Annotated in this window: 56 protein-coding genes and 1 riboswitch (2 of these 57 cut by a window edge); of the genes, 41 read left to right on the top strand and 15 right to left on the bottom strand. The window is 35.5% G+C overall.

What is annotated here, in order from left to right; genetic code table 11:
• From BM260_RS06760 to BM260_RS06735, 6 genes are all read left to right on the top strand, one after another.
• Nucleotides 1–350, top strand: partial view of an ROK family protein gene (locus tag BM260_RS06760; protein WP_093536356.1) — the final stretch only. The gene continues 532 nt to the left of window position 1, outside the view; 350 of the gene's 882 nt are visible here — the last part of the coding sequence; its start codon lies off the left edge, out of view; its stop codon occupies nt 348–350.
• Nucleotides 351–367: 17 nt separating this feature from the next.
• A complete protein-coding gene (locus BM260_RS06755) occupies nt 368–1,081 on the top strand; it encodes an alpha/beta hydrolase (protein ID WP_093536354.1) in 714 nt (237 codons plus the stop codon).
• A gap of 1 nt (nt 1,082) precedes the next feature.
• A complete protein-coding gene (locus tag BM260_RS06750; RefSeq protein WP_093536352.1) occupies nt 1,083–2,963 on the top strand; it encodes a beta-N-acetylhexosaminidase in 1,881 nt (626 codons plus the stop codon).
• A gap of 52 nt (nt 2,964–3,015) precedes the next feature.
• Complete coding sequence (locus BM260_RS06745) at nt 3,016–4,071, top strand: SGNH/GDSL hydrolase family protein (protein WP_245762654.1); 1,056 nt, start codon at nt 3,016–3,018, stop codon at nt 4,069–4,071.
• Between the two features lie 63 nt (nt 4,072–4,134).
• Nucleotides 4,135–4,389 (top strand): hypothetical protein, encoded by a 255-nt coding sequence (locus BM260_RS06740; RefSeq protein WP_139219903.1) that lies wholly within the window; start codon nt 4,135–4,137, stop codon nt 4,387–4,389.
• Nucleotides 4,390–4,822: 433 nt separating this feature from the next.
• Nucleotides 4,823–5,152, top strand: a complete 330-nt coding sequence (locus tag BM260_RS06735; RefSeq protein ID WP_093536348.1) for a hypothetical protein — start codon at nt 4,823–4,825, stop codon at nt 5,150–5,152.
• Between the two features lie 152 nt (nt 5,153–5,304).
• On the opposite strand, the gene BM260_RS06730 is transcribed toward BM260_RS06735, so the two are convergent.
• Nucleotides 5,305–6,594, bottom strand: a complete 1,290-nt coding sequence (locus tag BM260_RS06730; RefSeq protein ID WP_093536346.1) for a sensor histidine kinase — start codon at nt 6,592–6,594, stop codon at nt 5,305–5,307.
• Between the two features lie 59 nt (nt 6,595–6,653).
• The gene (locus BM260_RS06725; RefSeq protein WP_245762653.1) at nt 6,654–7,676 is read right to left on the bottom strand and encodes an ATP-binding protein; all 1,023 of its coding nucleotides are present in this window, start codon (nt 7,674–7,676) and stop codon (nt 6,654–6,656) included.
• A gap of 460 nt (nt 7,677–8,136) precedes the next feature.
• On the opposite strand from BM260_RS06725, the gene BM260_RS06720 reads away from it, so the two are divergent.
• The 3 genes from BM260_RS06720 to BM260_RS06710 all read left to right on the top strand — a co-directional run bounded on the left by BM260_RS06720 (nt 8,137) and on the right by BM260_RS06710 (nt 10,777).
• Nucleotides 8,137–8,847 (top strand): class I SAM-dependent methyltransferase, encoded by a 711-nt coding sequence (locus BM260_RS06720; RefSeq protein WP_093536342.1) that lies wholly within the window; start codon nt 8,137–8,139, stop codon nt 8,845–8,847.
• A gap of 197 nt (nt 8,848–9,044) precedes the next feature.
• Entirely contained in the window at nt 9,045–10,022 is a 978-nt protein-coding gene (locus BM260_RS06715; protein WP_322788067.1) for an alpha/beta fold hydrolase, read from the top strand.
• Nucleotides 10,023–10,177: 155 nt separating this feature from the next.
• Entirely contained in the window at nt 10,178–10,777 is a 600-nt protein-coding gene (locus tag BM260_RS06710) for a cupin domain-containing protein (protein WP_093536742.1), read from the top strand.
• Nucleotides 10,778–11,413: 636 nt separating this feature from the next.
• On the opposite strand, the gene BM260_RS06705 is transcribed toward BM260_RS06710, so the two are convergent.
• The 3 genes from BM260_RS06705 to BM260_RS06695 form a co-directional block, all read right to left on the bottom strand.
• Nucleotides 11,414–11,731: a hypothetical protein gene (locus BM260_RS06705; protein ID WP_093536340.1), complete on the bottom strand. Its 318-nt coding sequence runs from the start codon at nt 11,729–11,731 to the stop codon at nt 11,414–11,416.
• Nucleotides 11,732–11,859: 128 nt separating this feature from the next.
• Entirely contained in the window at nt 11,860–13,161 is a 1,302-nt protein-coding gene (locus BM260_RS06700; protein ID WP_093536338.1) for a DNA cytosine methyltransferase, read from the bottom strand.
• Nucleotides 13,162–13,177: 16 nt separating this feature from the next.
• Nucleotides 13,178–14,305: a DNA cytosine methyltransferase gene (locus tag BM260_RS06695; protein ID WP_093536336.1), complete on the bottom strand. Its 1,128-nt coding sequence runs from the start codon at nt 14,303–14,305 to the stop codon at nt 13,178–13,180.
• Nucleotides 14,306–14,451: 146 nt separating this feature from the next.
• Here BM260_RS06695 and BM260_RS06690 point away from each other — a divergent pair, with 146 nt between their 5' ends.
• The 4 genes from BM260_RS06690 to BM260_RS06675 all read left to right on the top strand — a co-directional run bounded on the left by BM260_RS06690 (nt 14,452) and on the right by BM260_RS06675 (nt 16,536).
• The gene (locus BM260_RS06690; protein WP_093536334.1) at nt 14,452–15,153 is read left to right on the top strand and encodes a hypothetical protein; all 702 of its coding nucleotides are present in this window, start codon (nt 14,452–14,454) and stop codon (nt 15,151–15,153) included.
• On the top strand, nt 15,150–15,944 hold the full coding sequence (locus BM260_RS06685; protein ID WP_093536332.1) for a hypothetical protein: 795 nt from the start codon (nt 15,150–15,152) through the stop codon (nt 15,942–15,944). The genes BM260_RS06690 and BM260_RS06685 overlap by 4 nt, the downstream gene beginning before the upstream one ends.
• 70 nt (nt 15,945–16,014) lie before the next feature.
• A complete protein-coding gene (locus BM260_RS06680; RefSeq protein WP_093536330.1) occupies nt 16,015–16,329 on the top strand; it encodes a helix-turn-helix domain-containing protein in 315 nt (104 codons plus the stop codon).
• 24 nt (nt 16,330–16,353) lie between these two features.
• Nucleotides 16,354–16,536 carry a hypothetical protein gene (locus BM260_RS06675; RefSeq protein WP_093536328.1) on the top strand — a complete coding sequence of 61 codons (183 nt, stop codon included), beginning with the start codon at nt 16,354–16,356 and terminating at the stop codon, nt 16,534–16,536.
• Between the two features lie 67 nt (nt 16,537–16,603).
• On the opposite strand, the gene BM260_RS18770 is transcribed toward BM260_RS06675, so the two are convergent.
• On the bottom strand, nt 16,604–16,726 hold the full coding sequence (locus BM260_RS18770; RefSeq protein WP_281249741.1) for a hypothetical protein: 123 nt from the start codon (nt 16,724–16,726) through the stop codon (nt 16,604–16,606).
• 145 nt (nt 16,727–16,871) lie between these two features.
• Nucleotides 16,872–16,918, top strand: a riboswitch (PreQ1 riboswitch).
• A 130-nt stretch (nt 16,919–17,048) separates the two neighbouring features.
• Between BM260_RS18770 and queF the strand changes: the two genes are divergently transcribed.
• From queF to BM260_RS06640, 7 genes are all read left to right on the top strand, one after another.
• On the top strand, nt 17,049–17,549 hold the full coding sequence (gene queF / locus BM260_RS06670) for a preQ(1) synthase (protein WP_093536326.1): 501 nt from the start codon (nt 17,049–17,051) through the stop codon (nt 17,547–17,549).
• 142 nt (nt 17,550–17,691) lie between these two features.
• Nucleotides 17,692–18,366, top strand: coding sequence for a 7-cyano-7-deazaguanine synthase QueC (gene queC / locus BM260_RS06665; protein WP_093536324.1), 675 nt, complete (start codon nt 17,692–17,694; stop codon nt 18,364–18,366).
• Nucleotides 18,363–18,902: a VUT family protein gene (locus BM260_RS06660; RefSeq protein ID WP_093536322.1), complete on the top strand. Its 540-nt coding sequence runs from the start codon at nt 18,363–18,365 to the stop codon at nt 18,900–18,902. The genes queC and BM260_RS06660 overlap by 4 nt, the downstream gene beginning before the upstream one ends.
• Before the next feature lie 458 nt (nt 18,903–19,360).
• A complete protein-coding gene (locus BM260_RS06655; RefSeq protein WP_175496220.1) occupies nt 19,361–20,707 on the top strand; it encodes a trypsin-like peptidase domain-containing protein in 1,347 nt (448 codons plus the stop codon).
• 91 nt (nt 20,708–20,798) lie between these two features.
• A complete protein-coding gene (locus BM260_RS06650) occupies nt 20,799–21,422 on the top strand; it encodes a hypothetical protein (RefSeq protein WP_093536318.1) in 624 nt (207 codons plus the stop codon).
• A 434-nt stretch (nt 21,423–21,856) separates the two neighbouring features.
• Nucleotides 21,857–22,378, top strand: a complete 522-nt coding sequence (locus tag BM260_RS06645) for a sigma-70 family RNA polymerase sigma factor (RefSeq protein ID WP_093536316.1) — start codon at nt 21,857–21,859, stop codon at nt 22,376–22,378.
• Nucleotides 22,371–23,738, top strand: coding sequence for a DUF4179 domain-containing protein (locus tag BM260_RS06640; RefSeq protein WP_093536314.1), 1,368 nt, complete (start codon nt 22,371–22,373; stop codon nt 23,736–23,738). The genes BM260_RS06645 and BM260_RS06640 overlap by 8 nt, the downstream gene beginning before the upstream one ends.
• A 100-nt stretch (nt 23,739–23,838) precedes the next feature.
• Here BM260_RS06640 and BM260_RS06635 read toward each other — a convergent pair whose 3' ends face one another.
• On the bottom strand, nt 23,839–24,657 hold the full coding sequence (locus BM260_RS06635) for a purine-nucleoside phosphorylase (protein ID WP_093536312.1): 819 nt from the start codon (nt 24,655–24,657) through the stop codon (nt 23,839–23,841).
• A gap of 195 nt (nt 24,658–24,852) precedes the next feature.
• Here BM260_RS06635 and BM260_RS06630 point away from each other — a divergent pair, with 195 nt between their 5' ends.
• The 4 genes from BM260_RS06630 to BM260_RS06615 all read left to right on the top strand — a co-directional run bounded on the left by BM260_RS06630 (nt 24,853) and on the right by BM260_RS06615 (nt 30,537).
• Nucleotides 24,853–26,166, top strand: a complete 1,314-nt coding sequence (locus BM260_RS06630; RefSeq protein ID WP_093536310.1) for a GHKL domain-containing protein — start codon at nt 24,853–24,855, stop codon at nt 26,164–26,166.
• Between the two features lie 330 nt (nt 26,167–26,496).
• The gene (locus tag BM260_RS06625; protein ID WP_093536740.1) at nt 26,497–28,215 is read left to right on the top strand and encodes a sensor histidine kinase; all 1,719 of its coding nucleotides are present in this window, start codon (nt 26,497–26,499) and stop codon (nt 28,213–28,215) included.
• Nucleotides 28,215–28,943: a LytR/AlgR family response regulator transcription factor gene (locus BM260_RS06620; protein ID WP_093536308.1), complete on the top strand. Its 729-nt coding sequence runs from the start codon at nt 28,215–28,217 to the stop codon at nt 28,941–28,943. The genes BM260_RS06625 and BM260_RS06620 overlap by 1 nt, the downstream gene beginning before the upstream one ends.
• 151 nt (nt 28,944–29,094) lie before the next feature.
• Nucleotides 29,095–30,537 carry a carbon starvation CstA family protein gene (locus tag BM260_RS06615; protein ID WP_093536306.1) on the top strand — a complete coding sequence of 481 codons (1,443 nt, stop codon included), beginning with the start codon at nt 29,095–29,097 and terminating at the stop codon, nt 30,535–30,537.
• A gap of 167 nt (nt 30,538–30,704) precedes the next feature.
• Here the strand turns inward: BM260_RS06615 and BM260_RS06610 are convergent, their stop codons facing one another.
• From BM260_RS06610 to BM260_RS06600, 3 genes are all read right to left on the bottom strand, one after another.
• Nucleotides 30,705–32,420 (bottom strand): GMC family oxidoreductase, encoded by a 1,716-nt coding sequence (locus tag BM260_RS06610; RefSeq protein WP_093536304.1) that lies wholly within the window; start codon nt 32,418–32,420, stop codon nt 30,705–30,707.
• Nucleotides 32,421–32,466: 46 nt separating this feature from the next.
• Nucleotides 32,467–33,228: a gluconate 2-dehydrogenase subunit 3 family protein gene (locus BM260_RS06605; protein WP_093536302.1), complete on the bottom strand. Its 762-nt coding sequence runs from the start codon at nt 33,226–33,228 to the stop codon at nt 32,467–32,469.
• A gap of 61 nt (nt 33,229–33,289) precedes the next feature.
• Nucleotides 33,290–33,547 (bottom strand): hypothetical protein, encoded by a 258-nt coding sequence (locus BM260_RS06600; RefSeq protein ID WP_093536300.1) that lies wholly within the window; start codon nt 33,545–33,547, stop codon nt 33,290–33,292.
• Between the two features lie 279 nt (nt 33,548–33,826).
• Here BM260_RS06600 and BM260_RS06595 point away from each other — a divergent pair, with 279 nt between their 5' ends.
• The 3 genes from BM260_RS06595 to BM260_RS06585 are packed head-to-tail and all read left to right on the top strand — an operon-like array spanning nt 33,827 to nt 35,535.
• On the top strand, nt 33,827–34,204 hold the full coding sequence (locus BM260_RS06595; RefSeq protein WP_093536298.1) for a PH domain-containing protein: 378 nt from the start codon (nt 33,827–33,829) through the stop codon (nt 34,202–34,204).
• Nucleotides 34,205–34,219: 15 nt separating this feature from the next.
• Nucleotides 34,220–34,831 (top strand): histidine phosphatase family protein, encoded by a 612-nt coding sequence (locus BM260_RS06590; protein ID WP_093536296.1) that lies wholly within the window; start codon nt 34,220–34,222, stop codon nt 34,829–34,831.
• Nucleotides 34,832–34,848: 17 nt separating this feature from the next.
• Nucleotides 34,849–35,535: an alpha/beta fold hydrolase gene (locus BM260_RS06585; RefSeq protein ID WP_245762652.1), complete on the top strand. Its 687-nt coding sequence runs from the start codon at nt 34,849–34,851 to the stop codon at nt 35,533–35,535.
• Between the two features lie 178 nt (nt 35,536–35,713).
• Here the strand turns inward: BM260_RS06585 and BM260_RS06580 are convergent, their stop codons facing one another.
• From BM260_RS06580 to BM260_RS06570, 3 genes are all read right to left on the bottom strand, one after another.
• Complete coding sequence (locus BM260_RS06580; protein ID WP_093536292.1) at nt 35,714–37,429, bottom strand: GMC family oxidoreductase; 1,716 nt, start codon at nt 37,427–37,429, stop codon at nt 35,714–35,716.
• Between the two features lie 28 nt (nt 37,430–37,457).
• Complete coding sequence (locus BM260_RS06575; RefSeq protein WP_093536290.1) at nt 37,458–38,234, bottom strand: gluconate 2-dehydrogenase subunit 3 family protein; 777 nt, start codon at nt 38,232–38,234, stop codon at nt 37,458–37,460.
• Between the two features lie 82 nt (nt 38,235–38,316).
• A complete protein-coding gene (locus tag BM260_RS06570) occupies nt 38,317–38,574 on the bottom strand; it encodes a hypothetical protein (protein WP_093536288.1) in 258 nt (85 codons plus the stop codon).
• A 471-nt stretch (nt 38,575–39,045) separates the two neighbouring features.
• On the opposite strand from BM260_RS06570, the gene tatA reads away from it, so the two are divergent.
• Nucleotides 39,046–39,252 carry a twin-arginine translocase TatA/TatE family subunit gene (gene tatA, locus BM260_RS06565; protein WP_093536286.1) on the top strand — a complete coding sequence of 69 codons (207 nt, stop codon included), beginning with the start codon at nt 39,046–39,048 and terminating at the stop codon, nt 39,250–39,252.
• Between the two features lie 51 nt (nt 39,253–39,303).
• Here tatA and BM260_RS06560 read toward each other — a convergent pair whose 3' ends face one another.
• Nucleotides 39,304–41,055 (bottom strand): ABC transporter ATP-binding protein, encoded by a 1,752-nt coding sequence (locus BM260_RS06560; RefSeq protein WP_093536284.1) that lies wholly within the window; start codon nt 41,053–41,055, stop codon nt 39,304–39,306.
• A gap of 125 nt (nt 41,056–41,180) precedes the next feature.
• Between BM260_RS06560 and BM260_RS06555 the strand changes: the two genes are divergently transcribed.
• From BM260_RS06555 to BM260_RS06500, 12 genes are all read left to right on the top strand, one after another.
• A complete protein-coding gene (locus BM260_RS06555; RefSeq protein WP_093536282.1) occupies nt 41,181–42,626 on the top strand; it encodes an ABC transporter permease in 1,446 nt (481 codons plus the stop codon).
• Nucleotides 42,627–42,646: 20 nt separating this feature from the next.
• The gene (locus tag BM260_RS06550; protein WP_245762651.1) at nt 42,647–44,137 is read left to right on the top strand and encodes an ABC transporter permease; all 1,491 of its coding nucleotides are present in this window, start codon (nt 42,647–42,649) and stop codon (nt 44,135–44,137) included.
• 24 nt (nt 44,138–44,161) lie between these two features.
• A complete protein-coding gene (locus tag BM260_RS06545; protein ID WP_093536280.1) occupies nt 44,162–45,973 on the top strand; it encodes an ABC transporter substrate-binding protein in 1,812 nt (603 codons plus the stop codon).
• Nucleotides 45,974–46,321: 348 nt separating this feature from the next.
• Nucleotides 46,322–46,510 carry a hypothetical protein gene (locus BM260_RS06540; protein ID WP_093536278.1) on the top strand — a complete coding sequence of 63 codons (189 nt, stop codon included), beginning with the start codon at nt 46,322–46,324 and terminating at the stop codon, nt 46,508–46,510.
• A 69-nt stretch (nt 46,511–46,579) separates the two neighbouring features.
• Nucleotides 46,580–47,395, top strand: a complete 816-nt coding sequence (locus tag BM260_RS06535) for an undecaprenyl-diphosphate phosphatase (protein ID WP_093536276.1) — start codon at nt 46,580–46,582, stop codon at nt 47,393–47,395.
• A gap of 577 nt (nt 47,396–47,972) precedes the next feature.
• Entirely contained in the window at nt 47,973–48,611 is a 639-nt protein-coding gene (locus BM260_RS06530; protein WP_093536274.1) for a GntR family transcriptional regulator, read from the top strand.
• A gap of 577 nt (nt 48,612–49,188) precedes the next feature.
• A complete protein-coding gene (locus BM260_RS06525; protein WP_093536272.1) occupies nt 49,189–49,446 on the top strand; it encodes a hypothetical protein in 258 nt (85 codons plus the stop codon).
• Between the two features lie 68 nt (nt 49,447–49,514).
• Nucleotides 49,515–50,285: a gluconate 2-dehydrogenase subunit 3 family protein gene (locus BM260_RS06520; protein WP_093536270.1), complete on the top strand. Its 771-nt coding sequence runs from the start codon at nt 49,515–49,517 to the stop codon at nt 50,283–50,285.
• A gap of 23 nt (nt 50,286–50,308) precedes the next feature.
• Nucleotides 50,309–52,033, top strand: coding sequence for a GMC family oxidoreductase (locus BM260_RS06515; RefSeq protein WP_093536268.1), 1,725 nt, complete (start codon nt 50,309–50,311; stop codon nt 52,031–52,033).
• 430 nt (nt 52,034–52,463) lie between these two features.
• Nucleotides 52,464–53,588, top strand: a complete 1,125-nt coding sequence (locus tag BM260_RS06510; RefSeq protein ID WP_093536266.1) for an NADH-dependent flavin oxidoreductase — start codon at nt 52,464–52,466, stop codon at nt 53,586–53,588.
• A 287-nt stretch (nt 53,589–53,875) separates the two neighbouring features.
• Complete coding sequence (locus tag BM260_RS06505; protein WP_245762650.1) at nt 53,876–55,066, top strand: M14 family zinc carboxypeptidase; 1,191 nt, start codon at nt 53,876–53,878, stop codon at nt 55,064–55,066.
• Between the two features lie 326 nt (nt 55,067–55,392).
• A complete protein-coding gene (locus BM260_RS06500; protein ID WP_093536264.1) occupies nt 55,393–56,118 on the top strand; it encodes a 3-ketoacyl-ACP reductase in 726 nt (241 codons plus the stop codon).
• Between the two features lie 58 nt (nt 56,119–56,176).
• Here BM260_RS06500 and BM260_RS06495 read toward each other — a convergent pair whose 3' ends face one another.
• Complete coding sequence (locus BM260_RS06495) at nt 56,177–57,031, bottom strand: dimethylarginine dimethylaminohydrolase family protein (protein ID WP_093536262.1); 855 nt, start codon at nt 57,029–57,031, stop codon at nt 56,177–56,179.
• A gap of 173 nt (nt 57,032–57,204) precedes the next feature.
• On the opposite strand from BM260_RS06495, the gene BM260_RS06490 reads away from it, so the two are divergent.
• Nucleotides 57,205–57,671 carry the 5' portion of a YqcI/YcgG family protein gene (locus BM260_RS06490; RefSeq protein ID WP_093536260.1) on the top strand. Its footprint extends 268 nt past the window's final position, so the window shows 467 of its 735 coding nt (coding positions 1–467); the start codon lies at nt 57,205–57,207; its stop codon lies beyond the right edge, outside the window.

The raw sequence follows: 57,671 nt of genomic DNA, 5'->3' as shown, positions 1-57,671 counted from the left end.
ATGGTTCCACAACGGCCTTGGTTAGAGAAGCAAAAAAAGTAAATCCAAACTGCACAAATGGTAGACAGTTGCTTGAAATGATCCAAGGTGGCGACAAGAGGTTGTTTGAGGTATTTGATACTTGGACAAATGAAGTGGCAATTGGTATTGCCAGTTTAATTCATATCTTCAACCCTCCCTGTGTCATTTTAGGTGGGGGTATTATGGAACAAGATATGTCTATCAAACTCGTTTCTGAAAAAGTTCATCAACACATAATGGATAGTTATTCAGATGTCAAAATTTTGAAATCACAATTTGGCAATAAAGCTGGACTCTATGGTGCAATCTCATTGCATAAATTTAGCTAGAAAAGGGGCTAAATACATTGAATAAATGTAATCGTACATTTTATAGTTCTCATTTAAAGAAGACACTAGATTACATGGTTGTAAATACTAGCGAGAATATTGAGGATGCTTATCTCTTATATGTCCAGGATGGCAAGGACTATATAGAGCTGGGAGGACTAGAGAAAGCTATCCGGGATGTAGTACATCTACATCCTGAACTGGCTGACCATCTCGTAATAGTTCTGATTGATCCTGGCGATTCGATGGAAAGATGGGAATCATTTAGTAGAAAAGGAGCTTCCTTTCACGATTATCTGCGTTTTATAAATGATGAATTTATTCCTGAAATTGAAAGTAACTTAGGAGTTGCGAGAATTAGTAAAAGAGGTATTCTGGGGGGTTCTTTAGCAGGTAATATTAGCTTAAATATCGCATTAGAAAAGCCGGAAATATGGACGCATGTATTGCTTCAGTCTCCGGCTGTTTCTAATGGAGATATTAGACAGTTGGAGGCCATGGATTTATCTACCTGGAATGTCTATCAAACTGTAGGAATCTATGAGGATGAGTTTGTATCTGCGATATCTAAGGAAAAATTATATATTTTGACAAGGAATCGCCAATTGTATAAAAGCTTTCTTTTAAAAAACGTAAATGTAAAATATATAGAATCTGAGGACGAACATCTGTGGAAGGTTTGGGAAAGGGATTTACCAGCCGCATTGCAGTTTTTTGTGAAGGAGGTTTAACATGAAGATACATTTTACAGGTGATCTAACAGAGATCAGTGAAGGGATTACGATCCTTAGTGACGATTTGGGAATACAACGTGCTGAAGATGGATATCCGATTGAAGTGATAAATTGTCAAGGACCTTTAGTTGTACAAAATAATGATGGTAAAGGGCAGATCATCTTTGAAAACAAGATTCATTTTTTTAGAGGGTTAGGTCTATGGCTTCAACACATTGAAAAAAGAGAAGAATTCCATCTAACTGAAGAACCTCAATTTGAAACAAGTGGCGCGATGATTGATGTTTCGAGAAACGCAGTATTAAAGGTCGATGGCATAAAAATGTTATTGCGTAAAATGGCCGTGATGGGCTTAAACATGGTAATGGTTTATACAGAGGAAACGTATGAGGTTCCGGGAATACCTTATTTTGGATATATGCGTGGAAGATACACTGAGACTGAAATTCAAGAATGTGACGACTATGCCTTCCAATTAGGGATTGAAATGATTCCATGTATTCAAACATTGGCTCATTTAAAGGAAGCCTTAAAATGGGGTTATGCGAATGATATAAAGGATACAGAAGATATTCTACTCGTCGGAGAACTTAAAACCTATGAATTGTTAAAGAGACTGATTGAGGCAGCGTCGAGGCCGTATCGTACAAAAAGGATTCATATTGGAATGGATGAAGCTCTGCAGTTAGGCCGTGGAAAGTACATGGAAAAAAAAGGGTATCAGAATAGATTTGAAATAATGAATCAGCATCTTCAGGAAGTAGTATCAATCACAGAGGAATACGGGTTGCAGCCGATGATTTGGAGTGACATGTATTTCAGGTTGGCTTCTCAGAACGGAAACTATTATGATTTTGATTCATCGTTGTTGGATCAAGTTAAACAATCCATTCCAAACGTAAAAATGGTGTACTGGGATTACTATCATTCCGATGAAAGCTTTTATGAGGAAATGCTGAATACTCATAAACAGATCGTATCACAACCAATTTTTGCTGGAGGGCTGTGGACCTGGAATGGTATCTCTCCAAATTACGCGAGGGCATTTAAGAACTCGGAGGCTGCTTTAAATGCCTGCAAAAAAATAGGAGTTAAAGAGGTATTTGCAACAATGTGGGGGGATAACGGAGCAGAAACTCCAATCCAAAGCGCTCTTCCTGGATTACAACTATTTGCTGAACATACGTATCATCAAGAGGTAAGTAGAGAGCATTTGGAAGAACGGTTCACCTACTGTACAGGTTACAAGCTACATGATTTTCTTTTATTGAATCAATTTGATGAAATACCTGGAGTCATGGAGGATAACTTATATTCCTCAAACCCGTCTAAATTTCTACTTTGGCAGGATGTGTTAGTGGGGCTGTTTGATGAAAATATAAAAGGACTTCCGATTGCTGAGCATTACAGTGGCTTAGTGGAGCAGCTAGGGGCAGCTAAATTACGTAATCAGGGTATGGTTTTGTTGTTTAGCTTTTATGAGCAGCTAGCAAGTGTATTAAGTGTGAAGGCGGAACTTGGTATTGATTTGAAGTCAGCCTATGATAAACGGAATAAAGTAGGAGTTAAGGTTTGTCTTAAAAAGCTTGAAATTCTTAAAGTAGAGGTTGATTCTTTACGAAAGGCACATAGAGATGTTTGGTTTTCCATTAATAAAGCGTTCGGATGGGAAGTTCTAGATATTCGATATGGAGGTTTATTGACTAGAATAGAAACAGCAGAGTATCGACTACATGTTTGGATAGACGGTAAAGTATCAAAACTAGAGGAACTAGAAGAAAAGCGCCTTCGTTATGATGGCCCCGAACAATTCCCTGATAATGTAACATTAGGCAGAGGTGAAACGTACAATCGGATCGTAACAGCAGGGAGCATTTAGCGGACGGAGGGACGGGGAATCTGTCCCCTTAACCCAGAAGGAGGGATGGAAAGTGAAAGAAGAGATAAAATGGTACGACCCAAAGGAAAAACCGTTTCGTATTAGTGGCTTTGCATGGATTGACAAGGAGGAACGGTATCGGCGACTTCCGGCTCACTCTCATTATGATATACCCCCACGCGTGGATGAACTAGCGACTAATACTTCAGGTGGACATATTAGTTTTCGAACAAATGCTTCCAAGCTTAAATTAAAAGTTAAGTTAACTGATTCTGCAAGTATGGGGCATATGGCTGCTTCAGGTCAATGTGGATTTGATGTATACGTGGGAGGACCAGGAAGGCAAATGTATTATGCAACAGCCTTTCCATCTCTTCTTGAACAATCATACGAGAAAACGATTTGGGATTTTAACAGTAGTAATCAATACAGTGCGGAACAACTTAGAGAAGTGACATTGAATTTCCCCTTGTATCAGGGGGTAGAAGAATTACAGATAGGAACAAACCCAGAAGCAATCATAGAACAGCCTACTCCGTATTTATCAGATAAACGAGTAATTTTCTACGGTACTTCCATAACGCAAGGTGCTTGTGCAAGTAGGCCTGGTATGTCGTACACAAATATCCTCAGCAGGAGATTTAATTTAGAATTTATTAATTTAGGATTTTCTGGAAGTGGCAAAGGTGAACATGGGGTGGCATTAACGATCAGAGAAATCGAACGGCCAGCTTGTTTTGTTCTTGACTATGAGGCAAATGTTTCATACGAGGAATATCAAGATACACTAATTCCCTTTATCGAAACCTATCGGGAATATCATCTGCATATCCCTATTATCATCATATCAAGAATTCCATTTGTACAGGACAAAGCAATAGGAGAGTACGAGGATTATCAAAACCGTAGAGAATACTCGAAATTGACTGTGGAAAAGTTAAAGCAACAAGGCGATAGGAATATTTCATTTATAGATGGTTCTACTTTGTTAGGCGAATTATGGCACGAATGTACAGTCGATGGAATCCATCCGAACGACTTAGGATTTATGGAAATGGCGAATCGCTTGGAGAGTGCTTTTGGTTTTTTAAGGAACAACGAGCTCTAAATATATACGTTGGTGCAGCGAGACAAGGGCACTGACAAAGATAAAGGGTCACAATCAGATTATATGAAATGGAAAAAAACAGGTGTAGAAAAAGATGCATTTTTCTATACCTGCTTAAATTTTTGGACCAACTTAACACTCCATTGCCTCATTCCAGATAACGAAATACCTTCATATACTAGATTTATTCCACTAGGTAAAATTGAAGTAGAAGGTGAAAATTCAAAAATTGGACAGGACATTATTTCTGTTTATCACCAAAAGGCATTGGATTTTATTAAGAGAGTTTCGATAGATAATAGCTATATACACCACTAACAAAGGAATAAAAATTATAAAACCTTAGAGATATTCTTTAAGGTTATTTTTTTCATTAGTTAGTGTAGGGTGCCAGGTTCAAAAAAAATTTTGAATTGCTTAGAATCTGCTACCTTTTACAACTCTACTAAGGCAGTTGTTCCAAAGTAGTTGGAGTTGTAGATAATGCCTCCGCATCATTAGCTAATTTTAGCGAATAAAGTGGCAAATATATATCCAGCTACACCAAAATCCGTTTTTATGAAAATTGTCATTCCCCAGGAATTATTTCGAATCATGTCTGAATTTTTTCTTAAATTCGACTCTGTGTTTTAAATATTCATGTTTGTTTTTCACAGAGGGTCATTAGTACATAAAACTTGGAGTTTTCTCCATCCGTTTTTCTATGCTACCATGTAGACAATAACTGCTATTCACGCATGGAGGATTTCAAATGATTGAAGTAATAACGGTAGTAAATATGTTGGTAGAAGTAAAAAATACGAAAGATTATGAAAAAAAAGTAAAAAAGATTTTGCAGTATAAGACTCGGTCGATTCAACATATAGAGACGATTAATATGTCGAAACCAAATGAAAAACTGATCGTAAGCGCTTTGGTGAAGTATAGAGTTCTCATAGAAGAAAGAATGGAAAACAAGTTTTTAGATGATTATGTGGGACTCGTTCTTCCTATGTTTTATAATCGTTTTAAAGCGATGCCTGTAAGCAATCAAATTTATAAAATTTCAAGGATCAAAAAAGAAAATAGTTCTCGGCGTTAAATATTTGTTTGCAAATCGGATTAATCCTTGTAAAAAGAAGGAACAGAAAAGCAAATAATCTAAATGAGATGAAAATAGTTAAGACCCAATAAAAATAGACTTGTGATTGAAAATGAGACAAGTCTATTTTTAGTATAATTTCTTAGCACTTATCAACTCATAACAAGTTCTTTCTCAGTTTTCTTTGTTTCTAACGAATTAGATAATAAGGAAGGAAATGTAATTTTAAATGTCGTTCCTTTTCCAATTTCACTTTCTACATGAATTGTACCATTCATAGCACGTACGATACTATACACTACCATAATACCGAGACCTGTTCCCTTGCTTCCTTTGGTTGAATAATAAGGTTCACCTAGACGGGTCATTTGTTCAAGTGTCATACCTGAACCAGTATCTTTAATGAGAATGCTTACAGTTGTTGTACGCTCCGTTTCAACCGTTAATATTCCTCCCTCAGGCATTGATTCTATTGCATTTTTCATAATATTTACAAAGCATTGATGAAATTTTTGTTTGTCTCCTTCAATCCCCTCTCCCGGTGAAAAAATAGAAACTATTTTAACCGAATTTCGCTTTGCCAATGGTTGTAGCAATTGAACTACTTGTTCTAGCTCTTCCTGAAGAAGTAGGGGTTCCATCGATTTAATTTCAGGATTAGAGAAATTCAAATAATCTTGAATGACTCTTTCAGCAGATTTCAGTTCGTTTTTAATAATGGAGATGTAGTGGGTATGGTTCTCTTTTGAAATAGCATTACTTTGCAAAAGTTGAACAAAACCAATTGCTGCTGTCAATGGGTTACGAATTTCATGACTAATAGCTGCACCCATTCGTTCAACAGCCTCTATCCTTTTGGATTTTATAGTGCGTTGGCGCAATTGAATAGTCATAATAATTTCTTCAATAATATAAGAAATAATTACGGCTCCAATTGGTTGGATGACTAAGTAAGCAAACAAAACTTCAGCACTACTGTGAGGTAAGTGCCAAATTCCCATCGTAAAAGTTTGGGCAAAACTGAACAGAAAAGTTACGCATCCAGTAAAAAGAATTCGCTGCATGGGAGAGCGTTTTAAAAACCAGGAGGCAATTCGCCAAAAAAGAATGGCTAGTCCTCCATAATAAAGGACAGTCATCCAAAATCCAAAATCAATTCCCAAAAGACCTCTTACGAATACAATGAATGTAGCCAAAAAAGGTCCTATTCCCATATACAAACCACCGATAATGAACGGAACTTTCCGTAAATCAAAAACAACCTCAATACCTTCAATTTCATAAGTAAAAATAAAACAGATTACTAAACTAATTATTAAATAGATGTTGCAAATAGCTTGATAAGACCAATACCTTCTCAGCTTCTCTCCACATAAAAAACCTGAAAGTAGTAATACGATTAACAAGGATAAGTTGAAAAAGAAGTATACTGTTAACTCCAAGGTATTATTCCTCCAATACTATTTATTCCTAAAAGGATTCATCTATATCTTCACTTCATCTAAGTTTTGTTAATCTTAAAATGAAATTGAAAAGTGGTGCCTTTGCCAATCTCACTTTGAACTTCAATTCTCGCTCTCATAGCACGTAATATACTGTAAGAAACCATCATGCTGAGACCAGTTCCCTGGGGTCCCTTCGTAGAATAATGTGGTTCTCCTATACGTTGAATTTGTTCTTTATTCAACCCTGTTCCTGTATCTTGTATAGAAATAATTATCTTGTTCTGAGTAGCCACCGTTTTGATCAATAATGCACCGCCATAAGACATAGATTCAATCGAATTTCTCATAATATTTATAAAACATTGGTGGAATTTCGACTTGTCTCCTTGGATTGTTCCATAGGTAGAAAAGTCAGTTGAAACCTTCACTGAATGATAATTAGCAAGAGGGTGTAGTAATTTTAAAATATGCGTTAGTTCTTCTTGAATATCCAGTTCCTCTACTGATTCAACAACTGGTTTAGAAAAGGTTAAGTAATCTTGTATGATACCTTCTGCAGAATCTAACTCATTTTTTATAATGGAGAGATATTTTGTTCTTCTATTATTATCAAGATAAACTTGATCGAGGAGATCGATAAATCCAATTGCTGTAGTTAATGGATTTCGTATTTCGTGAGATATTGCAGCACCCATTTGTTCGACTGCAGCCAACTTTTCTTCAATTATTAACTGTTGCTGCAACTGCTGATTTTTTTCTCTTATTTCAATGAGAGAAGAAAGCAGGGCAACTCCAAGTGGTGGGACTACTACATAAGCAATGATTATGTCTAGCAATTGGTCAGCAGATACTGTGTTTAATGCTATGGTAAGTAGGATACCTACACTTAATAGTAAAGTAATACCGGTGGAAAACAGTATTCGTGTAGTAGAAGTGAGTTTTAAAAACCAAGGAGAAATACGCCATATAAAGAAACTAAACACGCTATAAAATGCAATTGCTATAAAGAATCCAAGGTCTATTCCATGGAATGCACGAAAGAAAATAACCAAAAATCCTAGTATAGGACTGAGCCTCAAATAAAGACCACCCAATAAAAAAGGAATTATCCTCAAATCTAGAACATACTCACTTTGTATGGGATAAGAAAATAGAGAACAAAGTATTAATGAAAGAACAAAGTATAATAAGCCTGTTCGTTTGTGTATATGGATACTACCGACTCTCTTACTTAATAGAAAGAAAGCAAAAAATAGAATCGTTAATAAGGTCAGATTAAATAAAAAGTGTATTGTTATAACTCCCAATATATACCTCTTCTAATAATTTTTATAAATTAATAGTAACTAAAGAATGCAGAATATACAATATCCTTAAAAGAATATTCAGACGATTTATAGGGATTTTTGATAAAGTATCCCTAACCCTGTGTTTTTTTTCTTAATGCAGGGGCTAAATATTGTGTTTTGTTACAAGGAGGTATTCGAAATTATTTGTTGAATACAGGAGGATATATAATACTAACCTTTGAGGTGGGACATGAATAACAGGGTGATAGAAACTTATAACCAACTTGCCAATGATTACGAGCATAATGTGGATAAAGGAAGTCTATTTAATACAGAATATGAACGACCAGCAATGATGAAGTTATTGCCAACTGATTTAAAAAACAAGCAGATTTTGGACGCTGGTTGTGCAGCAGGTTGGTATACAGAGCAATTAGTGAATTTTGGTGCTGAAGTTACAGCGACTGATATTAGTCCAAAAATGGTAGAGGCTACTAAAAGAAGAGTCGGAGAAAACGCAAAGGTATTATGTTTGGATTTAGGAGAAAAACTACCTTTTGAAGATGAAACATTCGATGTGATTATAAGCTCTTTAGTTCTTCATTATATAAAGGATTGGAGCAAAACTTTTAGCGAATTCCAAAGAATATTGAAACCTAATGGGAAATTACTTTATTCCGTACACCACCCATTTATGGATATAAAATTGTCCGTGAATGGTGACTATTTTTCCAAAGAGCTTATTATCGATCAATGGAAGAGAGAAGGAAAGCTGATAGAGGTTCCGTTTTATCGTCGTCCACTAAATGAAATAGTAAATGTAACGGCAGCATATTTTACATTGGAAAAGTTAATCGAACCACAACCTACAAAAGCTTTTGAAGAGAAAAAACCAGAGAAGTATAAAAATCTTATGAAAAATGCTCACTTTATGATTGTAAAAGCTCGGAAAGAAAATTAGGTAAAAAGAGACAATTAGGAAAATAGACAAAGCTCTACGTTCTTAATTTTATAAAGTGGAAGCGAGGGGAAATCCCTCGTTTTTTTATGTAAAAAGCGTTATTGAAACTAAAAAAGTTATTTATCGTAATATAAAGATAGAAAGATTTTGACATTCCATTATCGAGTACAACTTTATATCAGAAAGCAGTGGAGAAAGTGAAAAAAAAGAGGTTTAAATTTCGGGTAATAATTAGAAACTTAATTTTAGCGTTAGCTGCACTATTCCTTGTCTGGATTGCTTTCCATCAGGTTATGGTTGCATATGAACAAAAGAAGTATCCAGCATTAGGTGAATTAGTTGAAGTGGATGGAAAGAATATGCATGTGTATACAAAAGGTGAGGGGCCAAATACAATTATTTTGTTGAGTGGTTTAGGTACGACAGCGCCAGTGTTGGATTTTGAACCTTTAATTAACGAGATGTCAAAAAGTAATGAAGTTGTTGTGGTAGAGCCTTTTGGTTATGGCTGGAGCGACCTAACGGATGAGGATCGAACAGTAGAGAATTTAGTTGAGGAATTACGAACAGCTTTAATAAAATCGAATATCGAAGGGCCATATATATTGATGCCCCATTCTATTTCTGGAATTTATAGTATGTATTATGCGAGTAAATATCCAGAGGAAATTAAAGCTATTATAGGAATCGATCCCACATTACCTAATGCCTTAGAGTATTTTGATGAATCTGTTCCTACAATGCCAAAATATATGAGTTACATAGCCCCTACGGGAATTGCAAGATTGGCATTATATTTAAGTTCAGAAGAGTTCCTCCCTTTGGCAGACGAAGGTATTTATTCAGAAAAAAATTTAAAAATGACCAAAATCCTTTCTGCGCAGAGGGGGTATAACAAAAATATAGTAAATGAAGCAAATGAAATAAATAATAACATTGGAAAAACACGTAATTTGTCGTTTCCTCCAGATATGCCTGTGATGATTTTCACGACAAACGAAAAAGAAGAGAATGAGGAAGGCAAATCGAATATAACCTTTTATCAGTCAGAAATAGGAAATTCGCCATTACAAAAACTTGTTCCTTTAGAAGGGCATCATTATCTGCACTGGACTCAATATCAGCAAATGAGTGAATACGTTAATGAATTTACCGAAGCGTTTAGAAATGATTGAATAAATGCATAGTACCTGTCTTTAAAATACAGAAGGTATATTATTCTATCCAGTCTGTGCAGTCTGCCTATTGCACAATAAATAGGCTAATTACATATCATGGAAGGAATGTGCTTTGTAAACACATTACAAATGCTAAAAAGGCAGGTCAAGTTATGGATTCTTCTATTGATTACACAGCACCGTCCACTCAGTTCGCTTTTGATGTAAATAAAAGCCCCTTCTTTAAAAAAGATAGTTATAACTTTATGAATATTTTAGGTGTTCAACAATTAAATACACTGGATAATATATCTTTGCTCGATATTTTTCTTAGTGCCAACAATAACATAGAGCCACATTACCATCCGAATGCAGCAGAGTTAGTATACTGTATTTCAGGAGAAATCGTTGTTTCTATACTCAATCCATTTACTAAGCAATATAAACACTACACGATTACACCAGGTCAAGTGGCAAATATCCCACAAGGTTGGTGGCATTACCAAATGGCTACTGAAGATCGAACGCATATATTAGCTATTTTTAATGCTTCCACGCCTGAAGTAATTCTAGGTTCCGATATTTTAAAATTGACACCTTCGAATATTATGGCGCATACCTATTGTATGAACGAGAACGAGTGGAAAAAAGCGATAGCTCCAGTTATGCCGTCTACCTATATTGGTCCACCAAAAAACTGCAACAAAACTACAACAGATAATCAGCAATACTATCCAAATCATTTCATCAACCAAAGCTATCCAATGCAATAATTCCACCATTACGAGTGTAGGGCACCAGTTACTAAAACAATTCTGTATTGTATTAGAACTGTTGCCTTTTACTATTGGTGAATTTGAATACATTGAATAATTGTCCTGATTTACATGGAAATCATCTCTATTAAAAATCGGAAAGAACAATAATAAACGAAACCCCCTAAAGCAAGTAGAGCTTGTTCTAAGGGGGGGGCAATTTATCAACGCTTTTTTTACTGGTTTAGAAATAGTATATGGAATATATTGGTGGAATATTTGAGTCCAGAAGACTTCCTACCTTTAGTAGACAAAGGAACTTATTCAGAAAAAGGGTTTATCTAAGTATTCAATTGGATACTCAGTAGATGATTTTGAGAATAGAAATTGTAGGAGCTAGTGCAACCATGTGCGATTTTTTCCGAATATAATATCTAAATGTGCTTTCAATATAATAAATACATAGGTTAGCATGGAATTGACAAGGGCGACTTGATGTCTACACTACAGCAAAAAAATTCTGAAATGTATTAGGACCTAGTATATGCAAGAAGTAATCGCAGTGGCAATAAGCAATTAGGTGCAAAATATAGAATTTCATAGTAATAATGAAAAACAACAACATGAATCGTAGTGTTATCTTTGATATTTAATTTATTGATTTAATTGTTCTTTTTTATAGGAAAAATACATCTTTATAGCATAATATAATGATCTAGTACCTTGATAAATTGAATCATAACCCATATTTCCATTAAACTTGATTGAGTGTTTAGGTGGTTCTTGGTTAGAAGCTTGCTTACTATTATATGTAAGTTTATCCAACAGAGACTTACCGGCATCTTGTTGGAAATGCTCATCAAGATTACCTTCAAATTTTTCTACACGTTTACATCTTGAAATAATATCTGTTATAACTCTTTCCTTATTATTAGTTTTTTCTAAGTACTCTTTGAATTTATCTATTTCCAATATTTCCACCTCAAGCCTTTTTAGTTTACTTACTAAATAATAATTGAAACATCTAAATTCATCAATAAAAAATGAAGTAAGAATTTACGGTGCGTTACTATTTTAAGGGTAAATATAGTTTTTTCTTATTATAACTCCAGGGACAGCTGAATAGGTGAATTACTTTGGTATGTTCGATTGTGAATTGATAAGATTTTTGCACACATAAAGTCAATTATTTTGGGAGGTACACTTTCACCTATAATTTCTGCTAATAATGTTTTGGAAATATATTTTTCATCTGTTTTGAAATTATAATCATATTCTGAAATCGATTGAATTATTAATGCTTCATAAATAGATAATACCCGATTTTGAGTTGGATGGATTTTTTTATCAGAAGCTTCAAATGGGAAATTTTTAGTCAGAGCTGCAGCTGGTTTATCCCATTCCATACGTCTATATGCAGAATGAAATCCTTTAATTAACCGACGTTCTCCTGTAATTTTATCTATAATGGAAGGTCTAGGTAACAAGGACCCGCAAGATTGACAATAAATTGGAGTTGTTTTATTGGACTGTGCAATTCCATTAATAATCACATCTTTATGTAAGGGGTTTGTAGAATCTAGACAGTCTATATTTACACATTGGTTGTTATAAGCTTGTTCACCTTCTTTAGTATGAGATACCCACCAATACTTTTCTTCATTCATAACTGATACATAATGTAATGGATGAAAATCATATCGGGTATTCAAACCTTTTTTAGCATCTAAAGGTGGTAAGTTTCCGATGGCATCTCTTAAAGTTTTTATTTCAGTCTTTTCCTCTTCTAAGAAAAAGTTAGCCTTTTGATTAAAGTATTCTATACCAGCAGAGTTTCTAGTATAAACTGTTAGTAATCGTTTACGTAATTGTGGTACTCCATAATCAGAACAACTAATTACTTGATAGCTTCCTTTGTAGATATGACCCAATCTACGGTCGATATAATCCATAATGTTTATATAATTATTAAATTCATCCTTAATAACGGTATGTTGCATATTGGGGACATTCTCGAGAATAATCCATTCTGGTTGTAAAGCTTCAATAATATCTAAAGTTGGTATAATTAGTCTATTTCGTTCATCTATTTGTGGACGATTACCTTTTCTTATTTCACTTAATAACTTTCCTGCACCATTAGAGGACATACCCTGACAGGGGGGAGTTGCATATAATAAAAAAAGATCTTCTTTATAATTTTTTTTATAATATTCAATAATTTCGTCCTTGTATCTCCATATATCTCCTGTAAATAACTTGGTGTTTGGATAATTTCTTTGGTACAATTGATGGCGATTTTCTAATATTTCATTACTTATAACTGTTTCTATATTGTTAGACTTCAAACCTAATTCACCTAAGCCAGCTGATGAAAAAAGACAAACTGCATTTTTATTCATTTTTTAGCTCCTTAATTTAATTCAATATATCAAATATTGTTCTGGCAATTGCTTTCCCTAATAAGGGTGGCACAGCATTTCCTATTTGTTTTATTATCTGTACTCTTGAGCCATAAAATTTATAGTTATCATCAAAACTTTGGATCCTAGCTCCCTCCCTAGGAGTTAAGGCTCTATTTTGTAAAGGGTGAATACATTTACTAGATGCAGGATTAACAAACTTAACTGTAATAGTAGGTGCTGGCTCGTTAGGGGATAATCTAGAATAACAATTGCTAAACCCGCTGCTAATTAAATGTTTGGGTATGCAATTAATATTATCCCCTGCATACTTAATAATTTCTAACATTTTTGGGGGGTGTTTTGTTGCTTTGTGTAATTCCAACTTTGAGCTTTTACATCTTCTAGCTCTTTGATAATCATTTAATGGATTACTTTCGTAGATAATTTTTTCTTCCCCACTAGTGACTGGAGGTAAATCTCCAATTGCATCCATTACGCTTAAAGCCTGTGGTAAGTTATCCCTAACTATAATCATTTTCTTTTTATCTTTAATTCCAATTGTTTTTCCTTCAAATGAATGTGTTGGTTCAGGGAAACTTAATTTTAGGTCCTTTAATACACCAATCATGATGAATCGTTCCCTTTTTTGAGGGACGCCAAAATTAGCAGAATTTAAAATTTTCCATTCAAATTTGTACCCTAAACTAGAAAAAACTTCTTCAATTAATTTAAGTGTTAATCCATTGTTATGTGTAACTAGTCCCACAACATTCTCCATGACAAAAACTTTAGGTTTAAAATAATTTACATATAAAGCAAATTGTTCAAATAAACTATTTCTCATATCTTCTTCATCTGAAGAACGAAATGGGCGAATTGATGAAAATCCCTGACAAGGAGGACCACCAATAATAACATCGATTTTTCTAGAATGTAAGTGTTCTTTAAATAATGATGGCTTTGCTTTTCTTATATCATCATTGATAACTAAACAATCAGGATGATTTAATTGGGTGGTTTTAGCAGCGTCTTTATCGAGTTCAACTGCACCGACTACTTTAAAATTATTAGAATATGAAGTGAAGCCATGTGAAAATCCACCAGTTCCGCTAAATAAATCTAGTATATTAATTTCTCTCAAAATTGCTCACCTTTTTATATATATTTATTAAAGACTATGGATAGGTTGTAAAAATTTTATGTTAATATAAGTACTGTAAATGTTTGTAAAAGAAGAACCTAAGTTCGGTTTAATCTTATCATATATTAATAGAAGGGGCGATTAAAATGGGTCTAAAAGTTATCGATTCAAATGATATAATGCTAAGCCATTTAAATATTAGTGTTGAAGAACTGAAGAGTGCATTAATAAATACTAATGATAAATTTGCAAAAATCACTAATAAGACTAGATTAATGGACTTAAATATTTTTGAAGTTTTGGATTTTAGAAATTTTAGTGGAGTGATTGGCGAAACATTTTCAAGTGAGCTGGCTAAAATAAATAAATCATTAATAAAAAATCCAAATCAAGATGGTTATCCAGACTTACTTCAAGTATCCACAACTGAAATGTTAGATTATTATCAACAATGTGTATATAGAGATTTAATTAAATACAAAGATGGTGGTCTGGAGATAAAAAATACCTTTGGTACAAAAAAAGGAAGTCTACTAATGGGTGATCAACGAATAGAGTTGATTAAAGAAAAATTAGATTGGAAAGCTCATCATCAGCAAACCAATAACTTAATTGGGTTAATGTCAGATTATATTGACGATATGCCGCAAATAGTAGCTATATGCTACAGTGATCAGTTGAACCCAGAAGATTGGGGGAAAGTTCAGAAACCTAAAGAAGGAAGTACAATGACATCATTCTCAACGATTGGTCAGACAGGATACAAAAAAATGGTAAAGGGAATAAAAATTTGTATCGATGATCCCAAATATTTAAAATTCTTTCACCAGGAGGTACGTGTAGATTGACAACCTATCGAGTAATCACTAATAAATCATTACCTATTGGTGATGGAAAGCCTGATATTGAAATACAAGATGTTATAGATGCTGTAAGTGAAACAAATAACTATCTACTGACTTTAAGTGAATTATTCATTGAATTAGATTTTGATTTATTTGAAGTTCTAGGACAACGAAATTTAAGTGGACTGATTGGAGAGATTTTCTCGGTTTTTCTAGCTAAAAAATCAAATTTTTTATTAAATAATCCTCACCCTGATGGTAGACCAGATATAATTTTTTGTAGAAATGATGTAGAACTGGATTATTTCACAAAGGGTTGTTTTATTGATGTTGGAGATCGTAAGTTCCCTTTGAAAAGTGCCTTAGCACCTTATCTCTATGGAGGAATAGAAGTCAAATGTACCATTGGAGATCCTATTAAAGAATATCGGAAAACAATAAGAGAAGAATATAATAATGTAAAGGAAAATTTTGAATTATACATGCCTCGTGTAAAATATTTAAAGGATTTAAACTGGTGGGCCCATCACACACATTCATCAAACCTTCTGGGTCTTTACTATGATTACTATTCTAAGTCTAATAATCTACCACAAATCCTAGCTGTTTTTAATTCAGAATTGGTACAAACTGATTGGAACAAAGTTTCCACGGGGTCTTCTTTAGGGAAGAAAACTAGTAATACATCATTGAACAAAACTGGAAAACAAAAAATGAAAACAAGCTGTCTATGTGTAATTGAGGACGAAATATACATAGAAAAATTACAAAGTATAAAAGTTACAATCCAATGATACAATTTGTATCATTTTATAATGAATTTCCTGTATTGTCAAATGGATATTTTGTGAGAAAGGGAATAATATGATTGGAGAAAGATTACAAGTATTAAGAGGTACAAAAACCCAAGAAGAAGTTGCTGGTTTTTTAAAAATTACTAGGGCGAGTTATGCTCATTATGAAAAAAATAGAAGGGAACCTAATATAAGTATTTTAATTAAAATATCAGATTACTATGGTGTTACAATAGATTATTTAGTGAAAGGAGAAAATAAAAAAGATATATGTTTTGATGAAAATGATTATAATAAAGATTGGATAAAATTTCTAGAATCAATTGTAAAGTGTACGGATGAGGAAAAGAAAAAGTTAATGAATTTCTGGAGAAGTTTGAATTGAGTAATTCTATTAATAATTAGTACAATGCTCGGAGTATCGGCAAATGGTGAAGGAATTGTTTTATTTTATTTTAAATCTGGTGGAACGCAGTATTGTAGTAGGGGCTGTTTGGAGAAAGTAATTACGTGGGAAGAGTATGGAGAGATATACGGTGAAGGCAATGGGGAATTTATTGGACAAGTCGGGAATACGTATAACAAAAAGTAGATACTCCACATAGTAGAGGTATCTACTTTTCTATGTTTCTGAGTCTCTTTGATAATCTAAATCTCTCCTAGGCTAAGATAGTTTGTAATATAAGCTTTAATAGCTCTTCTGTTGTTTCGGGTAATTGTTCGGGTAAGCTTAATGGATGTTTCATCTCTATTCCTCCTTTAATCTCGTATTCTATTATCAATATAGGCAATCTAGTTCAAATTTATGCATGATATTATAAAAAAGTTTTGAATCTCTTAAATGGAGATTTGGAAATTCATTTGACTAGAATGCCTATTTGACGTCTTGGTCAATATTCTATATTATGATTGCATACCCGTACTTGACCGGGAGAGGTTCATAGCTTATACCCTCTATAAAAAACTATGGATACATGACTATTCGCCATGTCCATATAATTTGGACGTGGCTTTTTTGTTTTTATCCTTTTGTTTGTATAGATTGGTCTGTGAAGCCTCTTTTGAAAGTGTTGGGAAACATTTTTTATAGGAGGTTTTTTTATTATGTCTGGAAGAAGTCATGATGAAGGTTTGAAGGATTTAACACTGTTAGGGAACCAAGGCACAAAATATTCATTTGATTATGCACCTGAGGTATTGGAGTCGGTAGATAATTTACATTCTACTCGGGATTATTTTGTGAAGTTTAACTGCCCAGAATTCACAAGTTTGTGCCCAATTACCAATCAGCCGGATTTTGCAACGATGTACATCTCGTATATACCGGATAAAAAAATTGTAGAAAGTAAATCGTTAAAATTATATTTATTTAGTTTCAGGAATCACGGGGATTTCCATGAGGACTGTGTGAACATCATCATGAACGATTTAATCGAATTGCTAGATCCAAGATATATCGAAGTATGGGGTAAATTCACTCCACGTGGAGGTATTTCTATTGATCCTTGGTGTAATTATGGAAGACCTGGAACGAAATATGTAGAAATAGCAGATTTTCGTTTGATGAACCATGATTTATATCCAGAGAAAATTGATAATCGTTAATGGAATAATCATATGTAAGGCAGAAGTGCTAAAATCCTGAAACTAGGGGCTAGGCGCTAGAGATAGACAATCTAAAAAATTCAGAAGATGACAGCATTCTTCCTTACGGTGCTGTTTTGTCGATATAAGGGAGTTTAAACGGGTGAAGCAGGAAAAGGCAATTATTGTGTTTAGTGGAGGACAGGATAGCACGACCTGTCTGTTTTGGGCAAAAGAACGTTTTAAAGAGATTGAGGCAGTGACTTTTGATTATGGGCAAAGACATAGTCTTGAAATCGAATGTGCAATGGAAATAGCTAAGGAGCTTGGTGTAAAGCATCACATTCTGGATATGTCGCTTTTAAATCAGTTGGCACCGAATGCTTTGACACGAGATGACATAAAGGTAGAGGACGGGGAAGATGGGGGATTGCCGTCGACTTTTGTACCTGGTCGAAATCTGCTCTTTTTATCTTTTGCTGGGGTCTTAGCGAGCCAGGTAGGTGCAAAGCATATCGTAACTGGCGTGTGTGAAACTGATTTTAGTGGCTATCCAGATTGTCGTGATATTTTCGTGAAATCCTTAAACGTCACATTAAATCTTTCTATGGATACTACTTTTGTGATCGATACACCACTCATGTGGTTGGACAAGGCGCAAACATGGGAACTTGCAGATCAGCTTGGAGCGCTCGAATTTGTTCGAGAGAAAACGTTGACTTGTTATAACGGTGTAATAGCAGATGGCTGTGGGGAATGCCCAGCATGTAAGCTGAGAAATAAAGGATTAGAAGATTATTTAACTTCTTCTAAATCTATTGAAGGAGTAACATTATGAGAATTTTATTTTATTTAGTATCGATTGTGATTGCTAATGTCGTAACAGCAGCTTTTGCACCTTTACAGTTCGGGATGTTTATCGTCCCTATGGGAACATTGTTCGTGGGTGCTACCTTCATTTTTAGAGATCTTGTACAAAACAAATATGGTAGAGCAAAGACGTACTTATTCATTTTCATAGCTTTAGCATTATCAGCATTAGTGTCATTTATGTTGGGAGATACATTATTAATTGTATTTGCATCGGCAATTTCATTTGTTGTTGCTGAAACAGCAGATACAGAGATTTATACAAGATTGAAACTACCAATGGCTTGGCGTGTATTCTATAGTGGGATTGTTGGTGGATTCCTGGATTCAGTCATTTTTGTCATAATAGGCTTGAGTCCTCTGGGAGCAAATATTCTTCCATGGGAAGCCGTGCCAGCAGCTATTGTAGGGCAAATTATCGTGAAAACCGTTATTCAGACAATCGGAGCGCTTATTTTGAGTCGGGTTTATGTAATGAAGGAAAAACGTCTTCTTTCTGAATGATTATATAAAAATTAAAATATTATAATTTAGCCTTCCAGTAGACTTGGAAGGCTATTTATGATTTTACAGATTATGTAGAGGTTATTGAATACAAACAAGTAGGATATAACAATTAAAAATCGTTGTTTACAAGTATTGGTTATTATATGCAGATGCCTTATAATAAAAATAGTTTAATAAAAATCCTTAAAGTTCCAAAAAATATAGTATATAGTTTGTGTATTTATCGATAATCCTATTTTAACTAACAGTAATATCTTCAAAGTTGTAAAAGGTTTGTTAGTGCATTTAAGAAAATGTATTTATTGGGAAATTGCATGAAGAAGGAACAAAGAATATTTTCAAGAGAAAACAAGAGGAAAAGGTCAGAGGTATGGAATATTCCAAGAATTATTACCAGTTGATATTGAGATTTAAAAAGCATGGATAAGGTAAAGGATATAGATGGAGGCGGGAATATGTATTGTTCCAAATGCGGGGTAAAAAACGATGAGAAAGCAAATTTTTGCGCAGGCTGTGGCGAAATTTTAAATCCTACTAAAAGTGGCGTTAAAGGTATACTGATTGCTGGAATCATCTTTTTTTTGCTGGCACTTGGTGGGGTTGGTTATGGGTTTAAGGAAATTGTCTTTACAGAGAAAGAAGAGTTTGGGAGAGTTGAAAAGGAAAGACCTCCCAATGAAACTGCTACAGCTCCATTAACAATTAAGACGGAAGCAAAGAAAAATGAACAAGTGAAAGGAATAGCAAAAGATAAAACACAGGTAATACAGGAAACTATGCCAAAAGTGTTCACGATTCTGACCGACGACGGGGGCCTAGGTTCTGGATTTCTTTATGGCCAAGGCGGTTACATTGTAACGAATGCACATGTTGTAGCGGGGCACACAAATGTAATAATACGGAACTCTGCTGGGAAAGAATCCGAGGCTCAAGTAATAGGTATTTCGGATAGATCTGATGTTGCTCTCCTTTTATCTAATGATTATGCACAAGTAAAACCACTCTTCACCGAGGCTGAAGATTCAATTATTGGCACTGAAGTCATCGCACTTGGGAGTCCTCAAGGGTTTGAAAACTCTGCTTCCATTGGATACTTGACAGGTATCAATCGTGATATGGAACTCGGTTTTGTATATGAACATTTATATCAAATTGATGCCCAAATTGACAAAGGAAGCAGTGGCGGCCCTCTAGTAGATGCAAAGACAGGAAAGGTCATAGGGATTAACTCGCTTATCTACAAAGAAAATAATTTGTTTGGATTTTCCATTCCTATGAACAGCGTGACAGCTCTAGTAGACAGCTGGGTTTCCAATCCTATGAGTGGTCAACAGGTTGCATCTCTTTTTGGCATTTATGAAGAATATACATATAGTGATGAAAATATTTCAGAAGATACTTATGAAGAAGAGTATACCGAAGATGAATGGAATTATTTTGCCTTTGAAGAGGAGACTTTAACTAATTTCATCATTACATTTAGAGAATATTACGAGATGGCTCTCGATGCCGAGGATTTTTATTGGATTAATGATATGCTACAACCGGATAGTATTGCCTACCAGGACTTAGAAGTATATATACAAGAAATTGCTGGGCAGGGAATGACCTTTGACTTCACTAATAATACTGTTACTGGTGTAGAGATGTATGATGATTATGCACTAGTTTCTACTAACGAGGAATTTGATTTTATAAATGCGGCTGGTGAATACACGTATTACAATCGGAATAAAGTATACACGGTAGTAATCAATAGTTCGGGTTATTATCAAATTACGAATATAGACATTTACGAATGATATGGTTGTAACAAGGTAATTACTTGAATACCCTAGTAATCTCCAGTAGACTAATAATTACCATAATTGACAACTGAGGAGAGAAATGCCGATGGAGATTTCTATAACAAAAGCTTTACGTGAGTTAAAAACATTGGATGCGCGCATTTTAAAAAAGATTAATGAGACAACTTTCGCAGCCTCTAAAAAACCGAAAGAGAATATTCGTGGATTTAAGACCGTTGAGGAGTTTGAAAAGGAAGCGAAAGAAAGTATACAATCCATAAAAGATTTGATGGATCGCAGAAAACAAATCAAAAAATCGATTGTAGAATCTAACGCTACAACTTTAGTAGAGGTTTCCGGAGTCAAAATGACGGTGGCTGATGCAATTGAGCGTAAAAACTTTATTGAAATTGAAAAAACTCTCCTTCGTAAGATGAATAACGATTATGCTCAGTCTCAGGAAAAAGTAGAAGTGAATAATGAACTTGCCCAAGATAGATTAGACACACAGTTAAATAATATGATTTCTAAAGATGGTAAAACAGATTTAACAGCGGTGGAAGGCTACAAAAAGTTGTTTTGGGAATCTGAGGAAACAAAATTAATTGACCCGATCCACATAAAAGAAATCACCACTAAGATGACTTTAGATATTGAATCCTTTGAAGATGACGTAGATGTAGCGCTAAGTGAAATTAATGCTCGTACACTAATCACTATTAAACAATAAGTAAGCTTGGAATTTGCTGTTATAGCGAAAAAGAAGAAAGTTTCCCCGTTTGCAGGGTCTGGGTAAATCCCTGCTCCCAACTATAGTATTTACGAAAGCTATAAAGCTTAAAGCTCAACCCTTAAAGCTAAAAGGTTAACCATCAAAGCTCTTATATTCTAACGCTCAATATTTAGCGATAAAAAATCTATAAAATCTCGGATAACAGGTGCCGTAGGACTTGAAACTTCCTTTCTTCGCCTCCGAGCAGCTATGACAGCACAAAAAGAGTGGTCCTTCAGGATCGCTCTTTTTGTTTGCATTTTTTTCTTCCTGCACCATCCTGCAGATTCCTGAGTAATAATTTAGAATATTAGTTAATTACCCAATTTTTTAAAAACTTTTTTCGCAGTTGTAAGTCTAATAAATAGGGACGATTGAAATGAGGTGATATTTTGAGTGAAAAGATGTTAGTAAGGAAAGCGATTAAAGGGGATGAAGAAGCTTTTTTAGCGTTAATCCATTCATATGAAGAGGCATTATATCGAACGGCTATTTCTTATTTAAAAAATGAAGGAGATGCACTAGAAGCCCTTCAGGAAGTGACATATAGAGCTTATATAGGTATAAAAACAGTAAGAGAGCCAGCCTATTTTAAAACATGGCTAATTCGGATTATGATGAATTACTGTCAAGATATCCTTAAGAAGAGCAAGAGGGAAGTACCAGATGATAGGATATTTTACATACAAGGAATAAGAGAGGACTATAACTTTTTAGAGGTTGAAGAGGCTCTATTAAGTTTATCTGATTATGAAAGAGAGTTATTACATTTAAAATACTTTGAAGATGTCAAAATAAAGGACATTGCTGTTATGTGGGATACACCAGAAGGAACAATTAAAACAAGGCTACATAAAGCATTACGAAAACTTAGGACGGGATTTGAAGAGAGAGGAGAGGTTAAACGTGTTTGAGGAGGAAAAGAAGAAATTGGAGCAGAGAAAGAAGTCGATTTATCAGGTTCAAGTATCTAAAGATAAGCTATATTCCGCCGTGCAAATTGGATTCGAGAAAGCAAAAAAAGAAAGAATGTTAAAAAGAACCAAGTTGATAAAACGGAGTTCATGGTCGGTAGTAATTGCTGCCATCCTTCTCATTTCTTTTTTCACATCCATCTCCATATCTCCTGTTTTCGCAAGTAAGGTTGCATCTATTCCAGGGATGGAACGAATTATTGCACTTATTCAGCAAGACAGAGGTTTAATAGCTGCCGTTGAAAATGACTTTTATCAACCATTGAATCTCTCTCAAGAAAAGAACGGCATCATGGTGACACTCGATGGAGTAATCGCAGACAAGAAAGGAATAGTTGTTTTTTACTCTGTCCAATCTAAGGAGAAGAATCAGCCTTTAGAAATAGAATATTTGAAGCTAGTGAATGAAAATTACAGTAATTTGCCTGTAAATGACACTACTTTTTGGGCTTCGGAAAAACCAATAATTGAAGAAAAGGTATTTAGCTCTATGATGACACTTGAATCTGTAGAAAATCAAATAGTAGGTGATGGTAATATTTTATGGACGATTGGTTTGAAGAAAGCAGATAAATTGGAGCATTTTCAAATTCCATTTAAGTTTAAAAAGTCTAGCTTAGTAAGTAAAACAATCGCTTTAAATAAAGAAGTTTCAATTGAAGGTCAACGAATTATAGTGCAAAAAATTACAATTGATCCAATTCGTGCAGAAGTTAAATTAAAAGTTGATCCGAACAACTCCAAAAAAATATTTTCATTTGATAATATCAAGTTTACGAATGATATCGGTAATGAATGGAGCATTAATAATATTGGGACTACGTTTAGAAGTTTAGATGAAACTGAATGGACTATAAAATTTCAAAGTCCTTACTTTAATGACTCTGATAATCTAAAATTAGTATTTGGAAAAGTAGGAGCTATTGACAAAGACGATGCTTTTATTTTAATCGATACTGAATCAAAGAAGTTTTTGAGGCAGCCTTCTGGGTCTATCTTCTCTGATTTAGAAATTGAGAACCGTAAAGTTAGTTTTACAATGGACGTAAATGGAGAAGATACTATGTTAGTATCTTCAAGTTTTGTAGATAATGACGGAAATGAATTTTTTATAAAATATGACTTTACTAATCCTATTCCAGGGAAAAAGTATGTAAAGGGATTTTATGAGAAAACAGATGAGAGAAGCTTAAAAATTGAATTTGAACTTCCAATGGAATCTATTCAAAGTCCCTTGCGATTCGATATAGTTTCTTACCCATCTTGGATAGAAGAGGACGTCGAGATAGAGGTCAAATAATAAAACGAGATTCTGAGAACAAATTTCTTCATTGTTCGAGAATCTCGTTTTTTAATGAGGGAAATAAAAAATATTTATGTTTTAGTTTTAACTATTTAACTTAGATCTCTTCCAAAATTCCTTTAACTAATCCAACGAATTTAACTCTTACTTTTCCAGCAACGTCAATTACTTCCTCATGATTTAGTGGCTGATCTAATATTCCACTTGCCATATTCGTAATGCAAGAAATACCAAGTACTTTCATACTGCTGTGAGTAGCTACAATTGCTTCGGGAACGGTAGACATACCAGCTGCGTCAGCTCCTAGAGTGCGGAACATACGAATTTCTGCAGGAGTTTCATAAGTTGGTCCACTCCACCAAGCATATACACCTTCTTGCAAATGAATATTTTGATCATTTGCTACTTTAGCTGCAATACTACGTAGCTCTTTGTTATATACTTCTGATAAATCCGGGAAACGGGTGCCTAATTCGTCATTATTTGGTCCCATTAAAGGATTGGCCCCGACTAAGTTAATGTGGTCTGTAATTAACATTAAGTCACCTGGGTTAAAGCTAGTATTTACTGCACCACATGCATTCGTAATAATTACTTTTTCTATACCAAGTGCTTTCATAACACGTACTGGGAAGGTTACTTCATCTAACGTGTAGCCTTCATAATAGTGAAAGCGTCCTTTCATAGCAGCAACTATTTTTCCGTTTAATTCTCCGATAACTAGTTCGTTCGCATGTCCAATTGCTTCAGATTTCGCAAAATGGGGGATTTCGCTATATGGAATTTTGGTGGGGTTCTTAATTTCATCGGCAAGCGAACCTAAGCCTGAGCCAAGAATCATTCCGATTACAGGACGATGACCTGTCTTACTCACAATATAATCTCTAGTTTCTAAAATGTTTTCCATGTTGTGCATCATAATTCCTCCTTGAAATGGTGCTTAAAAAAACAGTACAAATGTAGTATACACTCTAAAAGTAGGAATACAAAAATGGGATATGTGGACATTCAAGGTTATTGTTGGGGATTTATAGTATAATTACATTATTTACAATATATTTGTCGAATAATCTTGTTTTTAATAGAAATAAACTAAGGAAGTACTAAATATATGAAAAGTCATAAAGTAAAAGTAATTTTCTTCTTGTCTATTGTATTATTACTCTTTTTTTCTGCTTTAAATGTGTATATATCATATGTGAGGATGAAACATACAATTGAAGAGTCAGTTGCAAACCAAAGTTTAGAGGCTGCCAAGTCCATTGCATCCTCAATAGATGTAGAAACGTATCAGAAATTTTTGGATAAGCCAGAGAAAAATGAACACTTTCGAGAAATTCAAATCTATTTAAGTGATGCTCGAGAAAAGTTGGGCTCCTTATATGTTTACACATTAGAGGTCGATAATCCTAAGGTTTCTAAAACAATGATATTAGGTCATTCTGGTGAGATTGAGAGCTTAGATGATTATCCGATAGGGTTTGCATGTACGGTACCAAAAGAGCAAGTTAAAAAAGCTTATGAAGGACAAACTTATATAACCGGTGTGCTGAAGGATCCAGGTTATGGAGATTATTTATCTGTTGGTGCTCCTATTAAGAACGAAGAAGGAAAGATACTGGGGTATTTAGGTATCGATACTAGTGCAGCTACCATCAACCAGATTAAAGGTGCTGCACTAGAAAGGAATATACTAGCCTTAATATTCAACGGACTCTTTGTTTTTATCGTGATTGTCTCCTTTTTGTTTATGCAAAGATGGTACAGAAGAGAGGTTGATAAGGAAGTTGGGTATACAGAGGATACATATCAAACAGAGATGAAAACGCTAATAACCTCTGTTTCTTCATTACAACATGATTTTTCAAATCATATTTTAGTTTTGCATGGACTCTTAAAAATAGGGCAGTCGGATAAGGCATTACAATATGCTTCCTCTCTTTTTAAGGAAGTAGAAGCAATAGAATCTATAAAAATAGATATAGCTCATCCTGGGCTTTCCATTTTGTTGCAAACGAAGAAAATTGCTGCTCAAAATAATCGTATTAAAATGGATATTGTGATTTCTCCTGTTTCCTTTGACTGTATAAAAACAACTGATTTAATTATTATATTGTCTAATTTAATCGATAATGCGATGGATGCAACAATGGAGCTACCTGAGGGAGAACGTAGCATACTCATAGAGTGTTCATCCAATAATACTCATTATGTATTTATAGTCACTAATACAGGAACTGAAATTTGCGATAAAGAACTAATCTTTAAACAAGGGCATTCTACCAAAAAAGAAGAACAAGGAAAAATAAGGGGGCAGGGCTTGTTTATTGTGAAGGAAGTTGTAACTGGTTACAACGGAAATATTTCTATTGAATCATCAGCCGATTTAAAAACAACTGCCATCGTGGAAATCCCTCTAAAGTAATTTTCCACTTCGTTGATATACCTACTATAAAAAATAGATACCCTACCCAAATAGAGGTGTCTATTTTTCTTTAAAAAACAGAAAATTACTTGCACGTGAATAAATTTCTATACGTGCCAAGGGCTATCCTGAGCAAACGAAACACCCTAAAAGAGGTCAGCCAAAATATGTAATTATGAAATGGATTCAGCCACTTTGATAATTCCCAGCTGTAAGAATTTGGTGCACTTCTTCCGAAATAAGATATGTATCATCCTCTTTATACAGTATAATTTAAATAATCTGTTTGTTTTGTAAGGTGGGATTCTGTTGTTGGACTTGCTTGCTATAATGCTTGAGAGGGTTGGCATGATTGTTGCTGTTGCCTTTATTTTGACTCGTTTTCAGTTTTTTAAAAACTTAGTGTATCGTGATAAATTGAATCGCAAGCAGGAGATTGCGGCGATCTTATTTTTTGGCTTTTTTGGTATTGTGGGAACGTATTTTGGAGTTGCGCTCGATACGAATTCACTGCATTTTAATAGTGTCGCAACAGTTTTGAGTTCAGAAGAGGCGATTGCAAATTCGCGTGTTATAGGTGTGGTCGTTGCAGGTCTGTTAGGCGGCTACCGTGTGGGGATTGGTGCGGGATTGATTGCTGGTATTCATCGTATGACATTGGGTGGATTTACAGCTGTGTCTTGTGGTCTGTCAACTATCATAGCGGGAGCCGTTGCAGGAATTTTTTATCGAAAAGAAAGGGCACTTAAACCGCTTACTGTGTTTGCTATAGGGGCATTTACTGAAGCGATGCAAATGTCTATGATTTTACTGATATCAAAACCATTTGAGCAATCACTTACATTGGTTAAGATCATTGGTATACCGATGATTTTAGCTAATGGTGTAGGAACTGCACTATTTATACTGATTGTCTATAATGTGATCAGCCAACAAGAGAAAGTATTGGCATTGCAAGCACAGAAAATGCTGCGTATTGCAAATCAAACACTAAGCTACCTACGCACCGGCATGAACACTGTCACTGCACAAGCCGTTTGTAATATTCTATTCCGTGAATTACAACCAAGTGCTGTTGCTATGACCAACCAAACGGACATTCTTGCGCATGTTGGAATTGCCAGTGATCATCATAAGGGGGGTAGTCCGATTCGGACAGATGAAACCAGAAATGTCATACAACATGGAGAGGTAGTTGTTGTCAATGATGGCACCATTCACTGCAATTATCCTGGCTGTCAATTAGGAGCAGCAGTCATTGTCCCACTTATACAGCGTGGAGAAACCATTGGCACACTGAAACTATACTATCCATCTGAAAAAGTCATAACTGTAGATAATATTGAACTAATTGTCGGATTGAGCTCCCTATTAAGTAACCAGCTAGAAATTGCTGAAACTGATCATGCTTATCAGTTGGCAAAAGAGGCTGAAATCAAAGCGTTACAGGCGCAAATCAATCCCCACTTTTTATTTAATTCTATGAATATTATTGTGTCGTTGATTCGCACAGATCCTGATCGGGCAAGGAAACTACTGACGTCATTATCCTATTTTTTGCGACAAAATGTCACAGGGACAACTGCGTCTCAAATAACACTTGAGCAAGAGCTATTGCATGTTAAAGCTTATTTGGAAATAACTGAAGCTAGATTTATAGATCGACTGACCATTTTATATGACGTGGATGAACATTTGCTAAATGAAAAGATTCCTCCTTTCACATTACAGCCCATTGTTGAAAATGCTATTCACCACGGCATTAAGGATATGGAAAATAATAGTGTGGTTAAGATGACGGTACGTGACTTTGATGCAGAAATTGAGATTATGGTGAAAGACAATGGGAAAGGGATATTACCTGAACGACTCTCTGTTCTGGGCACAATGCCGCTCGAGTCCGAATCAGGAACTGGAGTAGGATTATTCAATATTAATAGTAGACTACTAATGACGTTTGGAGACCAGGCGGGTTTAAAGATTGTAAGTAAAGAGAATGAAGGAACAGCTATTTCCTTTAGAATTCCTAAATTGGGGGGGGATGCCTGATGGGATCGATTACTATATTGGTTGTAGATGATGAACGCTATGCACGAGAGGAATTAACGTATTTACTAGGTAAGTTTCCAAGAGTTCAAGTGGTAGGGGAGGCAGAGAGTGGAGAGGCTGCAATTTTAAAGGCATTACAGATCCATCCGGATGTTGTTTTTCTAGATGTCGAGATGCCTAAAATGAATGGAATAGAAGTAGCTAAAACCTTGTCGGGGTTTAAAAAAGTGCCACTCATCATTTTTGCAACGGCTTATCCACAATTTGCGGCAGAGGCCTTTCGGATTAATGCCGTCGATTATTTATTGAAACCGTACGATGAAAGACTACTAGAGCAAACGATAGAGCGAATAGAAAAGACGTTATCTCCCGCACCAACGGCTGACAGTATGGAGAAGCTTGGGAAATTGGCGATAGAAACTGGCGGTGACATCGATTATATTCTACCGCAGAATATTTTGTATATCTATCGAGATGACAAAGTAACGAAAATTATTACGCAAACCGATGGATATGATGTGCGGACAACTTTGAAAGAGCTTGAAAGTCGTTTAGTACCATTTTCATTTTTTCGAATTCATAAAGGATATCTCGTTAATTTGAAATACGTCAGCCGCTTAACACCGTGGTTTAATGGTGCGTATCAGCTAGAGTTGGAAGGATTAGAACAGAAGCTTTCTGTCAGTAGGAATTACGTTAAAGAATTACGCCAGCGTTTAGAACTGTAATAACGTGTTATCTCTCACTATTTGCATGTTAAACTCTTAAACTTGCATGTTGCACCGAAATACTCCTATTTTTGAAAATTTGCCATAAACTAAATATACCTTATCGCAAGAAAAACTAAATTCAGAAATAGAAGGAAATAGGAGGGCTCACATGATTACATTTTTTTGTGCAATTGCACTATTAATTGTCGCGTATTTTACTTATGGGAAATTCATTGAAAAGATTTTTGATCCTACAGATGCTCGAAAAACACCTGCATATGCAAATGCAGACGGCGTTGACTTCGTACCGATGAATAAACAAAAAAATGCGCTCATCCAGCTGCTAAATATAGCAGGAACAGGTCCAATATTTGGACCAATTATGGGTGCGTTATTCGGACCAGTCGCCTTCTTATGGATTGTTTTAGGAGCCATTTTTGCAGGGGCTGTACACGACTATTTAACGGGTATGATCTCCATTCGAAACAAAGGTGCACATATTCCAGAGTTAGCTGGAAAGTTCTTAGGTAACGTTTCGAAACATATTGTAAACGTTTTCGCATTACTGCTTCTTTTATTAGTCGGGACAGTATTTGTAACGACACCTGCCTCTTTATTAGCGCTATTAATGGATGGTAAAGTAGCATTATGGATATTGATTGTTGTTATTTTTATTTATTATTTCTTATCTACAATTCTTCCAATAGATAAAATTATCGGGAGACTGTACCCATACTTTGGCGCAGTACTACTGATTGGTACCGTGGGGGTTGGAGTTGCTTTACTAGTCTCTGATTATACAATTCCAGAATTGTCGTTAACAAACATGCACCCAGATAATGTACCAATTTTCCCGATTCTGTTCTTTACGATTACTTGTGGTGCACTTTCTGGCTTTCATGCGACACAATCACCAATTATTTCGAGAACTGTCGAAAAAGAATCACAAGGTCGTTATGTATTCTATGGCATGATGATTACGGAAGCAGTCATAGCGATGATCTGGGCTGCAGCGGCAATGAGTATGCTAGACGGACAAACATTAAGTGAATTTATCGCAACAGGGACACCTTCTGCAGTAGTTAATGAAGTATCCATGACTTTATTAGGAGCTATTGGTGGAACAATTGCGGTACTGGGTGCTGTTGTACTACCAATTACATCAGGTGACACAGCGTTCCGTGCTGCACGTTCAATCATTGCAGATTATTTGAAAATTGATCAGAAAAAAGTGGCGAAACGTTTGATGATTGCTGTTCCATTGTTTGCTATATCGGCGATGTTAACGCAAATTGATTTCAACATCTTGTGGAGATATTTCTCTTGGGCAAACCAAGCAACAGCGGCAATCGCCTTATGGATTGCGACAATGTATTTGTTCATTAAAGGAAAGAACTACATTGTGTCGCTAATACCAGCACTGTTTATCACTTATATGGTTTTTGTCTATATCTTAAACGCAAAGATTGGATTTAGGTTAGACTTGGAACTATCCTTCTATATTGGAATAGTATTAACAATTATTTTGACAATCATGTTCTTTATTAAAGCAAAAAATAATAGAGCAAACCAGATTGAAACGGATGTAGTAGTGGATAATGTGACTGAATAACAGTAAATAGGCTTGCATGAACTAAATAACGGAGAAACGAAATAGTTTCTCCGTTATTTTTTAAATACCCTCCTAAAATTGGGGGTTAGTAAGAAAAAAGCTACTCACTTCTTTAATAGAAAGAAGTGAGTAGCTTTTTGTTGTTGACTAATTCTATGAAATTAATACTAAATTAACGATCCGCCTTTTTCCATATACTTAAGAATACCTTCAGCCGCACGGTAAGATAATGCACCTACAGTACCAGTTGGGTTGTATCCAGCATTTTGCGGGAATGAAGAAGCCCCTACAACAAATAGATTTTCAACATCCCACATTTGTGAGTAGTTGTTGACTGCAGACGTCTCAGGATCCGCACCCATAATTACACCACCAGTATTATGAGTGGATTGATATTCAGCTACATTGTAAGGCCCTAGATCTCCACTAACATCCACATGATTCGCACCCATTTCTTTCAGAATTCCTTCACACTTTTCAGCCAAGTACTTCGTCAATTGACGATCTTGTTCTTCGAAGTCAAAAGTGATTCGAACTAATGGATCTCCAAATGCATCGTTATAAGTAGGGTCTAAGTCTAGGAAATGTTGCTTATAAGCCATCGAAGCACCCTCACCACTTACCGTTAAGGAAGCATTTGTATATTTTAGGGAAGCATCTTTAAAATCTTTACCCCAAGATTTTGTGCCAGATGGAACTTGGTTGTTAGCGATAGGTCTTTGTCCTGTTTGACCAAGGATAATCATCCCACCGTGAATAAAATCTAAATCAGTGTGATCAAAGTTATCTCCGTTAAAATCATCAATAATCATACCTAAACCGCCGGCACCAGCAAAGTTGTTGAATTTATGATCATCGAAGAATCCAGTTGCTCTACCTTTACGAATTTGATAGGCATAGTTTTTCCCAATAACGCCAGTACCAGTAGTTGGGTCATAAGGTCTTCCAATTCCAGAAAGTAATAGAAGACGAACGTTTGTAAATACATATCCTGATAATACGACAACATCAGCTGATTGTTCAAATTCTTCCCCAGTAGTTAAATCTGTGTAAAGAACTCCGGTAGCTTTTCCGTTTGAGTATAAAATACGACGTACTTCAGAATGTGGACGAACTTCAAAGTTCCCAGTAGCTTTTGCAACTGGCAGTACAGTTACACCAGGCTCTGCTTTGGCACCATATTCACAGCCAAAACGCTCACAAAATCCACAATATTGGCAAGCAACTCGAGAAATTCCATCTGGGTTTGTATAATTTTCCGATAGATTGGCAGAAGGTTGCACATACGGATGATAACCCATTTTTTTTGTAGCCTCATCAAATAAGCGCATTGCCTCTGTTTTTTTCATCGCCGGAGTAGGGAATGGGTTAGAGCGTCTTCCACCTAGTGGATTGTCTTCGCCAGAAATACCTGCCATTTTTTCGTATTGATCATAATAAGGTTCAATCTCATCATATGTAATACCCCAGTCTTGGATAGTCATATCAGCAGGTATTTTATCTAAACCATATTTTTCAATTGTTTTACTACGCAGTTCAAAATCATATGGAAGGAAACGGAAGTTTTGACCGTTCCAGTGGGCACCAGAACCACCAACACCAACACCGAGTAAAAATGAACCATAAGATCTCATAGGAAGAGAGCGCATTTTGTCGTTATTACGGAAAGTAATTGTTTCTTTTGAAAGATCTTGCATCATTTCATGTCGAACTGCATATCTAAGCTCATCATGGGCCATAAAATAATCTTCTGTTTTTCTCTCTTTACCGCGCTCTAATCCAACAACCTTTTTACCTTGTTTTGTCAGCTCAGCCGCGATGATACCAGCGGACCAACCAACACCTATTGTGACAACATCTACTTTAGGTAATTTTGTTACCATTATTATTTCCCCCTCAATCGTCAATTTCTATATAGCTATGATTCTATTAATGTTTGTGCTGAGAATTTAACGCCATCGGTTCAATCTTCGTAAATTCTTTTTCAATAATATCCAGGAAGCTCATCTGATGTCCTGGGAAATTCTTCATCTTCCAGCCTTCCATATTTGCATTACCACCATATAGAGGATCAGCGTAAGCGCCTTCAATTGTTGCTGTTCTTAGGACACCAAAGAAATGAGCAGAGGATACACCTTTAAGCTCCACATTTCCATCAGCGAACTCGGTTAATATTGCGTCTTGTTCATCTTCCGAAAGTTCTATGAAAGATTTATCATATGTTTTTAAGCTGTGATCTTGGATTCCTTTTAAACCAATTTCAAAGATTTGTTGACGATTTTGGCGACCTTGATAACCTTGGGTATCTTCTCCAGGGAAGAATGGTCCAGATGTATATTCTTTTGATCCCATGCCCCAAGCACCTGAAAGTTGATGGTCAATATAGTAGGCAACAAGTAATTCTTTTGCACCAGGACCGTTTTCATCTTTCGGGAAAATTCTCTCAGAAGCAGCTTCCGTTATACGATATTGTTCGGGTGTAAAGTACATTAAAGCAACATTTGGATTAGAAGGAGCAGTACTTGAGTGCACATTTGTTTCATTCGTTGTAGTCTTTCCATCCTTTAGGAGAAGACTCCCTAGGGCTCCCCCTAAAACGACTCCACCAACTGTTAAACCTGAGTTTTTGATGAAAGTACGTCTCGATGAACGTTTGTCTAAAACAGGTGTATTTTTTTTCTGTTCAGTCATAATATAACCTCCTATATAAGTAGTTGAGAATTTTAACTAGGTAAATATTTATGCAAAAAAATTAATGGATAATGGAATGCCAGTTATAGACGATAGAAAACAGTACAGTAAATACAATTAAAGAGCTTATAAAGTACAAATGTTGTTTTCCTGTCCAACAAAGAACGATAATGGCTAGACCAAGACCCGAGCCTACTAAAGCAAACCATGGGAATGCACTATTATAGAAGAAAAGAGCTAGAGCAAAATCAGCTACTATAAATAATGCCAATAATACTTGATTCAAAATTTTTAATTCTTCCAAATTATATTGCGTCACTTTATTTCTCCTTTGACTTATACTATTTGTTTAGTAAATTTTATTTATACTAATTATTAAAGAGTAATAATACAAAACAAATCGTACTCAGTGTATCCTATTTTTATCTTGGTTTCTAGATAATATTTGCAAAAATTAAATAAAAAAATATTCAGATAATAAAAATGTTCCTATGCGATATCAATATATTGTAATTGGGAGTAGGCTTTTTTCATATCCTAGCAGGAGATTGGGATACAACTATGGAATAGTTACTAAAATGTATTAGGGGGAATAGAGATGGGATTTTTAGATGGGCTAATGGGGAATGTGTCGGAGATAGAAAATAGCCAGGTTGAAAGTGAGTTAAAGGATTTACTAGCCTCTTCTGAAAAGGTAGAACATGCGTATAAACTTATCCGGGATTTAATCGTTTTTACAAACAAGCGGTTATTGCTTATTGATAAACAAGGTATGAGTGGAAAAAAGGTAGAGTATCATTCTATTCCATATAGAAGTATCGTTCATTTTTCAATTGAAACTGCTGGCACCTTTGATCTGGACGCGGAACTAAAAATTTGGTTATCGGGAAGCTCAGTTCCTATACAAAAGAAATTCAATAAAACCCTAAATATATATAAGGTACAAAGTGTATTAGCAGAATATGTAATGCGTTAAAAGGGAGATGTGCAGGTGGAGTTACTTATTATACGACATGGACAATCGGAGGCAGATTTACTGGGAGTGCATGAAGGAAGAGCAGACTTCGCCTTGACTAAATTAGGGGAGCTGCAAGCAAATACAATGGGGGCATACGTAGCAGAACATCTACCACCTGATATTATCTTAGCAAGTCCTTTATTAAGAGCAAAGGGCACTGCCGAAATACTACAAAAATTCGTCGGCTGCAACTTGCTCATTGAAACTGATTTAATGGAATTTAATAATGGTGTGCTAGCGGGACTTTCTAAGGAGGTAGCTCGGGTGAAGTATCCACTACCTCTAGCAGGAAGACCATTACATATTCCTATTGAAAAGGGTGAATCAGAATTAGAGTTTCGCTTTCGTGCAGAAAGAATTTTTCACAAAATCATGCAAGATTATCAGGGATATAATCGGGTGGCAATTGTCTCTCATGGTGGGTTTATCTCTCAATTCATCAAAGCATTTTTAAAGCAGCCTAATGAAAGTGAATTTGGGTTTGCGACAAGTGATACCGGACTCCATCTATTAGAAATAAAAGAGAAGGCTAGGATTATTAGGTTTCTAAATAAACAGGAACATTTAAAAGGTGAGATAGATTGATATTGCATACAAATGTTATGGGTAATGGGAAACCTATCGTTTTTGTACATACTGGTTTGCAAACTGGATTATTAGATTTTGAGTTTCAAAGAGAGTATTTTAGCCATAATTACCAAGTGATTTCTCCAGACTTGAGAGGTCATGGTCGATCTAAAACAGAAAATATACAAAATTTCTTTGAGGATTCTGCAAAGGATTTATTGGAAACGCTGGATTATTTAAAAGTTTCTGCTGTTCATCTCGTAGGGTGTTCGTTGGGTGCACTTGTAGCGATTAAATTTGCACACATGTTTCCAGAAAGGGTTATTACGTTAGCTATTTCAGGAGTTACACCAGTAAAGCCGGACAACTGGTTGGAAATCCATCAGGAAGATGTTAATGGGCAAAATAATTTATTACAAAACAAAGAATTCGCTAATTACTTTGATCACCTACATGAATCTGATTGGCGACAGTTCATTCATTTTGGAAAAAATGAAAACTGGTATCCATTTGAAGATGTAAAGGCAGTAACAAAATTTGAATTCCCAGTACTATTCATCGTAGGGGAGAAAAAGCGGAATGAAACTATCGGTGCATCCATTTATCCTGAGATAAATTCAAATGTACGTATTGCAATTGTTCCGTTTGCAGGGCATTTGGTTCATGATGAACAGCCTGAAATTTACACAAAGATATTAGAAGTATTTATAAAGACTGTGTAAGTTTCTTAGAAATCAAAAGAGTAGTTGGAAGTTTGAGGATGAATCCATATATTAAAAAACTGCTACCTTCTTTGATGGAAAGAAGGTAGCAGTTTTTAAGTTGTTGGCTAATTCTATGAGTAGAAATTAATTGTTATAGTTAAGCAAATATTATTTGTTCATTTAGAAGCGTCTAGTTTTAAACTAAAGATCCGCCAGTTTTCAAGTATTTTTCAATACCTTCTGCAGCACGATATGCTAATGCGCCAACAGTGTTCGTTGGGTTGTATCCTGAGTTTTGTGCAAAGGCACTTGCACCTGGTACGAATACGTTTTCACAATCCCACATTTGTAGGTAACTGTTTAAAGCACTTGTTTCTGGGTCAGCACCCATAATTACTCCACCAGTATTATGAGTAGACTGATAGTTACGAATATCGTAATCGCCGATTTCATCACCAGTCATTTTAACTTCTTTTGCACCCATTTGCTTCATGATCTCAGCACATTTTTCGCCCATAAATTTCATTAGTTGACGGTCTTGGTCTTTCCAATTGAACGTCATTCTAAGTAATGGGTCACCGAATGCATCTTTATACGTTGGATCTTGATCGATGTAATTATCTTGCCAAGGAAGGGAAGCTCCTTGTGCTTTAATGATAAGAGCTCGGTTTGCGTTTTGGACAGAAGCGTCTTTAAACTCTTTGCCCCAACTTGGAACGTTTGGTGGTACGTGATTATTCGCAATAGGGCGATCCCCTAGTTGTGTAATATGAATTGTAGCACCATGTAAGAAATCTAAGTCAGTGTGATCAAAGAAGTCTCCATTGAAGTCATCAATTTGAGCTCCTAGAGCACCTGCTCCAGCATACATATTAAAATCTTTATCGAAGAAACCAACAGCAGTACCCAAATATGTTTGATATGCATAGTTTCTACCAATAACTCCTGTACCAGTAACTGGATCATATGGGCGGCCAAGTTGAGAATTTAATAGAAGTTTAATATTATTCATTTGATAGGCTGAAACTACAACTACATCTGCCTCTTGAATAAACTCTTCACCAGTACGTGTGTCTACATAAAGTACACCTGTAGCTTTTCCGTTCGTGTGTAGAACTTTACGTACTACACAATGAGGCCGAACTTCGAAGTTCCCTGTTTCCTTAGCTACAGGTAATACTGTAACTACTGGTGATGCTTTCGCTCCATATTCACAACCAAAACGTTCACAGAAACCACAATATTGGCAAGCACTACGAGCAATACCATCTGGATTTGTATATGGTTGTGTTAAATTGTTAGATGGCATATGGTATGGATGATATCCAAGATCTTTAGTTGCACTTTTGAATAATGCTGTAACAGGTGTTTCCAACATTGGTGGGTTAGGATATTTAACTTGTGGAGAACCAGGCAATGGATTTGGTTCGCCGCCAATACCAGTCATAGCATCGAATTTATCAAAGTAAGGTTCTAACTCTTTGTAAGTTATACCCCAGTCTTGAAGCATCATCCCTTTAGGGATTTTACCTTTTCCGTAACGTTTAACAGTTTCTGAATAGATCTCGAAATCGTATGGTAAGAAGCGGAAAGTTTGTCCATTCCAATGCTCTCCTGAACCACCTGTTCCTTCTCCAATTAAGAAGCTACCCCATTCACGATAAGGTAATGCTCGTTGTGTCGTATTATGACGGAATGTAAGTGTTTCTTTTGAAAGATCCTGCATCATTTCTTTACGATCTGCGTATCGTAATTCGTCGTGAGCCATAAAATAATCTTCAGTAGAACGTTCTTTACCACGTTCAATACCTACCACTTTATATCCTTTTTTTGTAAGTTCAGCTGCAATAATACCGCCTACCCAACCTACCCCTACTAAAACTATATCTGTTTTTGGTAATTTAGTTGCCAAAGTTTTTCACCCTTTCTATTGGTAGATATTAATGTTGATGTTGCGAGTTTAAGCTCATAGGAGCGATTTTCACGAATTCATCTTTTTCTAATACGTTCATATAATTCGTTTGATGTCCAGGGAAATTTTTCATTTTCCAACCAGCCATATCTTTATTACCGCCATACATTGGATCAGCATATACTCCTTCAATCGTTACTTTTCTAAGCAAAGTAAAGAAAAAGGATGAACTAACAGCTCCGCTTAATTTAACTTTATCAGCTTCGAAATCTTTTAAGATTTCGATTTGTTGTTCTTCTGTTAAATTAGCAAATTTAGGCTTCTCATCGGATTTCTTCGCAGCCTCTGTATTTAAAGCTGTAATTCCAAGGTTAAAAACTTGCTGACGATTTAAATGGGTTTGGTACCCTTGTTGTGGAACTGCTTCTGCAGGGAAGAAAGGACCAGTCATATATTCTCTTGAGTTAAGGCCGAAGCTTCCTGCAAGTTGATGATCGATATAATATGCAACAAGTAATTCTTTCGCACCGGGTCCTACTTCAGTTTTAGGGAAAATTTGTTCTGTTGCCGCATCTATCGTATCGAATTGTGCTTTGTCAAAATACATCAGTGCTTGGTTGAAGTTAACCCCAGCAGCTGCTGAATGGACTCCAGTCTCGTTAGTTTCAGATGAGTCTTTGCCTAGTAAAGAACCAAGTGCTCCACCTAGTACAACCCCACCAACTGTTAATCCAGAATTTTTGATAAAAGTACGTCTAGATGAACGTTTATCTAAGTATGGAGCCTTTTTTTTCTGTTCTGACATAATATAACCTCCAACGTAAATTAGTAGAAAAATAGCTTAAATTGTTTATTCAGGTAAACAATGAATTAAAAAAATAATCTAATTAATGAAAAAATGAATGCCAGTTATAAACTAATGAAAATAGGATCGTATAAACCAATAAAAAAGCGATAAAGTATATATATTTTTTTCCAGTCCAGCAAAGAACAATAATAGCTAGTCCAATACTTGAACCTATTAACGCGAACCAAGGGAACTCATTATTATAGTAAAAGAGACCAAGTGCTAAATCTGCTACTATAAATAAAGCAAAAATTACTTGATTCAACAGTTTTAATTCTTCTAAGTTATATTGCGTCACTTTTATTCTCCTTTAACATAGTTCACAAAACTATGAAAATGTAATTTTTATACATAACAAAACAACCGTTTACCAGTCTACTCCTTTTATTTCTTCAATACTACATATTTATTTCGGATTAGAAAATATAATTTTATTCTGAAAAAACATTAAATTCGCATAAATATTGCAAATTTATAGTAAAAACGCCTGTGTTATTGGTATAAAGTAACTAGTGTTTTAAAGGTAAAAAAGCTAAAGAACTAGTTGGATAAACAAAGCTCAAGAAAGTTAGCGAAGTGAAAAAAGTAGATTTTGTATCAAGGAGACATTTCATGCTCACACAATTCATATTGAGTACCTAGGTATTTACAAATTTAAACGTAGGAGTATAATGTGTAATTGATACAAAACAACCAATATTTTTTGTCAGATAAACAACTATTGCAAAAAACCACGTGAAAATTATATAGAAAAAGTATAGGAGAGATTATAATGCCAAATATCGGAATACCAGGTTTAATCATTATATTAATCATTGCTTTAATCGTTTTCGGTCCGAAAAAGTTACCTCAATTGGGTAGAGCAGTGGGAGAGACGTTAAAAGAATTCAAAAACTCAACTAAAGATATAGTGGACGATGTTGCAGAAGAATTTAGAATAGAAGACAAAGAAACAGAAACTAAAAAAAATATCTAATGCAAAAAGCCACCTATTTAGGTGGCTTTTTGTATGCGTTAATATGCGTTGCTAGATTAGAGCATGTTGTTTAGGAATAGCTACCCAATGCTCCGGGGATACCTCTATTAACTCGGATTGACTCAATTGGTATTTATCTATTTCTAAGTTGTCTTCCATTAGAGACCGTTTTTTCTTGGCCTCTACTTTAGGATCGGGAATTGGAATTGCGGCTAGTAATGATTTTGTATAAGGGTGCTGAGGGTTAGAATAGAGCTCCTCGCTTTCTGCAAGCTCTACAATTTTCCCAGCGTACATAACTGCCACTCTATCACTAATATGCTTGACCATTGATAAGTCATGCGCAATAAACAAATAGGTAAGCCCCAGACGATGTTGGAGATCCTCTAGCAAGTCGACAATCTGAGATTGTATAGAGACATCTAAAGCGGATAAGGGTTCATCGCAAACGATAAAGTCAGGCTCAACAGCAAGTGCCCGAGCGATTCCGATTCTTTGGCGTTGCCCACCAGAAAACTCATGTGGGTACCGCATGGCGTGTTCAGGTTTTAGTCCCACCATTAGGAGTAATTCTTCCACGCGCTGTTTTCTTTCCTCGTTGTTTTTACTTAAACGGTGTATATCTAATGCTTGCCCGATTATATCCAATACTTTAAAGCGTGGATTTAATGAAGAGTAGGGATCTTGAAAGATCATTTGCATATGTCGACGCATTGTTTTCATTTCATCTTTACTAAGTCTATTTATCGCTAAACCTTGATATAATACATCTCCGTCTGTTGGTTCATGAAGTCGAAGTATTGCTCTACCAGTTGTAGACTTACCTGAACCAGATTCTCCGACTAACCCTAATGTTTCTCCAGGTTTTATGAAAAAGCTAATATCGTCAACTGCTTTTAGTACATTGCCTTTTCCAACATCGAAATTCATTTTAAGGGAACGTACATCTAGTAGAGGTTTTCCGTCTTCTGTCCCAATGGAATGGAGAGAAGGACGTTTAGCTTTTTTTTTCTGATCTAATCTTGGAAGAGCGTTAAGTAGTTTTTTTGTATAGTCATGTTGAGGATTTTCAAAGATTTCTTCCGTTGTCCCAGTTTCAACAATTTCTCCATCCTTCATGACTGCTACTCGGTCACACATTCCGGCCACTACACCCAAATCATGGGTGATTAAAATAATAGATGTTCCAAAACGTGCTTGCATGTCTTTCATGAGGTTTAATATTTGCGCTTGAATGGTAACATCAAGTGCAGTTGTAGGTTCATCTGCAATCAGAAGAGTAGGACGACAAGCCAATGCTATTGCAATCATGACTCTTTGACGCATTCCACCAGAAAACTCATGCGGATACTGATTGAAGCGTTCTTCGCTATTTTTAATTCCTACTAACTTGAGTAGGTCAAGCGCTTGTTTTTTTGCTTCCTTTTTGGATAACTTTTGGTGTTTGATCAAACTTTCAGCTATTTGTTTGCCGATTCGAATAGTAGGATTAAGGGAGCTCATAGGGTCTTGGAAGATCATACTAATATCTTGCCCTCGGATACTTTCCATCTCTTTTTCTGACTTATTTATAAGATTTTCTCCGAGAAATTCAATCTCGCCGTTTTTTAACAAGGAAGGAGGGGAAGGAAGTAATCTCATAATTGAACGAGCGGTAACACTCTTGCCGCTACCTGATTCTCCAACAATCCCAATAGTTTCTCCTTTTTTCACTTCAAAACTGACACCTCGCACAGCTTCAAATTCTTTGTCGCTGGTCAGAAACGAGATATGTAAATCTTTAACCTTTAGAACCGTCTCCAACGTAAAACACCTACCTATTCCTATATATAATATTAAACAAATATCATTGACTAAATAAAATTTCCTATCTATACTTTACAATACCACTAGGAATTATACAATATCAGAAAGGAGGTAAATAGTCGATGGAATTACACAAAGAACCATCGCTCAATTTTGGTTTTTCTGCTCATCTTTCATATGTTTTTGAGAAAATGATGAAACGACCTTCCTACAAATATTTGTTGTTAGTATTAGGATTACCCTTACATCTTATTATTTTTTTCTTTTACCAATCTAAAAGAAAAAGTGATACATATTTTACTATTCATAAAATAATAAATGAGTCATTACAAACAGCAGGGCTTAAAGAAAAGTTATTAAGTGATTTCAAGGAACAATACGTTCGAAAACATGCTTTCTTTCAGGAAAAAGTGGATGAACAGCAAATGAATCGGGAAGTAGATAGGCTAGCAGAGGAACGCTACTCGAAAATACTCGCAGAAAAAATAAATGACGAGTATGAACGTCAGGGTTTAACAAAGCTAAATTATATCTCCTATTTTCAACGTTTATTAAAAAATCCGCTCTTTTTAATTGTTTCTTTTATACCTGGAGTACTGATGTATATATTGCTGTTGTTGTTTAGTAATTTCTTTATCAAATTTATCTTCGAACGCCTAATTATGAGTGTTTTTGTCATTGCAGGTGTCTCGGTGCTAGTATTTACTATTTTATATTTGTCGCCTTTTGATCCTGCTGCAAATCTTTTAGGTGAATCTGCAACGAAAGAGCAAATTGCTTCTTTTAATCATACGTATGGTCTGGATCTGCCTTACTTGATGCAATTATGGAATGCCGTTAAAGGGATTTTCACATTTGACTTAGGTGCTTCCTTTACTGGGAATGAAGACGTAGCAGCTAGTATTGCTAATAAGTTCCCGATTACTTTAACAATTGCGATTTTCTCACTATTAATGGCTATTGTTATTGCCATTCCAGTTGGAATCATATCAGCTACTAGACAAAATACATTTCTAGATTATTCCTTTATGTTTATCGCATTAATTGGATTATCTATTCCGAATTTCTGGCAGGGCTTAATATTTATATTAAATTTCTCTATTAAACTGCAGTGGTTACCTGCCACTTATAACCCTCAGAATATGTTGTCGATTATTATGCCAGTAATAGTTTTAGGTACAGGGCTTACAGCTTCTGTTGCAAGAATGACTCGCTCCTCTATGCTAGAAATAATAAATGAGGATTATATTATTACGGCAAAGGCGAAGGGGCTAAATGAACGTCAAGTTCTATGGAAGCATGCTATTGGTAACGCAATGATTCCCATTATTACAGTAATTGGATTGTTGTTTGGAGATATGCTCGGGGGAGCAGCTGTTACAGAGAAAGTATTCAATATTAGCGGTATAGGTAGTTATATTGTAGATAAACAGTTTATCCCCGACATTCCTGCCATCATGGGTGGGGTCATATATATTGCTATAACAATTTCATTAGTAAACGTGCTCATCGATATTTTGTATGCGTTTTTTGACCCTCGCATTCGATCTAAGATGAAGCAACTGTAATATAGAAGTAGGTGTAGAGGGTGAACTCGTTTAAAAAACATGCTTTGAAATTGTCTCGAGAGTATACGCAAGCAAACTTTGCATTGGTTCTTTCTATTGTAGTCAGCCTAGTTTTCCTTATAAATAGTTTTAACTATAAAGAAGGAAAGATAAAGTCTCTTGTTTTTACGATATTTTTAGTTTATGCATTATTCACTTTGTATCAATTTTTCCTAACATGGAAAATTAAAAAAGATCTTTTAAAATTTGGTGCCATACAGCCAATTACAAGAAAGCTAGGATATATTCAACTCTTAAGTATATTGAGTGCAAATGTTTTTACGGCATCATTTGCTTTTAACTTGATAAAAAACAAAAAAACACCAGATTACACATTTGCTGTATACATGTTATTTACACAGCTTTTCGTAATTGCAATCTCTGCTTTTAATATGTTTAAGCCGTATGTGACAGATACTTTTTTACCCGCAATGGGAATTCTGGTGGGAATACTGGTTTTTCAAGTAGTAACTTTAGTTCTTGTATCAAAATATGTACAGGATGAATCTGCACCATCTTGGTTTTTGGTCATTGCTATTGTATTGATTGCTTCATCTGTAACTGGTAATTTGTTTAACCTGTTACTTGGTATAAGTTTAATAGTAAAGATACGGAGCCACGATCGTTCAAGAATTATAAAGTGGAACACGATTTGGGGTAAAATCACTCGCAATTCCACTGCGATATTAGGAATGTTCTTCATCATACTTATGCTTTCTCTATCAGTTTGTAGCAAGTATACATTCGATTATGATATGGCGGTAGAAAATGATTATGGAAGCTTGCTTCAACAACCTAGCCTAGAGCATCCCTTTGGAACAGACGATTTTGGAAGGGATCTATTTTCTAGAATTATCTTTGGAGCAAGAATATCTCTACTGGTAGGGTTTGCTTCAACAATTATTCCTCTAATAATAGGGGGGGTTCTTGGAGCAATAGCAGGATATTATACAAAACGTGCGGATAATATTATTATGCGATTGCTAGATATCCTGTATGCAATTCCTGGAATTTTGCTTGCGATTGCTATTATAGCTGCGTTCGGAGCTAACACGATGAACCTGATATTAGCACTTAGTGTTGGTGCAATTCCAAGCTATGCGCGAACGATGAGAGCAAACGTACTCATGGTATCGAACTATGAGTATGTCGATTCTGCACGAGCTTTAGGTGCTTCTGACTTCTCGATTATTTTTAAGCAGATTGTACCTAACTCACTCGCTCCGATGATTGTAAAAGCCACTTTAACAATTGGAGGAGCTGTAATTGCAACGAGTAGTTTAAGTTTTCTTGGACTAGGGGTTGAACCACATATTCCGGAGTGGGGAAATATTTTAAAAATAGGTAGTACTTATCTTGAATCGCATTCCTATCTAGCGATTATACCGGGGCTAGCAATTATAGGTCTTGTATTATCTTTCAATTTCTTAGGAGATGGGTTAAGAGATGCTTTTGATCCAAGAATGGATTAAACAATTATTTAGGGGGAAATGAATATGAAAAAAAGTTTATTGGCAATCCTGATCACTCTGGTAGTGATATTAGCAGGATGTGTAAATACGAAGTCGGACGTTGCGGATAAAGGAAATGATAACAAAGATGTAAAAACAGATGATAGTGCAGTAGCTATTGAACTGTTAGGTATGAGTACTGGGGAAGCGGACATGAATATCGTACGTGACCAACTGATTAAAAATGGTTTTGATGTGAAGTTGAATATCCAACCAGATTACGGTAGCTTTACAGCACAAAAAGATGCAGGAAACTATGACTTAGCACTATCTAGCTGGACAACAGTTACTGGAAATCCTGATTATGCGGTACGTTCACTATTCAAATCAGATGGTGATAACAGTATTATGTCTGATGAAGAAGTAGATAAGTTAATAGAGCAAGCAAGTACAGAAACGGAAGAAGAATTTACGAAGACTTATAAGCAATTAGAACAACGTCTTGTGCTTGATAAAGCATATATTGCCCCTTTATATAATTCGTTCAAAGCACAAGGTGTAAATAAAGAAATTGTAAATGCAGATACAGTAAGACTTGCGAAATCACGTGCAATTGCATGGGAATCTATCGACTTTGTAGATACTTCGAAAAGAGCGACACAACCATTAATAATGCAACAACCAATCGGAGCACTAACATCTTTAGACCCGATTAAAGGAAATGACGGTTCTATAAATACGTTAAATACAAATATGTATGTAAGACTTGTAAATTTAACAGATGACGATAAAGTAGTCTCAGATGGTTCTTTATCACTTAACCATGTCATTGCGGAAGGAAACCAATCTTATTATTTCCTTCTTCGTGATGATATCAACTTTACTGCAGTTACAGATGAAAAAGCAGTGGATACTGGGGAACGTGTTGGAGCAGACGATGTAGTATTCTCATTAAACCGAGCTAAAGATGAAAAATCTGTACCAGATCACCGCACATATAGCTTACATGAAAGTATGGAAGAAATAGAAGTAGTAACGGATCTGGCAGAGCTTGATGTAAACCAGTCTGGTAGCGAAGTTACTGTAAAAGAAGCACTTGAAGAGGGCCTAGATGCCAAAATATCAGAATTAGTAGAAGACAAAAATGCAGCTGATAATGCAGCTGGTAAATATCAGGTAGTGAAAATTACAACAGTAAATCCATTCCCACAAGTACTAAATTATTTAGCTCACCAATCTGCAGGTATCGTGTCTAAGAAACAAGTAGAAAGCATTAACACATACGATGTAGAATCATTCGATGTTAACAAAGATATCCCTTATGGGGACCAAAACACCGTTACAGAAGGTGCCAAATATAACAATACGTTATATGCAAGCGGACCTTACATTTTGTCACACAAAAATGATTATGAAGCTATATTCTTGAAAAACCCTGCATATATGACAGGAACGGAAAATGAAGCTAAAATCTCTAATGTAACTGTACGTTTTATACAAGATCCAGATAGCACACTTTCAGCATTACGTAATGGAGAAATTCACATATTCAACGGAGTGCCAGAAACAAAATATGACTTAGTAGAAGGCGATAGCAAGTTAACACTTCAAAAAAGTGACAGTAACGCTGTGTCTTATCTATTGTTCAATACCAAAAACCGTGCAGTATCAGATAGCGAAGATCTAAGAAAAGCTATTCTGTATTCGATTAACCAAGATGAAATTTTAAATTATTATCAAGGAAATAAAAACAAAGCAGTTTCTACTGTAAGTCCACTTGTGGATACTGGAAATGAAGTAGTTGCAGATCCAGCGAAAGTGAAAGAATTCTTAGAGGCTTATAATTCAAGTAAATAATAACTATAAGCGCCAGTTTCTATACAAATCTTGATTTGTATTAGGGGCTGGTTTTTTTATATATAGTATTAGTCGTTGAATGCAGTTTTGATAAAATGGCTAGAAAAAGGATATGGAGATATGCCAAGTTTCCTATTTTCTTAAAGAAATGACTAAAAAAAGTCTAATTATCAACTGGAAATAGTAAAATGTAAGAAGTATGGTAGTGTTTAATGTGGAAGACATGATTTACTAGGTCGTATCTTTTTAGTTGTAGTATCGTTCCTCTTATTTATATGGAGATTACCCTTGAATCAACAATCAAAAAAGCATCACTATTGCAACTGGTGATTTATTGGGGGTGCAAAAATGAAATTTCGCTTGTTCCTTGTTTTTATAATTGGATATGCTTTAAGTTTTATTTTATTAACAGATTTATATGACGACAGAGTTCTAAATACGTTATTTAGAGTGTGCTTTGCATTATTTTTTCTATTCGTAATTTGGCTTGTTCAACCTAAAAGAAAAAATAGCGACGATAAGGTTAAAAGAGATTGATGAGGATCAATATTGTTTTGGTCCGTAAAAATAATTGTTCCTTAAAACGAGAATTCATAGGGAGGTAAAATGGGAGAATTAGATGTTATCTTAATAATAAAAATGATTATTATTGGGCTAGTGCAAGGCTTTACAGAACCAATTCCAGTGTCATCTAGTGGACACGTAATGATTGCTAGTGAAATCTTGGGGCTAGGTGAACAAGGATTTACATTTGCTATATTAACAAACACAGCTTCACTATTTGCGATACTTTATATTTATAGAAAAGATATCGCAAGGCTTGCAGTAAATTCATTTCTTTATTTGAAAACGAAAAATCGTCGTTATAAGAGTGACTTTCGTTTTGTTTTCTTTATCATCATTGGCTCTATTCCAGCGGGTGTTCTAGGAATATTGTTAAGTGACTATATAGCAGAAAGTGTTAGCATGACAACGATTGCGGTGATGCTTTTCGTAACAGGGATTGCCTTGTGGGTAATTCGCAATCTGAAAGGTAAAAAAGACGAAAGTGATATTACAATTAAGGATGCTTTTATTGTGGGATTAGGGCAGGCTGTCGCATTAACACCCGGGATTAGTCGTTCAGGTGCAACTATTATTTCCGCAGTTGCTGTTGGAATGAAACAAGATACGGCACTTCGATTTTCATTTATGTTGTATATTCCCGTTAGCCTCGGAGGAGTTATATTAGGTCTTTCTGATTTTCTGAATGAACCGAATAAAGCAGACTTAGCAATTCCGTATTTAGCTGCTTTTATAGCAACACTATTAATGACCTATTTTGCGATGAAGTGGTTTATGGGAATTATGAAAAATGGGAAGCTGGTTTATTTTACATATTATTGTTTCATCGTAGGAGCATTACTTCTAATTTTCTTCTAATGTACTTTACTGCTTTACTTCAAGAAGGAGTAAAGCTTTTTTTATTGAACTAAACTCGCGGATTAGTTCAATAAGCAGGTATTACTGGAAGAATGTCGAAGTACTTGAACATATGAGGAATTCATCTAACAGTATGAGGGAGCGGCAAAACTATATGAGTAAAAAAATTATTTTTATTTTATATTTTTAAATTGGCATGTTTCTTGTGGTTCCAATTTTAGAATGGCTTGGTATGCCGTCATTTGCAAACATATTAGTTTATTTGTTTGGTGAGCCAGATAAAGGAAATAAAATCATTGTATCTCTGTTTTTGCTTGTTTTCTTGATAGTTCTGGTTCCTTTTATAAAATATAAGAAAAGCACATAACATTACATTAATTGCTTGATGAGACCAACAGGTAATTTAGTAAAAAAGAATACCAAAATAAAATGGGCTGGAGAACATATCCTAGCTCCATTTTTATGTATATCTTAAATAAACCTCTACCTTTAAAGAGGATGTTTTATTCTTTAAAATAATACTTTGTAAAGTATAATAAGGAAGTATTTACTTAAAATAATTCCGGGGGGTTAAGATATGGTTTCAAACAAGATGAACGCACAAAAATTGGCTTATGAATACATTAGGGAATCTATGCTTGATGGAACTTACAAAGGCGGAATGAAGTTAGTAGAGGAGCGTCTTGCAGATGAGATTGGTGTTAGTCGTACACCAATTCGAGAAGCAATTAAAAGGTTAGAGCAAGAGGGATTAATTAAGAACAAGCATATTTATAATCCGACAGCACAGGATTTGATATACATATATGAGATGCGCATAGTACTAGAAAGCTTTGCAGCGAAAAGAGCAGCGAAAAATATGACAGCGGAGAAGGTTAAAGAACTTGAGAATACCATACAGGCATCTCGTAATTCGCTTATGGAAGGACAGTCCAAAAATACATATAATGCAAACCAACGTTTTCATGATTTAATTATAAATGAATGTCAAAATCCAATAATGATTGAAAGATTAGCACAAGCTCAGACAATTTTCTATTTGTTTAGTCTAAGGCTTGATATATATAGTCGTCCAAATATAATAGATGAGCATGAAGAAATTTACAAAGCCATTAAGAGCAAGGATGAACAACTTGCTGGAGAACTCATAGCAGAACATTTATATAAAGACATGAATTTTACTCTGGAGCTTATCGGAAGGAATGGACAGTTTTAAATTATTTATTGTTTAGTCACCAAAAGTGATGATTAAATTGCATTCAAACCTATCTGAAGTAAGATGTTAAAATTTCCCAGATTATACAGAGCACTAATTTATCTAGTTAGCATATGAATTAGTGCTAAAAACTCACCACGGACAGCCTAAATACTTATAGTACCTCCATTGCACCTTTTTTGGGTGTTTTTTTATTTGGAATACTTTTCTACATAGTCCTCGTTTTCTAAACTTCACTATAAATATATCTAATTTCAATCTAAGATCTGTTAAAAATAGTCGCACTATCTTGTAAAAGCTACAGTTCATACTTGGGAAGTACCATCTTCTTAGGTACTAATATTGTCTTGTCATAAAGAAAACTGATCCTCGTTTCACTAACTTAATAAGTTATATCAAACTGAGTGAAAAGTTCTTGTTCATGATTATTTCCTAAAATTTTTAAGGTGTACAAACAACAAAAGAATATAGTAGAATAGATAATGTTGTTTTTGTATACAAAAACATATATTTTGTATACAAAATAAAATAATCTTTTGAAACGTGTTTTTACTATTGCATAAAAAGGAGAATAAGTATGACGCAATACAATTTAGAAGAACTGAGGATGCTCAATCAAGTGCTACTGGCCCTTTTCATCGTAGCTGATTTTGCACTTTTACTCTTTTTTTATAATAGTCCATTCCCTTGGTTTGCCCTATTAGGTTCTGGGATTGGTTTAGCTATCATTGTTCTTTGTTGGACAGGAAGAAAACACACTATTTTTATAGCTTCATTGCTTGCTTTTTCAGTTCTGCATACGATTGTTTACAATTGGAGCTCTATTGTGCATTAAAAGAAAAAATGAAGAATATTTATTAAGCGATTAAATAGAAAACTATTAAATTTATAGGAGGTTTTATTATGTCAGAACAAGAAAAGAATAACACTGTTTTAGACAAACGATCGTCTAGACGGACGTTTATCAAAAATTCTGGTTTGACAGTAGGGGGAGTTGTTTTAGGGGGAGCTTTAGGAAGTCTTCTAATAAAAGATGACAAATCAGCGACCACTACTAAAACTCACAATCACGCGGCAACACCTAAGGCTAACCCAAATGTAGCTTTAATGTTCTTCACACCAAACCAATATCAAGTTACTCAAGCCGCAGTGGAACGTATTTTCCCAGAAGATGCAAATGGCCCTGGTGCAAAAGAACTTAATGCAGCTATTTATATTGATCATCAGTTGGCTGGTCCATGGGGTTCTAACGTTAAAGACTACCGTTTAGGTGCATTTTATAAAGCAGAAGAAAACCAAGGTCCACAAACGAAAATACTTAGAAAAGATTTGTTTCTAGCTGGTTTAGTTAGTATAGACAAGTATAGTAATGAACAATATGAAGTTGATTTTAAAGAGTTAGAAGCTGCTAAACAAGATGAAGTTCTACTTTCTTTTAGTGAAGGTAAAGTTGAATTATATGGAAAAATTTCCTCTTCTCAATTTTTCAATTTACTACGCACATTAACTATTGAAGGTGTATATGCAGACCCAATGTATGGTGGTAACAATGAAATGTTAGGTTGGAGTATGCGTAAGTATCCAGGTTCTCGTATGCAATATGTAGCTGAAATACAAGATGAGAAATTTATCCAACTGGAACCACAAAGTTTAAATTCTCATATGGGACATTAATAATAGAGAGGACTGACATATAAATGGTTACAAAATTACCTAAAGTACCTGTTGTAGTAGTAGGAATGGGTTGGGCTGGTGGGATCGTTTCAGCTGAACTAACAAAAGCAGGCATAAGTGTTGTTGGGTTAGAACGAGGTAAAGACCGGACAACAGCTGACTATACAATGGGACATGATGAGCTTCGTTATCAACATCGTCAAGAATTAATGCAAGATCTTTCGAAGGAAACTATTACTTATAGAAATACATTATCCGGTAAGGCTTTACCAATGCGTCACTACGGTACATTCATAGTAGGTGACGGAGTAGGTGGTGCAGGGAGTCACTGGAATGGACAAACTTATCGTTTCTTACCTTATGACTTCGAAATACGTACAAAAACAATTGAGCGTTACGGAATCGAAAAAATCCCTGCTTGGATGGAAGGTCTTGAAGACTGGGGTATAACCTATGATGAGATGGAACCATACTATGATACATTCGAAAAAATGGCTGGTATTTCAGGGGAAACAGTAGAACTTTGGGGGAAACGTACGAATCCATATCCAACGCCTCCTTTAGTGAAAACACCATTAATGAAAGAATTCGAAAAAGCGGCAACAAGCTTTGGATACAAACCTTTCGTTATTCCTGCAGCAAACCTTTCTGAAGCATATACAAACCCTGACGGCATCTCTCGTGGAGCATGTCAATACTGTGCGTATTGTGAAAACTTTGGTTGTGAATATGGAGCGAAAGGTGACCCAGCAGTAACGGTAATTCCGGTTGCAAAACAAACAGGTAAGCTAGATCTTCGTACACATTCTAATGTAGTGGAATTAACTAAAAGTGGTGGTAAAGCAAACGGGGTTATTTACGTAGATATGCTAACTGGAGAAAAATTTGAGCAACCTGCAGATGTAGTTGTAGTTGCGAGTTATGTATTCAATAATTCACGTTTACTTCTAAACTCTGGTATTGGTACTCCTTATGATCCAAAAACAGGTAAAGGGACAATCGGTAAAAACTACTGTTATCAGGTAACAGCTGGAGGTTCTCAGCTATTCTTCGAGGACAAAGAGTTTAACCTATATGGTGGCGCTGGAGCATTAGGTATTGAGATTGCTGAATACATGGGGGATAACTTTGACCATGCGGAAGTAGATTTCATACATGGTGCTGGTATTCGTTCAACACAATATGGTGACCGTCCGATTGCAGTAAACCGTGTACCTGCAGGAACGCCAAACTGGGGTGCTGAGTTCAAAGAGAAATCTATTAAATATGCTAATTCAAACTTCCCAGTTAAAACGCAAGGTGCTTCTTTACCACATAAAGAAAATTATCTAGACCTTGACCCAGAATTTAAAGACGAATTTGGATATCCATTATTACGCATGACATATGAATATACAGACAATGACCGCGCGTTGGGGAAATACATGTCTAAGATTACGCGTAAATTTGCAGAAGAAATTGGTGCAGATATTATTGACACAAATGAAGAGCAAGGTCCATTTAACGTAAATAAAGATTCAAATACTCATAATACAGGTGGAGTAATTATGGGGACAGACCCTGAGAAATCAGCGCTAAATACTTACCTACAAATGTGGGAAGCTGAAAACGTGTTTGTTTTAGGTGCATCTGCATTCCCACATAATAGTTGCTTTAATCCAACTGGAACACTGGGTGCACTTTCTTATCGTGCTGCTGAAGGCATTCAAAAATATTTAAAAGAAGGCGGATTACTAGTTAAAGCATAAATGACAACTAGTTATTCTATAAAAGAACTCTTGACCGGAATTTAATTTGCGGTCAGGAGTTTTTTTGTGTAAATATGTATATGATCTGACTACAAAAATACGTCGGCTCTATAAATTTGAGAATAATATAGCAACAGATTTGTACAAAACTCTCTGAATATAGTAAAAGAATTCTCTCTTAATGTGTATGGACATACTGGAATGATCAAGAGTATGAACGTATACATCAAAACATTACCGCTTGGGTGAAAGAAATAGAAAAAATTAGAGTTGAGCAATAAACAAATCCCTATGACGTATACTATTTTACATAGTGTGCAGCATAGGGATTTCATGTGGCAGATTGTTGGAACATTAACGTTAACTTCTGTAGTATTAACAAAGAAGATACATTGTCCTTCTTAGGAAGACTAGTAAAGGGGTTAATAAAATGAAACAAAAATACGAAAAGATTTTTCAAGAATTTACGTTTTCATCAGGTGTAAAAGTAAAAAATCGAATTATGGTAGCTCCAATGACTCACTATTCCTCGGAAGAAAGCGGGGAAGTATCGGAAAGAGAGTTAGCCTATTATAAGGAGCGCTCTGGTGGTGTCGGTACATTTATCACTGCTTGTGCATATGTGATCAAGGGTGGTAAAGGATTTCCAGGGCAATTTAGCATAGATGATGATAAATTCCTTCCAGGATTGAAAAAACTAGCTCAGAGTATTCAATCGAATGGAACAAAAGCTATTATTCAAATTTATCATGGGGGCAGACAGTCGCCGGCCCAGTTATTACCAGATCAGCAACCCGTTTCAGCAAGTGCTGTTGCTGCGGAACGTGAAGGTGCAATAGTTCCGCGAGAGATGACAGAGGATGAAATTAAGCAGACAATCCAGGCTTTTGGAGATGCTACAAGAAGAGCAATAGATGCAGGCTTTGATGGAGTAGAAATCCACGGAGCTAACACTTACCTGTTACAGCAGTTCTTCTCGCCGCATTCAAATAGAAGAGAAGATCAATGGGGAGGTTCCCTTGAGAATCGTATGAAGTTTCCCATGGCAATCGTAGATTCTGTTAAACAAGCAGTAAGGGAACATGCAAAAACACCATTTATTGTTGGTTATCGAATTTCTCCAGAAGAGGGCAGTAACCCTGGGATTCAATTGGAGGATACTCTTCAATTCGTAGATAAGCTAGCTGATCAGGGCTTAGATTATCTACATGTGTCTGTGAATCATTTCTGGAATGGTTCCTTCCGTGAAGAAGATAAAACAGAGTCAAGAATTATTAAGATACATGAAAAAATAGGGGATCGGACTCCGGTAGTTGGAGTAGGTTCATTGCATACACCGGATGAGGTAGTCGAAGCGTTAGAAACGGGAGTGCCTTTCATTGCATTGGGTCGAGAACTATTAATGGAACCAAAGTGGATGGATAAAGTTCAAGCAGGCCAGGAAGATCAAATACGTAAAACTCTTTCGAGACAAGCGCAAGAAGAGTTAGTTATCCCTGATCCATTATGGGATAGACTAGTAAATGTAAAAGGTTGGTTACCAGTAGAAGATTAAAAGAGTCGAGAAAAGTGATAATCACTTTTCTCGACTCTTTTTTAGTAAGGGAATTAGATTGGTAAAAGGAATAACATAAAATTCAATGTAGTTCAATTATCTTATAAGGTGATTAACTTTGGTAGTCGAAATAATTAGTCCTTCGTGTCACTAAAGGTATACATAAATTGAGCTATATAACTCTATTATAATACTAATTAATCAAATATTCATAATAAATTTACTATTTAAATTTCGTTTGTTATTCTAGTAACAGTTCTAAGAATTAGAAGAAGGAGTGATATGTATTGAAGAAAAAAATGGTTAGTACAATAGGTATTTTAGGGCTATGTACAAGCTTGGCTTTTCCTGTTTATGCTGCGGATATGGTTAAACAAGAAACACATCATCATGAATACTCTATCTCTGGTTTTATCAGTCATGGTGAGCTCCAAAAAAAACTCCAACAACTTGAGAAGACAAGTAATGGAGTTGTACAGGTAGAGGTCGTTGGTCAATCCCATAAAGGGTTAGATATATACACTGCCAAAGTTGGAACAGGTGACAAAGTTATTCTTCTTCAAAGTGAAATTCATGGTAACGAAAAAACTGGTACAGTCGCTCTTTTAAATCTCTTAAAAACCCTTTCCACAAATTCAAAAGAAGCAAAGAAAATCCGTGAAGAAGTTACGATTGTTTTCATGCCCATGATGAATCCAGATGCATCTGAAGCGGACAAACGACGTAATAGTATGACATGGGATGAAGCAGTGAGAGATTTCCCGCAACTGGCAAGCGCTAAACCTTCTTGGAACTATTTAGACCGAGGGATTAGTCAAAGTTATAACTATGGCGAGAATCCAGGTTTCGATGTGAATAGGGATTTTAATCCAAACTTAAACTATGTCCCAGAGGCGCAAGACTTCCCAGGAGCATCTAACAAGCCAGGTTGGTTTATCACACCTGAATCACAAACTTCTCGTGATGTATATAAGGCATTAAAAGAGGAGTATGGAAATGTAGATGTCTTTGTGGATTTACATCATCAAGGGATATACTATGTGGATGGCACCTCGGATGAAGTAACGCTGTCACTATCCGCACAGTTTGTTCCAGATCCGAACACACCTGAAGGAGCGAAATACGCCCAATATGCTGATAACTACAACTATGATTTTTCAAGACAATTGAACGTTGCAGCTTATAACGAACTTCAATCTTATGGTAACTCAAAGTTCAAGAATATTTCACTCTATTCTCAAGGGCTTGATCTCCCGGGCACAGCTCTTGGAAGCTATGCGCTGAATGGTAGTGGAACTGTGCTTTTTGAGGTGAAAGGTCAGACACAAACGATGGGGCAGAAGCAAAAAGGACAACTTGTTAAATCGGTTGAACGTGGACTAGAAGCAATTATTAAAGGCGTCGCAGATGGTTCTGTAGAAACATTGAATCCGGAAGATTATGAGAAGATTCCACTAACATCTAACAGACCTTCTTGATGTTTTGAATTAAATAATATTCCTACGTAATGCCCATTCTGTAGGATAAATTTTGATGAATAAATATGCCCGTAAATTCCAAATAAGGAGCATTTCCCGTAATTAAAATTGGTAATGTGCTCTATATTTAGGGTCCAACTGATAGGCGTTATAGTTACCTATTGAGGATGAAAAAGAGCCGTGAAAAGTGATTAAACACTTCTCTCGGCTTCTTTCCTCTGTATATCATGATGGAGTATTTCACATAGTGAAGGTGTTTAAATGGAGTTTTTCATTTTACAGGACTATGATTAGAGTAGATTATCATGAAAAAGGAGTTGCTAAAAATGGGACAATCATTAAAAGGAAAAGTGGCATTTGTAACGGGAGCAGGAAGAGGGATTGGCGAAGCGATAGCTATTGCTTTAGCAAAAGAAGGAGTAAACGTTGGATTACTTGCAAGAACAGAGGAAGCATTAAAGGGTGTAGCTGAAGAAATTGGTACCTTAAATGTTAAAGTAGCTTATGCGCCAGCAGACGTTTCTTCATTAGAAGAAGTGAAACAAGCAATAGAAGAACTAACTAGTGAATTAGGAACTGCCGATATATTAATAAATAATGCAGGAATTGGTGGCTTTGAGAAACTAGTAGACACAGATCCTGTAGAGTGGAAAAAGATTATTGATGTTAACTTAATGGGTACTTATTATGTAACACATACAGTACTTCCACAACTGATTGAAAAAAATGGAGGAGATATTATTAACATCTCTTCAACAAATGGATTAAATGGTGCGCCTGGTTCAAGTGCATATAGTGCATCTAAATTTGGGGTTATTGGGCTGACAGAATCATTAGCTCAAGAAGTCCGCCGTAATAATATACGCGTGACCGCATTAACTCCAAGTACAGTCGTAACAGAGCTAGCTACCAATTCTTCTTTAGTGGATAAAGATAAAATCGACCAATTTATGCAACCAGAAGATATAGCTGAGTTCATTGTGTCACAACTAAAATTAGATCCGAGAATTTATGTGAAAACAGCTAGCTTATTAGCAACAAATCCTTTCTAAATAAGTCACTTTAAAAAGACCCATTCCTAGAGGAATGGGTCTTTTGTGTGTAACTTTATTAGCGTCGTTCTATTGGCATAGAGCAACAGCGGAAGGAACCACCTGATTTTATGATTTCCGAGAAATCGACCTCTATCACTTGATAGCCATGCTGCCTCATTTGAAGATTAACGTCATGATTAATTGGTAAACTGATTACTCGATTTTGTCCAATAGATAATACATTGGTACCCATTGAGAACTGCTCACTTTCGCTCACTTCGATTAAATTATACATACTCGATAATAGCTCCACCATATTTTTGTCGAGCGCATCAGGAAAAATCAATGCATCTTTTGCAGAGAGAATATTGAATACACAGTCAAGGTGCAAGTATTTTGGGTTAAAAACAATAGGTAGGATATCGAAATCTGTTAGCTCTTTTTGTAAAACTTTAATAGCGTCCATAGATGTACGATGGCCAATCCCGATAAACACTCGATGGCCATCCACGATAACATCGCCACCTTCTATGGAGTGTTCAGAAAGCTTTTTGTAAAAGATGTCATGTTCATTCATCCAATGAGCTAACACTTTCTCTTCACCCTGACGAATCGGATTTGCCATTTCGGAAATAAACAAATGATTGCCCAAGGTAAAGCCTATATCTCTTGTGAAAACTTGTTCGGGATGGTCTTTGCTTGGTGTTAATTTAATTACTTCCACACCGGCATTCTCTAAGGCTTTTTCAAATTGTTGATGTTGTGAAATAGCAAGTGAACGGTCAATATTATCATTTACATATTGTTTCTGAACATCATTAATTACTTCTTTAATTTCCATATATTGAGGTTCGCATAAGACGACTTTTTTTAGTGTTTCATATTCACTTTGACAATGTATTTGAGATTGATCTTGAATTATTTTTACCATAAGGAATCCTCCACTTTTTTAATTCATTCTTCTTTTCTATTCCCTATATTTTTCATTGTATAACCTTTTTCAGTGAAGTTTATTTGAATTTTAATATCATTGTTTTAGGGAATTTAAGATTGGGTAAAGACAAGACTAAGAGATGTATGAATAATGATTGTGGAGGCGATTGTATGATTACAAAGGAACAGGCATTATTGACAAAAGAAGATTTTCATACTAGAACCGACTTACCAAATTGGCTGTATAAGGAATATGAAACTTTCCACAACACAGTAACGGATAAGACGTTTCCTTGTTTTTTTGGAATGAGTGGAGAATTGAAAGGGGAGCTTCGTTATGCATATATTAGCCAAGAAGACTGGAGTAATCTACCTTCTGCAGTGGAAGGCTTTCTAGATCTGTTTAAATTACCAAATTACAAAAGACATGGTCTCTTTGTATTTGTAGAGCCTTTTGAGCAAGAGGGTTCTATCGAGGATTATCGTAAGCAATTCTGGGATATCCTTCAATACTTACATGAAATGGATGAAGTTGAATGGCCAGAAGACAGTCCACGCGACCCTGATCATCATTTATGGGATTTTCGATTCAATGGAGAGCCAATCTTCGTGTTTGGAAATGCTCCTGCATATAAGAA

Origin of the sequence: Psychrobacillus psychrotolerans (genome assembly GCF_900115805.1) — a bacterium.
Classification (GTDB): domain Bacteria; phylum Bacillota; class Bacilli; order Bacillales_A; family Planococcaceae; genus Psychrobacillus; species Psychrobacillus psychrotolerans.
The sequence above is the reverse complement of the archived record's forward strand: the minus strand, read 5'-3'. Positions and strand labels throughout refer to the sequence as shown.

Bases quoted from the DNA above. Each gene is read 5' to 3' on its own strand.
- BM260_RS06750 (WP_093536352.1), top strand. From the start codon at position 1,083: ATGAAGATACATTTTACAGGTGATCTAACAGAGATCAGTGAAGGGATT.
- BM260_RS06740 (WP_139219903.1), top strand. From the start codon at position 4,135: ATGAAATGGAAAAAAACAGGTGTAGAAAAAGATGCATTTTTCTATACC.
- BM260_RS06735 (WP_093536348.1), top strand. From the start codon at position 4,823: ATGATTGAAGTAATAACGGTAGTAAATATGTTGGTAGAAGTAAAAAAT.
- BM260_RS06720 (WP_093536342.1), top strand. From the start codon at position 8,137: ATGAATAACAGGGTGATAGAAACTTATAACCAACTTGCCAATGATTAC.
- BM260_RS06710 (WP_093536742.1), top strand. From the start codon at position 10,178: ATGGATTCTTCTATTGATTACACAGCACCGTCCACTCAGTTCGCTTTT.
- BM260_RS06700 (WP_093536338.1), bottom strand. From the start codon at position 13,161: ATGAATAAAAATGCAGTTTGTCTTTTTTCATCAGCTGGCTTAGGTGAA.
- BM260_RS06690 (WP_093536334.1), top strand. From the start codon at position 14,452: ATGGGTCTAAAAGTTATCGATTCAAATGATATAATGCTAAGCCATTTA.
- BM260_RS06680 (WP_093536330.1), top strand. From the start codon at position 16,015: ATGATTGGAGAAAGATTACAAGTATTAAGAGGTACAAAAACCCAAGAA.
- BM260_RS06675 (WP_093536328.1), top strand. From the start codon at position 16,354: ATGCTCGGAGTATCGGCAAATGGTGAAGGAATTGTTTTATTTTATTTT.
- queF (WP_093536326.1), top strand. From the start codon at position 17,049: ATGTCTGGAAGAAGTCATGATGAAGGTTTGAAGGATTTAACACTGTTA.
- BM260_RS06660 (WP_093536322.1), top strand. From the start codon at position 18,363: ATGAGAATTTTATTTTATTTAGTATCGATTGTGATTGCTAATGTCGTA.
- BM260_RS06655 (WP_175496220.1), top strand. From the start codon at position 19,361: ATGTATTGTTCCAAATGCGGGGTAAAAAACGATGAGAAAGCAAATTTT.
- BM260_RS06650 (WP_093536318.1), top strand. From the start codon at position 20,799: ATGGAGATTTCTATAACAAAAGCTTTACGTGAGTTAAAAACATTGGAT.
- BM260_RS06635 (WP_093536312.1), bottom strand. From the start codon at position 24,657: ATGCACAACATGGAAAACATTTTAGAAACTAGAGATTATATTGTGAGT.
- BM260_RS06630 (WP_093536310.1), top strand. From the start codon at position 24,853: ATGAAAAGTCATAAAGTAAAAGTAATTTTCTTCTTGTCTATTGTATTA.
- BM260_RS06625 (WP_093536740.1), top strand. From the start codon at position 26,497: ATGCTTGAGAGGGTTGGCATGATTGTTGCTGTTGCCTTTATTTTGACT.
- BM260_RS06620 (WP_093536308.1), top strand. From the start codon at position 28,215: ATGGGATCGATTACTATATTGGTTGTAGATGATGAACGCTATGCACGA.
- BM260_RS06615 (WP_093536306.1), top strand. From the start codon at position 29,095: ATGATTACATTTTTTTGTGCAATTGCACTATTAATTGTCGCGTATTTT.
- BM260_RS06610 (WP_093536304.1), bottom strand. From the start codon at position 32,420: ATGGTAACAAAATTACCTAAAGTAGATGTTGTCACAATAGGTGTTGGT.
- BM260_RS06605 (WP_093536302.1), bottom strand. From the start codon at position 33,228: ATGACTGAACAGAAAAAAAATACACCTGTTTTAGACAAACGTTCATCG.
- BM260_RS06595 (WP_093536298.1), top strand. From the start codon at position 33,827: ATGGGATTTTTAGATGGGCTAATGGGGAATGTGTCGGAGATAGAAAAT.
- BM260_RS06585 (WP_245762652.1), top strand. From the start codon at position 34,849: ATGGGTAATGGGAAACCTATCGTTTTTGTACATACTGGTTTGCAAACT.
- BM260_RS06575 (WP_093536290.1), bottom strand. From the start codon at position 38,234: ATGTCAGAACAGAAAAAAAAGGCTCCATACTTAGATAAACGTTCATCT.
- BM260_RS06555 (WP_093536282.1), top strand. From the start codon at position 41,181: ATGGAATTACACAAAGAACCATCGCTCAATTTTGGTTTTTCTGCTCAT.
- BM260_RS06545 (WP_093536280.1), top strand. From the start codon at position 44,162: ATGAAAAAAAGTTTATTGGCAATCCTGATCACTCTGGTAGTGATATTA.
- BM260_RS06540 (WP_093536278.1), top strand. From the start codon at position 46,322: ATGAAATTTCGCTTGTTCCTTGTTTTTATAATTGGATATGCTTTAAGT.
- BM260_RS06535 (WP_093536276.1), top strand. From the start codon at position 46,580: ATGGGAGAATTAGATGTTATCTTAATAATAAAAATGATTATTATTGGG.
- BM260_RS06530 (WP_093536274.1), top strand. From the start codon at position 47,973: ATGGTTTCAAACAAGATGAACGCACAAAAATTGGCTTATGAATACATT.
- BM260_RS06525 (WP_093536272.1), top strand. From the start codon at position 49,189: ATGACGCAATACAATTTAGAAGAACTGAGGATGCTCAATCAAGTGCTA.
- BM260_RS06520 (WP_093536270.1), top strand. From the start codon at position 49,515: ATGTCAGAACAAGAAAAGAATAACACTGTTTTAGACAAACGATCGTCT.
- BM260_RS06515 (WP_093536268.1), top strand. From the start codon at position 50,309: ATGGTTACAAAATTACCTAAAGTACCTGTTGTAGTAGTAGGAATGGGT.
- BM260_RS06510 (WP_093536266.1), top strand. From the start codon at position 52,464: ATGAAACAAAAATACGAAAAGATTTTTCAAGAATTTACGTTTTCATCA.
- BM260_RS06500 (WP_093536264.1), top strand. From the start codon at position 55,393: ATGGGACAATCATTAAAAGGAAAAGTGGCATTTGTAACGGGAGCAGGA.
- BM260_RS06495 (WP_093536262.1), bottom strand. From the start codon at position 57,031: ATGGTAAAAATAATTCAAGATCAATCTCAAATACATTGTCAAAGTGAA.